Origin of the sequence: Streptomyces sp. NPDC088553 (assembly GCF_044752965.1) — a bacterium.
Classification (GTDB): domain Bacteria; phylum Actinomycetota; class Actinomycetes; order Streptomycetales; family Streptomycetaceae; genus Streptomyces.
Genome location: NZ_JBIVMG010000004.1, coordinates 54,429 through 108,277, shown reverse-complemented (window position 1 = coordinate 108,277; position 53,849 = coordinate 54,429). Strand labels below are relative to the sequence as shown.

Below are 53,849 nucleotides of genomic sequence, written 5' to 3'. Positions count from 1 at the left end.
GTGGTCGGGGTTGTGTTCGAGGGTGATGAGCCGGCCGTCGGCGGGCAGGGCGCGGGCCAGCCAGATCGTGCTGTAGCCGCCGAGGGTGCCGATCTCCAGGATGTTCCGGGCGCCCTGCACCTGCGCGAGCAGGTGGAGGAGCTTGCCCTGGTTGGGGGCGACGGCGATCTCGGGCAGCCCGGCCGCCGTGGAGGCGCTGAGCGCGGCGGTCAGCGCCTCGTCGGCGGGGGCGATCGTCTCGGTGAAGTAGGCGTCGACTGCGGTCCACTGAGGGTTGGTCATGCGGCTGAACGTACACCGGGGCCGGCCGCCGGGCGGCGCCTCGTCGCCCGTTCGACCAGGAGCGTCGCGAGGGCGGCGAGGAGCGGACCGCCGCCCACCGTCAGCAGCCAGACGGGGATTCCGTCGCCCACCGTGAGCAGCCGGTCGGTGTACTCGACCCGGCGGTACGGGGTGTCGGCGACGGCCCGTAGGTGGTGGTCGTCGTCGATCCGCTCCGGCTGGGGGAACTCCTGTTCCAGGACGGTGAGTTGGACCGGCCGGGTCCCGGCGAGCGCGGCGATGGGGCCCGCGGGCTCGATCCGGCCGGCGAAGGTCACCTCGGGGGCGTCGCCGCCGATGGGGGAGCGGGGCTCCATCCGGTGCTCGGCGAGGATGGAGAGGCCGAGGCTCTGGGAGGTCTGCGCGAGCCGTGAAAGGCGCATGGGATAGACGAGTTCGGGGGAGGCGAAGGTGATGCGCAGCGGGGTCAGCTCGCCCTGGAGGACGGCGTTCTTCTGCTGCGGCGCGAGGCGGACGGCGACGTATTCCCACCGCCGCTCCACGTACGGCTGGAGGGCACCGGTCAGCCGTTCGGGCAGCTCGAAGCCGTTGGTCCGCAGCCAGGTGCCGAGGGCGTCGCGGTCGGTGGCGGTCAGCCGGGCGACGTCGAAGGGGCCGAGCCGTTCGCGGCCGACGACGCCGACGCCGCCCGCGCCGGGCGCGGGAGCCCCGGCTCCGTCCCCGTAGTCGTGGTCGAACGGCCAGTCGCCCTCGCGCGGCCAGAAGTGGAAGCGGTCGCGCTGCTCGGGCTCGGTGAGCCGGTCGAGCGCGTCGAAGAGCCCGGGGTCGCCGAGGGTGACGCCGGCGCGGCTCGGCACGGGCATGATCCAGGCGGCGTGCTGGGCGTCGCCGTGGACGTTGAAGCGCATGACGACGGTCTCGGTCCGTCCGTCCCAGTGGACGGCCGACTCCTCGCGGTCGACGCCGATGCGCTGGTCCTTGGTCGGGATCATGGCGCCGCAGCCGCAGGCGTACGCCGGTGCGACGAGCGAGCCGAGCTGGAGCGCGAGCAGCGCGACGATGGTGGCCAGAAATCTGTGTGTCCCCCGCATGCGGGGTGGGACGTGCCGGGTGACCCTCCGGTTCCGTCCCGTCCCACTCCGCACGCTCAGGTCCCGGCGCGGACCCGGAGTTCCTTCACCCCGTTCAGCCAGGCGGCCCGCAGCCGGCGCGGTTCGCCGGCGAGCGTCAGGTCGGGCAGGGCGTCCGCGACCGCGTTGAAGATCAGCTCTATCTCCTTGATGGCGAGGGACTTGCCGAGGCAGAAGTGGGGTCCGCCGCCGCCGAAGCCGAGGTGCGGGTTGGGGTCGCGGGTGATGTCGAAGCGTTCGGGGTCGGTGAAGACCTCGGGGTCGTTGTTGGCGGAGGAGTAGAAGAGGCCGACGCGGTCGCCCTTGGCGATCTTCTGCCCGCCGATCTCGGTGTCCTGGGTGGCGGTCCGCTGGAAGGAGACGACGGGGGTCGCCCAGCGCACGATCTCCTCGGCGGCGGTCGCCGGCCGTTCCCGCTTGAAGAGTTCCCACTGGTCGGGGTGGGTGAGGAAGGCGTGCATGCCGTGGCTGATGGCGTTGCGGGTGGTCTCGTTGCCGGCGACGGCGAGCAGCAGCACGAAGAAGCCGAACTCGTCGGAGGAGAGGTTGCCCTCGCCCTCGGCGGCGACGAGCTGGCTGACGATGTCGGCGGCGGGGCATTCCTTGCGGGCGGCGGCCATGTTCATCGAGTAGCCGATGAGTTCCATGGCGGCCTCGGCGCCGATCTCCTCGGTGATGGCGTACTCGGGGTCGTCGTACGCGACCATCTTGTTCGACCAGTCGAAGATCCGGGAGCGGTCCTCCTGGGGGACGCCGATGAGTTCGGCGATGGCCTGGAGGGGGAGTTCGACGGCGACCCGGGTGACGAAGTCGAAGGTGCCGTCGGCGTCCGTGGCGCGTTTGGCCTCGTCGACGATGGCGTGGGCGCGGTCGCGCAGGGCGGTCTCCAGGTTCCGGATCGCCCGCGGGGTGAAGCCGCGCTGGACGATCTGGCGGACCCGGGTGTGCTCGGGCGGGTCCATGTTGAGCATGATCAGCTTCTGGACCTCGATCTGGTCCCGGGTGATGTGCTCGTTGAAGCGGATGACGGCCGTGTTCTCGTTCGAGGAGAACAGCTCGGGGTGCGTGGAGACGTACTTGACGTCCGCGTGGCGCGTGACGGCCCAGTACCCGCCGTCCGCGAAGCCCGTGATGCCGGGCGGCTGGGGGCACCACCAGACGGGTGCGGTCTGCCGCAGCCGGGTGAACTCCGGGAAGGGGACGCGGTCGCGGAGCAGATCGGGGTCGGTGGCGTCGAACCCCTCGGGAAGGTGGGGACAGGGCATCGGCAACACACTCCACATCTGAGGGAATCTGATGAGGGGATCTGATGGGCCGTCAGGAGTTGCCGGGAAAGTTAGTAACGAGTTCTACAAGTAGCAAGGGCCAGAACGGGAAGTGTTGCCTCCCGGACCCTTGCGTACCCGCGGTAGCAGTCATAAGACTGCACTCAGAACTAGAACGCGTACTAGTTCCCCCGTGACGCCGACCGACGGGCTGCCGGGACGCCCCGTCCGGTCGAGGAGAGGACGAGCTCATGGCCGCGGAACCCGTCATCGTCGAAGCCGTACGCACCCCCATCGGCAAGCGTGGAGGCGCGCTCGCCAACCTCCATCCCGCCTACCTCCTGGGCGAGACCTACCGCGAACTCCTCGGACGCACCGGCATCCACGCCGACTGCGTCGAGCAGATCGTCGGAGGTACGGTCACCCACGCCGGCGAGCAGTCCATGAACCCGGCCCGCACGGCCTGGCTCACCATGGGCCTCCCCTACGAGACGGCAGCCACCACGGTCGACTGTCAGTGCGGCTCCTCGCAGCAGGCGAGCCACATGGTCGCCAACATGGTCGCGGCCGGCGTCATCGACATCGGGATCAGCTGCGGTGTCGAGGCCATGTCCCGCGTCCCGCTCGGCTCCGGGTCCAAGCACGGCCCCGGCAAGCCCTTCCCCGACGAGTGGAACGTCGACCTGCCCAACCAGTTCGAGGCCGCCGAGCGCATCGCCCGCCACCGCGGCCTCACCCGCGAACGCGTCGACTCCCTCGGCCTGCTCTCCCAGGAGCGCGCGGCGAACGCCTGGTCCGAGGAGCGCTTCAAGCGCGAGACCTTCGCCGTCCAGGTCCCCACCACCGAGGAGGAGCAGGCCGCCGGGCAGGGCATGTGGCGGCTCGTCGACCGCGACGAGGGTCTGCGCGACACCACCATGGAGGGCCTCGCCCGCCTCAAGCCCGTGATGCCGACCGCCGTCCACACCGCCGGGAACTCCTCCCAGATCTCCGACGGCGCCGCCGCGATCATGTGGGCCTCCAAGCGCATGGCCCGCGCCCTCAAGCTGAAGCCCCGCGCCCGGATCGTCGCCCAGGCCCTGGTCGGCGCCGACCCGCACTTCCACCTCGACGGACCGATCGACGCCACGCGCGCCGTCCTCGGCAAGGCCGGGATGTCGCTCCGGGACATCGACCTCGTCGAGATCAACGAGGCCTTCGCCTCGGTGGTGCTGAGCTGGGCGCAGGTCTTCGACCAGGACCTGGAGAAGGTGAACGTGAACGGCGGCGCGATCGCCCTCGGCCACCCCGTCGGGGCGACCGGGGCCCGGCTGATCACCACGGCGCTGCACGAGCTGGAGCGCACCGGCAAGGAGTTCGCGCTGATCACGATGTGCGCGGGCGGGGCGGTGGCGACGGGGACGATCATTCAGCGGCTGTAGGGACCAGCGGCGGCTGCGGGAAGCCGTGGCGGCCATGGCGGACGCCGGAGAACGCCGCAGGCCCCGCCCTCCCTGACGGGAGGCGGGGCCTTGCGGGTGGGCGCTTGTGCGGCGGTGACTCTTAGTACCAGCCGTTGGCCTGCCAGAACGCCCAAGCGGCGTTCGGGGAGCCGTAGCGCTCGTTCATGTAGTTGAGACCCCACTTGATCTGGGTGGCGGGGTTCGTCTTCCAGTCGGAACCGGCCGAGGACATCTTCGAGGCCGGGAGGGCCTGGACGAGGCCGTAGGCGCCGCTGGAGGAGTTGGTGGCCTTCGGGTTCCAGCCGGACTCGTGCGAGACGATCTTGCTGAAGGACGCGTACTGCGAAGCGGGGACGATCTGCCGGGCGACATCCTGCGGGCTGGCGGCCGAGGCCGAGCCCGTCGTGCCGAGCACCGCACCCGACGCACCCAGCAGCACGGCTGCGGAGGCGGCGAAGGTCTTCTTGCGGGCGGCGACACGAGTGGTGATCGAGCGGATCAAGGTTTCTGCCTAACTTCGGGAACAAGGGCTGCGTCAGGCGATTTCGGCAAGCCGGAACCAGAGCCCGGGGAACCCGGGAACTGGGGGAACCGGCCGTCCGAGGCGCTGCGGTGAGCACCGGCTGCCTGGCGACGTCCACCAGACAAGCAGGGCTGGAACGCCGACGCAACGACCCCCTGTACGAGGAAGGTTCGGACGTCGGAGGAAGGTCCCGGGGGGTGGGTGTGGGGTGTTTCCGCAGGTCATGCACCGCTGTGGGCGGTTTGGGTGGGTACCGCCCGACTACTATTCCGGCTCGTACGTGACGTAGGTCCTGTGGGGCGGCTCACCCGGGGAGGGCTTCTCAGGGCCCCCGAATGTGACCTGGGCCTCGAAGTTCGCCCGCCGCGTCGCCCGCCGCAACGCCTTCAGGAGCGTGCCGCCGATGGTGAGGGTGAGGACGACGGTGAGAACGGCCCGTCCCAGGTCCCAGCCGAGAGAGGTGGCGGTGACGTAGGCCAGGAAACGGACCAGGTTCTCGTCGAGCGGGGCGCCCGGCTGGAACGAGATCCCGCTGCTCAGGCCCTGGAGCAGCACCCAGCCCTGCAGATTCATGATCGTGCCGTACGCGAACGCCGCCACGAACCCGTACACCGAGAGCATCAGCAGCTCCCCCCGGCCCCGCAGCCCGCCCGGCCCCGGCAGCAGCCCGGCGCCCATCGTGAACCAGCCCATCGACAGCATCTGGAACGGCATCCAGGGCCCCACTCCGCCCGTGAGCAGGGCCGACGCGAACATCGTCACCGCGCCGAGGACGAAACCGAACCCCGGCCCGAGGACCCGGCCGCTCAGCACCATCAGGAAGAACATCGGCTCCAGACCGGCCGTCCCCGCGCCCAGCGGCCGCAGGGCCGCGCCGACGGCGGCCAGCACGCCCAGCATCGCCACCGCCTTCGCGTCCATCCCGCAGTCCGCGATCGTCGCCACGACCACCGCGACGAGGAGCGGCAGCAGCGCCGCGAACAGCCACGGCGCGTCCCCGGCGTGCGAGGTCACGGCGGAGCCGGCGTCCGCGAAGAGTGGCCAGCAGAAGGCGAAAAGACCGATGAGGGAGACGAGGACGAGGGCGGTGACGGAGCGTGGCCCAAGCCGGACCGCGCGTACCGGGCGGGTGCTCACAGCGCCGCCTCCACCTGCTCGACCGTGAGCCACGGCTGCGGCGCCAGGATCTTCGCCACCTGCGGAGAGAACGCGGGGGAGGAGACGACCACCTCGGCCGTCGGCCCGTCCGCCACCACCTCGCCGTCGGCGATGATCACCACCCGGTGCGCCAGCTCGGCCGCCAGCTCCACGTCGTGCGTCGCGAGCACGATCGCGTGCCCGTCGGCGGCCAGGGTGCGGAGATGGGCGACCAGCCTGGCCTTCGCCGCGTAGTCCAGGCCGCGGGTCGGCTCGTCCAGGAGGAGCAGGGGCGGGCGGCCGGTCAGGACGACGGCGAGCGCGAGTGCCAGCCGCTGCCCCTCCGACAGGTCCCGGGGGTGGGTGTCGTCCGCGACGCCCGGCAGCAGCTCGGACACCAGCGCCCGGCAGGTCCCGGGCTCGGCGCCCGCGTCCGCGTCGGCCGCCGCGCACTCGGCGGCGACCGTGTCCGCGTACAGCAGGTCGCGCGGCTCCTGCGGTACCAGGCCGACCTGGCGGATCAGCTCGCCGGGGCTCGTGGTGTGCGGGGCCCGGCCGGCGACGCGGACGGTGCCGGAGGTCGGGGCGATCATGCCGACGAGGGCGGAGAGGAGGGTGGACTTGCCGGCGCCGTTGCGGCCCATGAGGGCGAGCGTCTCGCCGGCCCGGACCTGGAGGTCGACGCGACGGAGCGCCTCGACGCGGCCGCGGCGGACGGCGAGGGCTTCGGTCAGGACGAGGGGGGTCGTGGTGGGGGTGGCGGGTGCGGATGGGGTACGGCGCTGCTTGAACAGGCCGAGTCCCCCACCCCGCCCCTTCCCGAAACCGGGGCTCCGTCCCGGACCCCGGTCCTCGGACGCCGGACGGGCTGGACATCCAACCGGCGCCGCGGGGACCCGGCCCTCCAGCCGGGCCTTCAGCTCCCCTGCCCGGCGTCGCGCGTCGCGCACCGTGAGCGGCAGCGGGTCCCATCCCGCCAGCCGCCCCAGCCCCACCACCGGCGGATGCACCGGCGACACGGCCATGATCTCGGCGGGGGCGCCCATCACCCCCTCCGGCAGCATCAGCACCTGGTCCGCGTACTGCACCACCCGCTCCAGGCGGTGCTCCGCGAGCAGCACCGTCGTGCCCAGGTCGTGCACCAGCCGCTGCAGCACCGCCAGGACGTCCTCCGCCGCCGACGGGTCCAGCGCCGACGTCGGCTCGTCCAGGACCAGGACCTTCGGGTGCGGGGTCAGGACCGAGCCGATCGCGACCCGCTGCCGCTGGCCCCCGGAGAGCGTCGCGATCGGGCGGTCGCGGAGTTCCGCGAGGCCGAGCAGGTCCAGGGTCTCCTCCACCCGGCGCCGCATGACGCCCGGCGCGAGGCCCAGGGACTCCATGCCGTACGCCAGCTCGTCCTCGACCGTGTCGGTGACGAAGTGCGCGGACGGATCCTGGCCGACCGTGCCCACCAGGTCCGCCAGCTCGCGCGGCGGATGCGTGCGGGTGTCGCGGCCGTCGACCGTGACCCGGCCGGTCAGGGTGCCGCCGGTGAAATGGGGGACGAGGCCGGAGACGGCGCCGAGGAGGGTCGACTTGCCGACGCCCGAAGGGCCGACGAGCAGGACCAGCTCGCCCTCGGGGACGGTCAGGTTCACGTCCCGCAGGGTCGGCTCGGCATCCTCCTCGTAGGTCACCGAGACGTTCTCGAAGCGGATCACGCCTTCTCCTTCGCAGCGGGGGCTGTTGCGGGTACGGGCGCCACGAACGCCGGCACCAGACCCACCAGGACCGACATCGCGGGCCAGAGCGGCAGCTCCGGCGCCTCCAGCGGGACGACCCCGGGGTGCAGCGCCTCCGGCGCGTACGTGTTCGCCCAGATCATCAGGACCGCCACCGCCACCCCGGAGCCCGCGACCACCCAGGCCCGCACGCCCCAGCGGTCCGGCCGGTACCGGGTGCGGACCGTCCGGCGGCCGCCGAGCCGCAGCCCCGCCATGGCCGCGAGCAGCCCGGCGCCGAGCAGCGGCAGCCCGTATCCGGCGCCCTCCGCCGCGAGGAGCCCGTACGAACCGGCGCAGATTCCGAGCAGTCCGCCCAGGGTCAGGACGTTCGTGGTGCGGCGCACCGAGACCGGGACCTGCGCCGTCCGGCCGTACCCGCGCGCGTCCATCGACGCCGCGACCGCGATCGACCGCTCCAGGGCGCCCTCCAGGACCGGCAGCCCGATCTGGAGCACCGCCCGCACCCCGCCCGTGGGGCGGCCGCGCAGGCGCCGGGCGGTACGCAGCCGCACCACGTCCGCGACCATGTTCGGCGCGAAGGTCATCGCCACGACGACGGCGACCCCGGCCTCGTACAGCGCGCCCGGCAGCGACTTGAGCAGCCGCGCCGGGTTGGCGAGCGAGTTCGCCGCGCCCACGCAGATCAGCAGGGTCGCCAGCTTCGCGCCGTCGTACAGCGCGAACACCAGCTGCTCGGCCGTCACCCGCCCCCCGATCCGTACCCCCTGCGCCCACTCGGGCAGCGGCACCTCGGGCAGCGTGAACAGCAGGTGCGTCCCCGGGATCGGGGAGCCGAGCAGCAGCGAGAAGACGACCCGCAGGAAGACGACGAACAGGCCGAGCTTCACGAACGCGCCGTACGAGCGCGCCCAGGGCGCGTCCGTGCGCCGGGCCGCCACGACATAGCCCGCGACCCCGACGAGGAGGCCGAGGAGGAGGGGGTTCGTCGTGCGGGAGGCGGCGACGGCCAGGCCGAGCGCCCACACCCACCAGGCTCCGGCGTGCAGCGCGTTGGACCGGCTCGCCTCCGGGGCGCGGAGGACGTGGATCACCTTCATACCGGGTTCACCGACGTGCGTACGGGGCTCGCCGACGTGCCCACCGGGTCCACCCACGTGCGTACCGGGCTCATCCGCGCGCCCTCCGGGCTCACCCGCGGGCGTACCGCGTCCAGCTGCGTGCGTACCGGGCTCATCCGCGCGCCCTCCGGGCTCACCCGCGTGCGTACCGCGTCCAGCTGCGTGGGTACCGGGCTCATCCGCGCGCCCCCCGGGCTCACCCGCGTGCGTACCGCGTCCACCTGCGTGCGTACCGGGCTCATCCGCGCCGGCGGGCCTTCCAGATCGCCGCCCCGCCCAGGGCCAGCACGGCCGCCCCGCCGGCGAGCACGCCGAAGGACGGGCTCCCGCCGTCCTCGCCGGCGGTCGCCGAGGCGCTCGGCGCGGCCGACGACGGCGTCTTCCCGGTCCCACCGGTCTCCCCGGTCCCACCGGTCTCCGCGACCGGCTCGCCGCAGCCCCGCGCCGGGTAGCCGGCGATCCCGCACAGCATGGCCGCGCCGTCGTACCGCAGCGGCTTCGCCACCTCGGCGAGCGCCTCCGCGCCCGTCGCGTCCTCACGGACCTGCGCACAGCCGACCTTCACCGGCTTCTCCGGCGGGGCCTCGCCGGGCGGCGCGTCCGCCGGGCCGCCGAAGTCGACGACGACCGCGACCCGCTTCGTGCCGTCCTTCTTCTCCACGCCCCCGCAGATCCCCGTGAAGTCGGGGGCGACGGACGGCCGGGAGGTGTCGTTCGTGCCGTTGCTGATGGCGAAGCGGAAGCCGATCGCGTCGCCGTCGGCGGGGCGTGCGGTCGCCGGACCCTGGGTGGCGTACGCCCAGGGCTTCCCGCCGTCGCTCTCCCAGAACGACCAGTAGCGGTAGCCGGCGGCCTGCGCCGGAGCCGCCGCGGCCACGACCGCGGTGAGCGTCAGGAGCGCCCCGGCCGCGGCTCCGGCGGTACGGGAGCCACGCCGTCGGGCACCGTTCCCTCGGGCACCGTTCCCTCGCGCGGCGGTCACTTCTTGCGGCCGCTCACGAGGAAGCCGATGCCGACGCCGACGACCATGCCGATGCCGATGATCCACCAGATGTCGAAGCCGAGGCCGCCCTCGTCGTCACTCGTGGAGGAGGCCGAGGTGTCCGGCGTCTTCGGCGCCGGGCCGGTGGCGTTGAGCTGCTCCACCAGGTCCGCCGTACCGAACTCGCGCGGGTCCGTCTCCGTCGCCCGCGCGGCCAGGATCAGCTGCGCGTACGCGGCCGGGCCGCCGCCCTTCGCCCAGGCGGCGGAGTTCTTCTCCAGCCACTCCACGGCGGGCTTCGCCTCCTTCGAGGCGCCGGCCGCGGCGAGCGCGACGACCGCGTCGGCGGTGTTGCCGACGTCGGGCTGCTCGGTCGTGTCGGTGGCGCCCGGCATCGGCGGCAGGGTCAGGTGGCCGGTCTTCGCGAGGGCCTTCGCCAGGTAGGAGGCGCCGTTGAGCGCGGCCCGCTCGACCGTCGGCTTCGACAGGTCGTTGCAGACCGGCGGCTGCTCGGGAGAGGCCTTGGTGGCGGTGACGTTCTTGCCGAGGCCCGCGAGGGTGGCCGCGGCGGTGGCGTCGGCGTTCGCGAGGAGCTTGCCGGCCTTGTCGGGCTGGTAGGCGAAGGCCCCCGCGCCCTCCTTGTCCGAGCAGGGCAGCGCGAAGGAGAGGAGCGCGTCGTAGGGCGTACGCCCCTCGGCGGAGGTGAACAGGGTGGGCCGCAGGCCCGTCGCGGCGAGCGCGCCGATGACGACCGAGGTGGAGTTGGCGTCACTGGCGCCGCCGGGGCTGTAGCCCCAGCCGCCGTCCTTGTTCTGCACGGTGCGCAGCCAGTCGGAGCCCGCCTTGACGGCCTTGTCGATCGTCTCGGGGGAGGCCGACTGCCCCCGGACCGCGCGGAGCCCCTGCACGGCGATCGCCGTGGCATTGGTGTCCCGCATGGTCTTCGCGTCGCAGGGCGTCGTGACGTCCGCGCGGTACGAGCTGAACGAACCGTCCGCGCACTGCTGGCCGAGCAGCCAGTCCACGGCCTTGTCGGAGGGCTGGAAGCCGGTGGAGCGCTGGGCGAGGAAGGCGAGCGACTGACGCCAGACACCGTCGTACGTCGGGTCGTTCTTGCCGTACAGACCGTCCGGGATCGTGACGGCGGAGGGCGTGGGGGAGGGCGCGGTGGTGGCCGCTCCCGCCACCCCGGCCGCTCCGGTGCCGAGCAGGACGGTGGCGGCTGCGAGCGCGGTGGCGCCGCGGCGGACGGTGTTCATGGGGCCCTCTCCTGCGGCCGGGCACCGGCACGCCTCAGGGGCACCAGGCTCCGGCTCCGTATTCCTCGACGGTGCCGGCGGTCACGTCCCGGACGGGGCATTCCGACTTACGACTCCTTGGGCAGGAGTTGTTCACGGTTGCGGGTCAGTGCCGGAGTTCCACCGGCTTCCCCCACGTACGGGCATGATGACGACCCGCCCACTCTACCGGCCCGTATGCCCGCGGCCCGGCGGGTGCGAGGCGCCTCACACCGGGCTTCGCGGGTACGGCCGGCGGGCCCGTGCCGCGGGCCTCGCGGGCGCGCCGCCCGGGGAGGGGCCGCTGTTGCCGGCGTCGCCCTCTACTGGATCGCGCTGGTCGGGGTGCTGACCCTGCACCTCCTCCGGTTCCTGTTCGTCCACAACGTCTACGACTACGGGGACGGCGATGGTCGGCACTACCTGTGGTGGGTGGCCATGCCGGTGATGATCCTCGGCGGAGGGCTCTCACCGGTCGTCCTGATCGCGGCGGTCGTCCGCCTCGTCAAGGCCTGACGCCTCACACGGCCACGTACTGGACGGGTTCCGTCCCCTGCACCGCCTCCGCGCGGCCGAGTTTCACCAGGCGGCGCAGGTGCGCCTCGGCCTCGCTGACGGCGATGTTGCGGGAGCCGTAGGGGATCTGGTCCCAGGGACGGTTCCACTCCATCCGCACGGCGAGCTGCCAGGGGGTGAGCGGGGTGGCGAGCAGGCCGATGAGCCCGGTGAGCCGTTCCTCGTGGTGGTCGAGGAGTTCACGGACCCGGCCGGGGGCGTCGGTGAAGGCGTGCTGGTGGGCGGGGAGGACCTCGGCGACGCCGAGGCGGCCGATGCGTTCGAGGGAGTCGAGGTAGTCGCCGAGGGGATCGGTGACGGTGGAGTCGTCGGGGTCCTCGTACAGCCCGATGTGCGGGGTGATCCCGGGCAGCAGATGGTCGCCGGAGAAGAGCCGGCCGTGGCCGGGCAGCCGGGAGGGGTGCTCCTCCTCCAGGTGGAGGCAGACGTGGCCGGGGGTGTGGCCGGGGGTCCAGATCGCGCGCAGCCGCCGTCCGGCGAGGTCGAGGAGCTCGCCGGGGACGATCTCCCGGTCGGGGAGGGCGGAACGCAGCCCGGGCAGGGTGCGCATCCGCCCGGAGGCGCGGGCGGCCCGCAGGGGGCCGAGGTGGTCCTCGGGGGCGCCGACGGCGGCGAGCTTGCGGGCGAGGTAGTCGAGCCAGGTACCCGGCTCGGCCTCGCGGGTGCGGCGCACGACGTCGGTGTCGGCGGCGTGCATGGCGATCCAGGCCCCGGACGCCTCGCGGACCTTGCCGGAGAGGCCGTGGTGGTCGGGGTGGTGATGGGTGATGACGACACCGTGGACGTCCGACACGTCGATGCCCAACGCGGCGAGCCCGCCGGTGAGTTCGGCCCACGAGGCCGGGTCGTCCCAGCCGGTGTCGACGAGGACGGGCCCGCGGTCGGTGTCGAGCACGTGGACCAGCGTGTGCCCGAGCGGATTGTCGGGGATGGGCACCCGGAGCGACCAGACGCCTCCGCCGTGCTCGGTCACCTGGGGCATGGGTCCCTGCATGGATCCCTCATCTCTCCACGGCGGTACGGAATCTCTCCACGGCGGTGCGGAGCGTGCTCGCCCATTGCCCACTATAACTAGAACTGGTATCAGTTCTGAGGCATCGTCAGGGAATTCATCTCCTCATGAAGGCGGCGGTCATGACCGAGCTTGTGGAGCACGGAAAGCTGTTCATCGGCGGGGAGTTGACCGACCCGCTCGGCGCGGACGTCATCGAGGTCGTCTCCCCGCACACCGAGGAGGTCATCGGACGCGTCCCGCACGCCTCCACCGCCGATGTCGACCGGGCCGTGGCGGCCGCCCGCCGGGCCTTCGACGAAGGGCCCTGGCCCCGGATGACGGTGGAGGAGCGGATCGCCGTCGTCAGCCGCATCAAGGACGCGATCGCCGTGCGCCACGAGGAGATCGCCCGCTCCATCAGCGCGCAGAACGGTTCCCCGTACTCCTGGTCCGTCCTCGCCCAGGCGCTCGGCGCGATGATGGTCTGGGACGCGGCGATCACCGTCGCGCGCGACTTCACGTACGAGGAGCGGCGCGGCGGCATACTCGGCCCGCTGCTCGTCCGGCGCGAGCCGGTGGGTGTGGTCGCGGCCGTCGTCCCGTGGAACGTGCCGCAGTTCACCGCCGCCGCCAAGCTGGGGCCCGCGCTGCTCGCCGGTTGCACGGTGGTCCTCAAGCCCTCGCCGGAGTCGCCGCTCGACTCGTACATCCTCGCCGACATCGCCACCGAGGCCGGGCTGCCCGAGGGCGTGCTCAGCATCCTGCCCGCCGACCGCGAGGTCAGCGAGTACCTCGTCGGCCACCCCGGCGTCGACAAGGTCTCCTTCACGGGTTCGGTCGCCGCGGGCAAGCGGGTCATGGAGGTCGCCGCCCGAAACCTCACCCGCGTCACCCTCGAACTCGGCGGGAAGTCGGCCGCCGTGATCCTGCCCGACGCCGACCTCGCGACCGCTGTCGCCGGGATCGTCCCGGCCGCCTGGATGAACAACGGCCAGGCGTGCGTCGCCCAGACCCGGATCCTCGTCCCCCGCTCCCGTTACGAGGAGATCGCCGAGGCCTTCGCCGCCGCGGCCGGCGCGCTCGTCGTCGGCGACCCGCTCGATCCGGCCACTCAGGTCGGGCCGCTGGTCGCCCAGCGGCAGCAGCAGCGTTCCCTCGACTACATCCGCATCGGCCAGGAGGAGGGAGCCAAGGTCCTCTCCGGCGGCGGCCGTCCGGCCGGGCTCGACCGCGGCTGGTACGTCGAGCCGACGCTCTTCGGCGGTGTCGACAACTCCATGCGGATCGCCCGTGAGGAGATCTTCGGGCCGGTCATCTGCCTGCTGCCGTACGGGGACGAGGCCGAGGCCCTGCGCCTCGCGAACGACTCCGACTTCGGGCTCAGCGGCAGCGTCTGGACCGGGGACGTGGAGCACGGCATCGACTTCGCCCGCGGTGTGCGCACCGGCACCTTCAACGTCAACACCTTCAGCCTCGACATGCTCGGCCCCTTCGGCGGCTACAAGAACTCCGGTCTGGGGAGGGAGTTCGGGCCCGAGGGCTTCGGCGAGTACCTGGAGCACAAGATGATCCACCTGCCGGCCGGTTACGAGGGCGGCGCGTGATGGGAGACCGCTGGCACGTCGAGGTCGACCGGAGCGTCTGCATCGGCTCCGGCATGTGTGTGAACCACGCCCCGGACGGCTTCCGCCTCGACACCGCCCGGCAGTCCCACGCGCGCGAGCCGGAGTCGGACGCGGGCGAGAAACTGCTCGCGGCGGCCGAGGGGTGCCCGGTGGAGGCCATCATGATCACTCTCGCGGACGGCGGGGAGCCGGTCTTCCCGCCGGAGGAATAGCCGGACCGGTACCGGCCGCCTGCGCCGCCGGAATCGCCGTGACCTGCGCGTACCGCGTGTGTGACACTCCCTCGTCACACGTACGTACGGGCAGGGAGCGGGGCAGGCATGCGGGGTCGGGGCAGACGGTGGGCGACGGTCGCGGGAGCGACGGCGGCGGTGGTCCTCGGGGCGGGGTGCGGGCCCGGCACGGGCACCGGGGGAGGGGCCTCCGCCGCCTTCGGCCGGCAGACGGCACACGCCGAGATCGTCGCCGCCGTGAGGAAGGGAGGGCTGCCGAGGTCCGACCTGCCGGGAATCGGCGGGCCGACCCCCTCGGGCTCGACGCCGCTTCCCACGCCGTCCACGGACCGGCAGCGGTTGGAGGAGCGCGCCTACGCCTGTACCGCCGCGTGGCAGTACCTCGGCCCGCCCGTCGACGGATCGCGGGGCGCCTTCGAGAAGGCGGTCACCGCCCTCGTCGCCGAGGGCTGGGTCCAGGGCGAGCGCCAGGTGGAGAAGATCGGCGTGAAGGGCGGCACCATGCTCCAGTTCACGCTCAGGAAGCGCGGCTGGGTGATGTACGCCCGGCACGCCGGGGTGTCGCAGTCGCTGAGCATGGAGATGATCTCCCTGAACGCGACGGAGACCGTGTGCATGGACCGGTTCACCGAGCAGGAGAAGAAGGCGCTGTTCGGGGAGGACGCCGAACGGGGCTGACGAAAGGCGTGGTTGCGCACGCCGCCCGTTCCCACGTGCAAAACTGTGCCCTTGAAAACGGGGGCAAGAGGCCGTCGTACGTGCGTATTTGGGAGTGTTGTGCGCAAGGTTTCGTTGGTGGCCGCGGCCGCCGGTGTGGTGCTGCTGGTCGCCGGTTGCGGAAGCGAGGGCGGTACGGACAAGGGTGGTTCGTCCTCGGCGGGTTCGTCCTCGACGGGCGGCTCCGGCGGTTCCGGCGGCGAGCGGCTCACCGGTGCCGCGGTCACCAAGGAGCTCGCCGACGCGGCGACCGCGGCCGGCTTCGCGCAGGACGCCTCGGGCGAGCAGATTCCGGCCGAGGCCAAGGACTGCATGGTCAGCTGGACGGCCGACGCCGAGAAGGCGAAGGACCCGGCGAAGTCCTACGCGGACACGGTCGCGACCCTGAACAAGGGCGGCTGGAACGAGGAGCGGAAGACCGAGCAGGGCGGCTCGGTGATCAAGTCCCTGAAGAAGAGCAGCTGGCAGCTCCAGGCCAGCAACCACTCCACCGGCCCGGTGAAGCTGGTCATGTTCGTGGCCGTCGACAACAGCCCGGAGTGCGCGGCGGCCCTCGTGGCGGCCAACAAGGCCACGCCGTCGTCCTGATCCGCCGACACCACCCGCGCCCGCGGCACGTCAGCCGCCGGGGGCGCGGGTGCGTCTCGCCGGTGGTGAGAGCGATCGGCGATCTCGGCGGTGCGCCTGGTCGGTGGTGAGAGCGATCTCGGCGGCGCGTCCCCTCAGCGCCGCGCCGCCGCCTCCGGCGCCGTCAGGTCGATCAGCCGGCAGACCGTCTCGATGTCGATCTTCACCTGTGCGATCGAGGCGCGCCCCGACAGCCAGGTGATCAGCGCCGAGTGCCAGGTGTGCTCGATCACCCGGACCGCCGAGAGCTGCTCCGGGGTCGGGTGCTCCGTGCCCATCGCGTCCAGGATGATCGCCGTCGTCAGCCGCGACACCGTGTCGACCTCGGGGCTCACTCCGCGGTCCGCGAAGGTCAGCGCCCGCACCATCGCGTCGGCGAGCTGCGGCTCGCGCTGGAGCGCGCGGAAGGCCCGCATCAGCGTCTCCGCCACCCGCTCCGCCGGATCGGCGCCCGCCGGCGGCCGCTTCCGCAGGGTCGTGTGCATGTGCTGGAGCTGGTCCTGCATCGTCGCGACCAGCAGGTGGATCTTGGAGGGGAAGTAGCGGTACAGCGTCCCCAGGGCCACCCCGGCCGCCTCCGCGACCTCCCGCATCTGCACGGCGTCGAAGCCGCCCCGCGCCGCGAGCTGGGCGCTGGCGTTCAGGATGCGGCGGCGCCGTGCCTCCTGGCGCTCCGTGAGGGGCGGCGCCGCGGGTCTGTGGTCCGCTCTGATGTCTGCGGTCATGAGGTCCCGTTCCGTGCGGTGGGGAGCGACAGTATGGCGGTGCGGGCGCCGTGGCGCGAATCACCTGTTCCGGCTCTCACCACAGAGCTACCTGCCGGTAGATTCTGTCCTCCTTGAAGGATCAAGAAGATCAGGCCAGAAGATCAAGAACGATCAAGTCTGTAACTTGTTCTAGATTAGCGCGAGCGGTTACGCTCCGGCGAAACCACGCTCGAAGGGGGTCGCGCATGACCGCTGAGGCCATAGAGGCAAGCCCCCGGCAGGGCGTCACCGCAGCCGGTGACAGACCGTTGCGGATCGCTCTCCTCACGTACAAGGGGAACCCCTTCTGCGGCGGTCAGGGCGTCTACGTCCGGCACCTCTCCCGCGAACTCGCCCGCCTCGGCCACAGCGTCGAGGTCATCGGCTCCCAGCCGTACCCCGTCCTCGACGAGGGCGAGGACCTGACGGGACTCACGCTCACCGAGCTCGCCAGCCTCGACCTCTACCGCTCGCCGGACCCGTTCCGCACCCCGAAGCGCGACGAGTACCGGGACTGGATCGACGGCCTGGAAGTCGCCACCATGTGGACCGGCGGCTTCCCCGAGCCGCTCACCTTCTCCCTGCGGGCCCGGCGCCTGCTCGCCGCCCGCCGCGGCGACTTCGACGTCGTCCACGACAACCAGACCCTCGGGTACGGGCTCCTCGGCGGCCCGCGCGCGATCGGCGCCCCGCTCGTCACCACGATCCACCACCCCATCACCGTCGACCGGCAGCTCGAACTCGACGCCGCCGCCGACTGGAAGCGCCGCGCCTCCGTCCGCCGCTGGTACTCCTTCACCCGCATGCAGAAGCGCGTCGCCCGCCGACTGCCGTCCGTGCTCACCGTCTCCGGCACGTCCCGGCAGGAGATCGTCGAGCACCTCGGCGTACGCGAGGACCGCATCCGGGTCGTCCACATCGGTGCCGACACCGACCTGTGGTCGCCCGACCCGGCCGTCGCCGAGGTCCCCGGCCGGATCGTCACCACCTCCAGCGCCGACGTCCCGCTCAAGGGCCTCATCCACCTGATCGAGGCGCTCGCCAAGCTCCGCACCGAGAACCCGGACGCGCACCTCGTCGTCGTCGGCAAGCGCGCCGAGGACGGCCCGGTCGCCGCGGCCATCGAGCGGTACGGGCTGGCCGGGGCCGTCGAGTTCGTCAAGGGCATCAGCGACGCGGAGCTCGTCGACCTGGTGCGGTCCGCGCAGGTCTCCTGCGTGCCGTCGCTGTACGAGGGGTTCTCGCTGCCCGCCGCCGAGGCGATGGCCACCGGGACGGCGCTCGTCGCGACGACCGGCGGGGCGATTCCCGAGGTGGCGGGGGCGGACGGGGAGACGTGTCTGGCGGTGCCGCCGGGCGATGCGTCGGCGCTGGCCGCGGCGCTGGGGCGGGTGCTCGGGGATTCTGAGCTGCGGGCTCGGCTCGGTGCGGCGGGGCGCGAGCGGGTGCTGTCCCGGTTCACGTGGGCGCGCGCCGCGCAGGGCACCGCCGAGCTGTACCGCGAGGCGGTCGCCCGTCAGGGAGCCGGAGCCCGCAGGTGACCCCTCGCCGCCGTTGCCGGGTGCAGCCCGGTGGGTGGGTTGTGCCCGCCTGTTCCGCCCCGCGGAACGCCTGCCCGCAACCGGGCGGCGGTGTCCGCCCGCAACCGGGCGGCGGTGTCCGTCCGCAACCGGGCGGCGGTGTTCGTCCGCAATCTTCCATCCATCGCGAAAGCAGGGTCTCGTGCTGACCGTCGACTTCACTCGCTTCCCGCTCGCCCCCGGCGATCGTGTGCTCGATCTGGGCTGTGGGGCCGGGCGGCATGCCTTCGAGTGCTACCGGCGCGGCGCGCAGGTCGTGGCCCTCGACCAGAACGGCGAGGAGATCCGCGAGGTCGCCAAGTGGTTCGCCGCCATGAAGGAGGCCGGCGAGGCCCCCGCGGGCGCGACCGCCACCGCGATGGAGGGCGACGCGCTCAACCTGCCGTTCCCCGACGAGTCCTTCGACGTCGTCATCATCTCCGAGGTCATGGAGCACATCCCCGACGACAAGGGTGTGCTCGCCGAGATGGTCCGCGTCCTCAAGCCCGGCGGGCGGATCGCGATCACCGTCCCGCGGTACGGCCCCGAGAAGATCTGCTGGTCGCTCTCCGACGCGTACCACGAGGTCGAGGGCGGCCACATCCGCATCTACAAGGCCGATGAGCTCCTCGGCAAGATCCGGCAGGCCGGACTCAGGCCGTACGGCACCCACCACGCGCACGCGCTGCACTCGCCGTACTGGTGGCTGAAGTGCGCCTTCGGCGTCGACAACGACAAGGCGCTGCCGGTCCGCGCGTACCACAAGCTCCTGGTCTGGGACATCATGAAGAAGCCCGCCCTGACCCGGGTCGCCGAGCAGCTGCTCAACCCGGTCGTCGGCAAGAGCTTCGTGGCGTACGCGACCAAGCCCCACCTTCCCAAGGCCGACTCCCAGTGACCTCCCCCGAGCGGATCGCGGAGCACCTCGTCCTGCCGGGGGTGCTCACCGCCGAGCAGGCCGCCGAGACCGTCGCCGGGATACTCGCCGTACAGCGCGAGGACGGCGCCCTGCCCTGGTTCCGGGGCCACCACCTCGACCCGTGGGACCACACCGAGGCCGCCATGGCCCTGGACGCGGCCGGTGAGCACGCCGCCGCCGCCCGCGCCTACGAGTGGCTCGCCCGGCACCAGAACAGCGACGGCTCCTGGTTCGCGGCCTACCACGACGGCGAGCCCGACCGGGTCACCGACCGCAGCCGGGAGTCCAACTTCGTCGCCTACATAGCGGTCGGCGTCTGGCACCACTACCTCTCGACCGGCGACGACGCCTTCCTCGACCGGATGTGGCCCGCCGTCTACGCGGCCGTCGAGTTCGTCCTCGGGCTCCAGCAGCCCGGTGGCCAGATCGGCTGGAAGCGCGAGGCCGACGGCACGCCGGTGAACGATGCGCTCCTCACCGGGAGTTCTTCGATCCACCAGGCGCTGCGCTGCGCCCTCGCCATCGCCGAGACCCGTGAAGAGCCGCAGCCGGACTGGGAGTTGGCGGCCGGGGCACTCGGTCACGCGATCCGCCGGCACCCCGAGCGCTTCCTCGACAAGTCGCGCTACTCGATGGACTGGTACTACCCGGTCCTCGGTGGCGCGGTCACCGGATCCCAGGCGAAGGCCCGGATCGAGGCCGACTGGGACGCGTTCGTCGTGCCCGGCCTCGGTGTGCGCTGCGTGATCCCCAACCCGTGGGTGACCGGCGGCGAGAGCTGTGAACTCGCCCTCGCCCTCTGGGCGATGGGGGAGTCGGACCGGGCCCTCACCATCCTTCAGGACATCCAGCACCTGCGCGCCGAGAACGGCATGTACTGGACGGGGTACGTCTTCGAGGGCGAGACCGAGAGCGACAAGGCCGTGTGGCCCGAGGAGCAGACGGCCTGGACGGCCGGCTCCCTGCTGCTCGCGGTGGCCGCCCTCGGCGGCGAGGAGGCGACCGTGGCCGTCTTCGGCGGCGAACGCCTCCCGGCCGGACTCGACCCGGACTGCTGCTGATTCCCCGCCCGGCACGACGGCAAGGCAAAACCCGGCTCCGGTACGGCCACCAGCCTCCCACCGGGTCGTGCGGTCCCGCCCGGAGACGGCGGTGTCACAGGGGCGGCAGGGGACATCCCAGGGCTCTGACCTGCAAGGATTCCCTGAAGGAGGGATGCGTGGGCGGGGGCGGCCCCCATTCGGAGTCGCCCGTGTGGCGGCACCAGGGGCCCCGGGTGAGGCTGGCGCCACAACCCCCCAGGGAGGTCCTGTCGTGCCCAGATCCGTACCCCGGTCCGTGTCCCGCGGTGTCGTGGCCCTGATCCTGTCCTGCGCCCTGCTCCTGACGACCGCCGCCTGCGGCAGCGACGACGACGCGAGCGCGAGCGGTGCCGGGACCCCGACGGCCTCGGGCACCTTCGAGCAGCAGAAGCTCGCCAAGACGCGGTTCGTGGCCAACGCGGGCCTGGCGGCGGGAGCCACGTACCAGTGGATCGTGAAGCCGTACCGCGCGGGCAAGTTCAAGAAGGGCGCGGACGGCAGGACCCTGGCCCTGGTGAAGGCGGGACTCGCCGGCGCGTTCACGTACAACCGGCTCAAGGCGGCGACGAACAACGCCAAGGGCGACCCGCTGCTGTCGAAGGCGGTCGCGCCGCTCACGGCCGGGATCGAGTCGCTGAAGGAGCTCGGGACGAAGCTCCGCAAGGGCGAGGTGGGCGACGCGGACGTCGGCGCCTTCGAGAACGTCATCAACAGCGTCAAGGACGCGGGCCAGAGCGCCGGCGCCGAGGTCGTCGAGAAGGTCCCCAGCGCCTCGCAGCTCAGCGGCGGCTGACGCCGGGGCACTCCCTACGCGTTGAGCTCCGCGAGCAGGCGGAGGGTGGCGGGGTCCGGTGACGTGACGAGGAGGTCCGTCACCGGACCCCGCCGCCAGGTGTCCAGCCGTTCGGCGATGCGCTTACGGGGGCCGACCAGGGAGATCTCGTCCGCGAAGGCGTCCGGGACCGCGAGGACCGCCTCCTCGCGCCGCCCGGCCGCGAACAATTCCTGGACGCGCCTCGCCTCCTTCTCGTACCCCATCCGCCCCATCAGGTCGGCGTGGAAGTTGCGTGCCGCGTGCCCCATGCCGCCGATGTAGAAGCCGAGCATCGCCTTGACCGGCAGCAGCCCGGCCGGCACGTCGTCGCACAGCTGGGCGCGGACCATGGGGGCGACCAGGAAGCCCTCAGGAAGCCGCTCGGGCAGGGCGTACACCTCGGACCAGCGCTCGGGGGACCAGTACAGCGGCAGCCAGCCGTCGGCGATCGTGAGCGTCTGCGCGATGTTCTTCGGCCCCTCGGCGCCCAGGAGGATCGGGAGGTCGGCCCGGAGCGGGTGGGTGATCGGCTTGAGGGGTTTGCCGAGGCCGGTGCCGTCGGAGCCGGTGTACGGGTGGGAGTGGTGGCGTCCGTCGAGCCGGACCGGGGCCTCGCGGCGCAGCACCTGGCGGACCACGTCCACGTACTCGCGGGTCGCGGTCAGCGGGGAGCGGGGGAAGGGGCGCCCGTACCAGCCCTCGACGACCTGCGGCCCGGACAGGCCGAGGCCGAGCATGACCCGTCCGCCGGAGAGGTGGTCGAGCGTGAGCGCGTGCATCGCGGTGGTCGTGGGCGCGCGGGCGGCCATCTGCGCGACGGCGGTGCCCAGCTTGATCCGGCTGGTGTGGGCGGCGATCCAGGTGAGCGCGGTGAAGGCGTCGGAGCCCCAGGCCTCCGCCGTCCACACCGAGTCGTAGCCGATCCGTTCGGCCTCGCGGGCGAGGTCGAGGCGGTCGGGGGAGGGGCCGCGGCCCCAGTAGCCGAGGGCGAGTCCGAGTCGCATGCCCCGCATCCTTTCTGACGATCCGTCAGTTCAAATGGATGCGGGGACTGTACGCCAACGGCCCCCCGCCCGGAAGGGATTCGCTTCCGGGCGGGGGGCCGTCGGTCGTGCCGCTGGGGCTGGATCAGCCGCGCTGGATGCCCGTGGTGTCCTGCAGGACACCACGACGGCCGTCCTGCGTCTGGGCCACCAGCGTGGAGCCGCGCTGCTCGACCGCCAGGTACCAGGTGCCCGGAGCCAGTTCGGCGATCGGCGCCTGCGAGCCGTCCTCCGCGTACAGCGGACGGGCGACCGGAACCGCGAACCAGAACGGCTCGAAGCCTCCGGCCGGCTGCGCCTGCGGGGCCTGGGCCTGCGGCTCGGGCTGCTGCGGGGCCTGCGGCTGCGGGGCGGCGGCCTGCGCGCCGAACGGCTGGCCGGCACCCTGCGACGGGTCCTGCGGACCGCCGTACGGCGGGTGCTGCGCGCCCGGGTAGCCGTAGCCGCCGGGGACGCCCTGCGGGCCGGGCTGGCCCGGCTGCATGCCGTACGGCTGCGGGGTCGGCGGCTTGGGCGCGCCGACGAGCGGGGCCTTCAGGGCCGGGACCATCGGTCCGGCGACGGCCGCACCGGCGAGCACCAGGGCGGCGATCACACCGAGGATCAGGCCCGCGCCGGCGTTGCTCGACTCGAAGACCCACATGAGCAGGGTCCACGCGGAGGCGATGGTGAACGAGGCACCGACCTGGCCGAGCTCCAGGCCGGCCACCTTGCGCTGCTCCGGCAGGCTGCGGGAGAAGACGACGAGCGCGGCACCGGCGATGCCCAGGAAGAAGGAGCCCCAGCCGAGGTACGAGACCTCCCAGGAGTTCGGGTTCTCGATCTGGTCGCAGATCGCCTCAGGTCCGTCACAGCCGGAAATGCCGAGGAACGAGGCGATGAACAGCACCACCGCTGCACCGATCAGCACGCCATCGCCTCGGGTGAGGGAGCGGATATTCACGTAAGAAGTCCTTCGTCGGGTCGTCGCGTCGGGGTGGCGCTCAGGTCATGGCACGGGGGATGGCACGGAGCTGCCCCATCGTACGGAGCGAATCTATCGCCCGCGGGTTCTACCCCTTGAGGTAGGTGGCGATGCCGTCCGCGATCCCCTGGGCGGCCTTCTGCCGCCACGTCGCCGACGTGAGCAGTTCTGCGTCCTTCGGATCACGCATATTGCCGCATTCGACGAAGACCTTGGGCACGGTTGAGAGATTGAGCCCGCCGAGATCGTCGCGCACGTCCAACCCCGTACCGGAACCGAGGTAGTTGGAGGGGGACGTTCCGGTGGCGCGGGCGAACCGGTCGGCGATCCGCTCGCCGAGCTCGCGCGAGGGGCCGACGATCTTCGTGGTGTCGGCGGATCCCTCGCGTACGTGTGCGGGCAGGATCACATGGAAGCCGCGGTTGCCGACGGCGGAGCCGTCCGCGTGGACGGAGACGACGGCGTCGGCGCGGGCCGCGTTGCCGATCCTCGCCCGCTCGTCGATGCAGGGGCCCCAGGGGCGGTCGGCGTCGTGCGTGAGGACCACCTCGGCGCCGCGCGCCGTGAGGAGGTCCCGCAGCCGGTGGGTGACGTCGAGGGTGAAGGAGGCCTCGGTGTATCCCGCGTTCGTGGAGGTGCCGGTGGTGTCGCACTCCTTGCGGTTTGTGCCGATGTTCACCTTCTGGTTGATTTCCTGGGAATGGCGGAAGTTCCCGGGGTTGTGACCGGGGTCGAGGACGACGGTCCGCCCGGCGAGGGAGGCGGGCGTCGCCCGGGGGCTCGCGGTCCCCGACGGCCCGGAGGGGGTGGGGGTGGCGGCGGGCGGTGCGGCCTTCCGGCTCTCCGTGGACTTCCCTTCCGACGGCGAGGCCTGCGAGGCCCCGCAGCCGGCGAGTGCGGCGCAGCAGCCCGTGGCCGCGAGGGCGAGTGCGAGGCCGCGGGTACGGGTGCGGGTGCGGCGGGTGGTGTTCCGGTGGTCGTACGGCACCCGGCGACTCTAGGCCCTGTACGGGACGAAATCCCGCAGCGGGTACGTCGCAGCTTGGTCACCGCTTCGCGGAACGGTGGACGCGTGTGAGCAGACCGTGAAGGGTAGGTGCAAGAGGCGACGGTGGGGTGTCACCGCGCATGGACCCACGAGGGGGAACCGTGGTGGGGGAAGAACCGAACGACGCACGTCCCGAGCCGTCCGACCGGCCTGCGCGGGACGAGGCTTCAGACAGACCGAACCAGCCGAACGAGCCGAACCAGCTTCAGTCGGACCAGCCGGGTCAGCCGGGTCGGCCCGGCCGGTCGAGTCAGCCCGGTCAGGCGGGCCCGCTCGACTCGTCGACCCAGATACTGCGGTCCGCGGCCCCGGACCGGCCCGCCCCGGACTCCGGCACGCCGGCCACGCCCGCGCCCGCGGCTCCCGCGCCCGTGGCCCCCGCGCCCTGGGAGGCGCGGCCCTCGGCGGGCTTCGGACCGCCGGCCGACCCGCCCCCGAGCGCGGCGGCCCGACCCGGCCCCGAGGCCACCGGCCCCGCTCCCGGCGCGGTACCCGGACCCGCCACCGCCGCCGGTCCCGCCACCGCGCCCGGCTGGGCCGGTGCCGGCACGCCTCCGCCGCCGCCCGGCGCCCCGCCGGGTTACGGACCGCCGCCCGGCTACGGCCCGCCCGGGTACGGTCCGCCGCCCGGCGACGGCGGGCAGCCGCCCGCGCAGCCGCCCGGCGAGGCGAACGGCGCCCAGGCGGCCATGATCGGCCTGCTCAACCTCTCCTGCCTGGGCCTCGGTTACGTCCTCCTGCGCAACTGGGTCGGCGCCGCGCTCTGCTGGATCGCCACCGCCGTCCTGCTCTTCCTCGCCCTCCCCGCCGACGTCGACGGCGTGCCCGTCGGGCTCCTCGCCGGCTACGGCGTCTTCCTCCTCGCCGTCGCCGCCGACGGCGCCCGCCGCGGTCTGCGCGCGACCCTCCGCATCGGCACGTCCTTCCGCCGCCTGGCACTGCCGCTGGCCCTCGTGCTGCTCGCCGTGCCCGCGGGCGGCTCGCTCGCGTACGGGGCGGCCCGCGACGAGGCGAAGGAGCAGGCCCTGCTCGACCGCCTCACCGCCGCCGACGAGCTCGTGAAGTCGGCCGACGGCCTCGCCTTCGACAGGGCCGAGCCGACCTTCCGCAAGGCGCTCGGCGAGTACGAGAAGCTCGGCAAGGAGCACGCGGGATCACGGGCGGGGAAGCTCGTGCCCGCGCGCCTCGACACCTACTTCGCGACGATCTCCAAGCCGTACGCCGACAAGGTGTACTGCGACGCGGTCCCGCGCCTCACCTACCTGCGGGGGCTCCCGGCCACCGTCGACAAGGACCTGCTGGGCACCCGGCCGGCCAAGACCGACGAACCGCTGGCCCACTCCCTCTACGAGTGCGGGGCGGCCGGGATCGGCAACGCGACCTACGAGCCGGATCCCAGGGAGAGCTTCAACGAGCTCCTCAAGACCTTCCCGAAGTCGTCGTACGCGCCCAAGGTCGCACCGGCCTTCGAGGCGTCGATCAAGACCCGGACGGACGCCCTCGCCGGGGGCGGCGCCCCCTGCGACACCACCAAGGAGCTGCACGTCATCGGCGCATCCCTCGACGGCATGACGGACCCGTCGCTGGAGGGCGCCTCCGACCAGGCCGACGCGGCGGTCCAGAAGGGCGACTTCGCCTGCGGGACCGACCAGTTCAAGGACAAGGACTTCAAGGCCGCGCTCGACACGATGACGGCGTACGCGAAGGACTACCCGAGCAGCCCGCAGGCCGCGCAGGCCCGCGCCGTCGCCATCGCCGCCGAGATCGCCGAGGAGGAGCCCGCGGCGGGCGGGAAGCTGCCCTCGGGCGACGTGCCCGGTGGTGCGCGGATGGTGATGGTGGTGAGCAACGACGGCCCGGGCGAGGTCGAGCTGCTCTACACCGGTCCGATGACCGGCAAGGTCACCCTGAAGGCGTGCGGGACCTGCACCAAGTACCCCGGCCCGCTCTTCTCGCAGGGCAAGAAGATCAAGGCCTGCACCGGGCCGTCCTCGAAGTACCCGAAGGCGACCCTGCTGCTGCCCGCCGGTGACTACCACTTCCTCCAGAAGCGGGTCTCCACGGGCACGGCCACGGCCGGTGACACCAAGTCGAGCAAGGCGAAGATCGAACCGGGCTACAGCTACACCAACTGCCTGTACGTGACCTCGGGGTTCTGACCGTTCCGACCCCGGGTTCCGCCCCCACGGCGCGCATCGCCCCGGCGGCCGTCCCCTTCCGAGGGGGCGGCCGTCGACGTGTCGGACCCGTGGCTCAGCCCCGGCGGCGCAGGACCCGCAGCGAGTCCGTGACCGAGATCTCCTCGAAGTCCCCGGACTCCAGCGCGCGGAGGTAGATCCGGTACGGCGCCTGGCCGCCGTCCTCCGGGTTCGGGAAGACGTCGTGGATGACGAGCAGGCCCCCGGGGGCGAGCTTCGGGGCCCAGCCCTCGTAGTCGTTGCCGGCGTGCTCGTCGGTGTGCCCGCCGTCGACGAACACGAACCCGAGCTGTCCGCCCCACACCTTCGCGACCTGCGGCGACCGCCCGACCACGGCGATCACGTGCTCTTCGAGTCCCGCCTTGCGCAGCGTCCGCCGGAACGTCGGCAGGGTGTCCATGAGCCCCACCTCCGGGTCGACCACGGTCTCGTCGTGGTACTCCCACCCCGGCTGCTGCTCCTCGCTGCCCCGGTGGTGGTCCACGGTCACCGCGACCGTCCCCGCCTGCCGCGCCACGTCGGCCAGCAGGATCGTGGAGCGCCCGCAGTACGTGCCGACCTCCAGGAGCGGCAGCCCGAGCTTCGCGGCCTCGGTGGCCGCCGCGTACAGGGCCAGCCCCTCACCGACGGGCATGAAGCCCTTGGCGGCCTCGAAGGCGGCGAGGATCTCGGGCGCGGGCTCGGACATGGTGGCTCCTACTGGCGGGTACGCGAGTGACGGCGCCCATGGTGCCCTACGCGTCGCACTCGAACCACACCGTCTTCCCGCCGGCCCGCTCGTCGACCCCCCACCGGTCCGTCACGGCCTCCACCAGGACGAGCCCCCGCCCGCCCGCGTCCAGCGGATCGGCCGCCTTCGCGTGGACGGCCCCGGGCACGTCATCGGCGACCTCGACCCGGAGCCCGTACGGCTCGCGCAGGATCAGCACCGCGCAATGTCGGCCGGGCACGTGCCGGACGACGTTGGCGACGAGCTCGGTCAGCGCGAGGGCCGCGGAGTCGGCCAGCCGGTCGAGCTCCCAACGCGTGAGGAACATGCGGAGGATGCGGCGCATGTGACCGGCGGAGTGCTCACCGACGGTGAACCGCATGCGGTAGCTCGTCGCAAGTACCGCAGGGTAGAGGTCTGTTGCCTGATTCATGCCACCAGACTGGGCGCCCTTCGTTACGCTCGGCTACGGACTGAACACAACGCCTCGCCGCGTGAACTTGGGGGTGACCTCGCCGTGGTCAACATCCGCAGCCTGGATCCGAGTGCCTCGCCACTGGACTACTACGGATACGAACTCCGCCGCCTGAGGGAGGAGGCGGGGCTCAGTCAGTCGCAGCTCGGCAAGATCTTGTACTGCACGGGCTCGCTCGTGGGCCAGATCGAGACCGCGAAGAAGGTTCCGACGAGACGGTTCTCGGAACAACTCGACGCGGCGTTGATGACGGGCGGACTGTTCTCGCGGCTGGTGGGCCTGGTGCTGAAGAGCCAGCTGCCGACGTGGTTTCAGCCTTACGCGGAGATGGAAGCAAGGGCGACGTACATCTCCTCGTTCCAGCCTCAACTGGTCGTTGGGCTTCTCCAGACGGAGGCGTACGCCCGCGCCGTTCTCGGCGTCCGGACGGACGGGGATCTCGATGGCAGGGTTGCTGCCCGAATGGAGCGCCAGCGGATCTTGTGCGGGGAGGCTCCCCCTCTGATGTGGGTTGTCCTGACAGAGGCAGTGCTCCGCCAGGAGATCGGCGGTAAGGCGGTGATGAGGGCCCAGCTCGCCCACCTGCTACGCATGCAGGAGCATGAGTGGGTGAAGATCCAGGTCCTGCCGTTCGAGGCCGGCGCGCATGCCGGGTTCATGGGCGAGTTCAACCTCCTGCGCTTCGAGGGTGACCCCGACGTCGTCTACACGGAGGACTTCGTGCAGGGTCATATGACCGCCAATCCGGCCGCGTTCAGAGAAGGCTCGCTCCGTTACGATCACCTGCAGGCCGCTGCACTCTCGGTCGAGGGTTCGGCCGCACTGATCGCCCGCGTCATGGAGGAACAGTATGGGGACCGACCAGAACCTGACGGGCGCACGTTGGCGTAAGTCCTCGTACAGCGGGGACACCGGCGGCAACTGCATCGAGTGCGCCCCCCTCGGCGCCGCCGCCTGGCAGAAGTCCTCGTACAGCGGCGACACCGGCGGTCAGTGCATCGAGGTCGCCGACCTCGCCGCCCACATCGCCGTCCGTGACTCCAAGAACCCCGAAGGCCCCGCCTTCCTCGCCACCCCCGCCGCCTTCACGGCCTTCGTGAGCGCCGCCGCCGAAGGGCGTATCGGCGGCCGCTGACCATGGCGACCCTCATAGGGATCGTGATCCTCGCCGTCGTCCTGCCGGCCTGGGCGGGGATCACGTACGTCGGGCTCGTCCGGGCCCGGCGGGGCGACGCACTGCCCCCGCCCCGCCCGCCCCGGCTCCGCCGCTCGCCCGCCAGGAAGGCCGCCTGGGTCGCCGGGCTCGCCTACCTCGCGGGTGGCGCGGTGCATGTGTACGGCCTGTCGTACATGCCGTTCCTCTTCCCGGAGGACGCGTGCTGGTTCGGCGTGGGGATCAAGGCCTACCCGGACTCCAGCGGCGCGCTGCCCGTGAGCCTGGTGTGCCACGGCATCGAGGTCATCCCCTGGTGGGTCAATCCCGGCCTCCTCGCTTTCGCGCTCGTCGCCGTCACCGCGACCGTCACGAGCGTCGTGCTCGCCCTGCGGCAGCGCCCCGACCGGCATCGGACCGAGGAACGAAAGGCGAGGAGCGCGTGAAGGACATGGAGTTCGACCTGCCGCCCAAGGCCGCACCGGAGGTCATCGCCGGGTGGAACCACCTGGCCGACCGGGTCTGCCGCGAGTTGGCCCGGGCCGGACTTCCCGCGTACAGGGGCGACCTCGACGGCGGCCCGCAGGGCGGGCCCGGCGCGGAGGTCCATGTGGACCCGCTCGCCGACGGCGGGGTGTACGTGGACTGGAGGCCGGAGGGGGAGTTGACGACCGCCGTCGTCGCAATCTTCGCGAGGGGGATCGACTACACGGATCCGCCTCCGATCGTGCGGCACCACCGGGACGTCCACCAGTTCATGCGGGAGGCACTGCTGGGAATCCTCGCCTCGGCCGGATTCCAGGCCGAGAAGGGGGATCCGCACCTCGGCATCGCGGTCCACGTGAAGGGTCTTCGGCCGTGACCGCTTCGGGCGGCCTCGTCGCGGCGCTGCGGCAGGCCGCGGAGCAGCGTGGCTGTGACATCGGGCTGCCGCCCTGGGCCACCGAGGCCGTCGGCATCGAGACGACGAGGGGCTACCTGTCGGTCGACACCACGACCGGGGAGGGCTTGTTCCGGCTCCGCGTCCACATCCCTGATTTCGGCTGGGACATCGGCACCACGGGCGACCTCGGAACGCTCGTGGAGGCGATCGCCGCATGGCGTGAGGGGCAGCCCGCCGACGTGCTGACGGCGAGGTTCGACTTCCTGCGCCTCGACGAGTTCACCAGGGCGCTCGACGCCGGAGAGCCCACCTCCTCGCAGTGGGCGGGTCTCCTGTCGTCCGAGTACTACAGGGGGCAGCGGGACCTCCTGCGCCGCCTCCACGCGGACGAGGTGCTGCGGAACACGTTCCCGACGATGACGCACCGCGCCGTCCGCCTGCGGGTGGACCCGATGTACTGGATGAGCCGTCAGGTCCTGGTGCACGAGCCGGAGGAGGGGCGGTACGAGGTCAGGCGCGTCGGAGCGTCCGCCCCGGACTGGGCCCAGGTGTCGGGTGACGACCTGATCGCCGCTCTGCGGGCCGCGCTGTACGACGGCGGCCACTAGGGCCTGTCCGGCGGACCGCGCGCGTCAGCGCCTCAGGAGCCCGAGGCCGACCCCGCGTCCGCTCCGTCAAGGACCGCCCGCAGCTTCCGTACGACCGCCTTCCACTGCTCGCCGTCCGACTCCTCCCAGAGTTCGAGGAGTTCGGAGGGCTCGGTGAGGATCCGGTCCAGGGCCGTCACGGCCTGCGGGCGCAGGTCGGCCGGGAGGGGCGGCAGGGGGTCCTTCGGGGCGTACGAGGTGGTGACCGGGTCGCCGCCGGGGCACTGCGCGGCGAGCAGGGCCGCCGAGGCGATCGCCTCGTCCGCCAGGTCCGCGTCCAGGTACTCGTCGCCGGTCTCGATCACCTCGCGGAAGGCCGTGCGCAGCACCTCGGCCTTCTTCTCCGCCGGGGCCTCGTCCACCCGGTACGAGAAGTCGGCGGCGGTGTCGTTGTCGAAGGGGCCGATGTCCCAGGTGCCCATGGCGTACTCGCTCTCCGTGCTCGGTCGTTCCGCTGTACCGACAGAGTGGCAGGCACCACTGACAACGCCCCTCCGGTGTCGGGGTCGGTAGCTCCCGCCGCCCCGGCCCGCTACCAGACCCAGAAGCCGCCCAGCACCGACGTGCGGCCGGAGTCGTCGGTGCCGACCATGTGGGCCGACTCGGGGCCCCCGCTCGAACCGTCGTCCAGCGGGACGACGAAGCGGTGCCGCCCGAAGTGCAGGGCGATGCTCCGGTCGGGATCCAGCGCGGAGCCGTCGACGGTCTCGCCGATGTAGCGGCGCATGAGGTCGAGCGACCCCCGCTCGGGGAAGCGCCACTCACTTCCGTCGTAGACCCCCACGGGGTCGGCCAGGCACCGGAGCACCAGGCCGTCGAAGTGCAGCTCGACGTAGTCGCGCACGAAGGACACGGCGCTGACCTCGTGACCGATGAGCAGCCGCACCGGGTCGTCGTCAGGAACGTTCGTGATGTTCATGAGCCCATGGTGTCGGACGCTCGGCCCGGGCCCTCCACCCGGCCCCGAACGCTCGTTCGCTTGTCGGCTCGCGGAGGGAGCGGACGTGCCGGCCCCGCCCCGCGTGACGGAGGCCCCTCGATTCCCGTATCTGACCTTCCGTCAGAATGGAACGTGTTCTAGTCTGCCGCGCATGGGCATCGCCATCACGCACGAACAGCGGGAGCTCGCCCGATCCGTCCGGGGCTGGCTCCACCGCGCCGTACCGCCCGAGGAGGTCCGCAAGCACCTGGACGTCCCCGACACCGCCACCGGGCGGCCGGCCTACTGGGAAGCCGCCGCCGGGCAGGGACTCCTCGGAGTGCACCTGCCCGAGGAGTGCGGGGGAGGGGGCGGCGACCTCGGGGACCTCGTCGTGGTCGTGGAGGAGGCCGCGAGGGCGCTCCTGCCGGGGCCCTGGCTGCCCTCCGTCCTCGCCGCCGAGCTGCTCCGCCGGGCCGGGGCGGGGGAGCTCGCCGCCGCCCTCGCGAGCGGCGAGCGGATCGGCGCCGTGGCATTCGACGGGGCCGGAACGGGCTTCGGTCCCGCCGGGGCCGGACCCGGCGGTGGTCCCGACGGCAGCGGTCCGGACAGTGGCGGCCTCGGCGGCAGTGGTCCGGACAGCGGTGGCCCCGGCGGCGGTCCGGACGGCACCGGCCCCGCCACCCTCACCGCCGTCCGCACCGCCGGTGGCTATCTCCTCGACGGCGCCGCGCCCCCCGTCCTCGGTGGCGCCCAGGCCGATCTCGTCATCCTGCGCGCCGCCACCGCCGACGGCTCCGTCTGGCTCGCCGTCGACACCGACGGCCTCGCCGTCCGGCCCCACGAGAGCGCCGACCCCACCCGACCCACTGCCGAGATCACCGCCCGGAACCACCACGTCCCCGCCGCCCGCGCGCTCGCCCTCGACACCGCCCTCGTCCATGACCTCGCCGCCGTCCTCTTCGCCGCCGACGCCTGCGGCACCGCCGCCCGCGCCGTCGAGACCGCCGCCGAACACGCCCGTACCCGCGAACAGTTCGGCCGCCCCATCGGACAGTTCCAGGGCGTCAAACACCTCTGCGCCGACATGCTCGTACGGCTCGAACAGGCCCGCGCCCTCACCTGGGACGCCGCCCGCGCCGGAGACGACGACGCCCGCTCCCTCACCGCCGCGCTCGCCGCCGCCACCGCCCTCGACACCGCGTTCACCTGCGCCAAGGACTGCATCCAGATCCTCGGCGGCACCGGGTTCACCTGGGAGCACGACGCCCACCTGCTGCTCCGCCGCGCCCTCGTCGCCCGCCAGCTCCTCGGCAACGGCGACCGGTACCGGCTCGCCGCCCTCCGGCACGCCGCCGGCGGCGTCCGGCGCGGCCTCCGCCTCGACCTGCCGCCCGAGGCCGATCCGTACCGCGCGGCCGCCCGCGAGGCCGTCGCGCCCGCCGCCGGACTCGACCCCGCCGCCGCCCGCCGCGCCCTCGCCCCCACCGGCTACGCGGCCCCGCACCTCCCGGAGCCGTACGGTCTCGGCGCCGGCCCCCTCCAGCAGCTCGCCGTCCAGCGCGAACTGGACGAGGCCGGGATCACCGTCGCCGGGCTCGGCATCGCCACCTGGGTCGTGCCGTCCCTGATCGCCCACGGCACCCCCGCCCAGCGGGACGAACACCTCGGCCCGACCCTGCGCGGCGAGCGCCTCTGGTGCCAGCTCTTCTCCGAGCCCGGCGCCGGCTCCGACCTCGCCTCCCTCCGCACCCGCGCCGAGCGCACCGAGGACGGCCGCTGGCGGATCAACGGCCAGAAGGTGTGGACGAGCGCCGCCCAGTGGGCCCATCACGGCATCCTGCTGGCCCGCACCGACCCGGCCGCCCCCAAGCACAAGGGCCTCACCTACTTCCTCGTCGACATGCGGAACACCCCCGGGATCGACGTACGGCCGCTCAAGGAGATCACCGGGGAGTCCCTCTTCAACGAGGTCTGGTTCGACGACGCGATCCTCCCCGCCGACGCCGTCGTCGGCGAGGTCGACGACGGCTGGCGGGTCGCCCGCAACACCCTCGGCAACGAGCGCGTCCACATGGCCGACCAGGTCGCCTTCGACACCGGCCTCGAAGCCGTCATCGCGAGGGCGGACCGGGTCGACAGCTCCGTACGGGTACGGATCGGCGCCCTGCTCGCCGAGGCGCACGCGCTCGCGTGCATCGGCCTGCGCACCACCCTGCTCCAGGTGTCCGGACTCGAACCCGGCGCGGGCGCCAGCGTCCGCAAGCTCGTCCAGACCCTCCACCAGCAGAAGCTCGCCGAACTCACCCTCGAACTCCTCGGCGCCGAAGGCGCCGTGCGCGAGGGACCCGGCGAACGGGCCGTCCACGACCTGCTCATGTCCCGCTGCCTCACCATCGCGGGCGGCACCACACAGGTACAGCTCAATGTCGTCGCCGAGCGGCTGCTCGGCCTGCCGCGAGACTGAGGGGGAAACCGAGATGACCACCAAGGCGTACGTCGTCGGGGTCGGGATGACCAGGTTCGAGAAGCCCGAGACCCGGGACTGGCAGTACTGGGACATGGCCAAGGAGGCCGGCACCGCCGCCCTCGCCGACGCGGGCGTCCCCTACGCGCGCGTGGAGCAGGCGGCGGTCGGCTACTGCTTCCAGGCCTCCACCGCCGGACAGCGCGCCGTGTACGAACTCGGGCTCTCCGGCATCCCCGTCTACAACCTCAACAACAACTGCGCGACCGGCTCCACCGCCCTCATGACCGCCCGCCAGTTCGTCGAGGGCGGCATCGCCGACTGCGTCCTCGCGGTCGGCTTCGAGAAGATGAGCCGGGGCGCGCTCGGCGGCGGATCGGGGGCCGGCGACTTCACGACCTCGCCCGTCGCCCGTCACTACGGGATCATGGCCGCCGGCCACGGCTTCGAGGCGAGCCCGCCCACCGCGCAGATCTTCGGCAACGCCGCCCGCGAGCACATGGAGCGGTACGGGACCACCGAGGCGCAGCTCGCGGCCGTCGGCGCCAAGAACCACCGGCACTCGGCGAACAACCCCAACGCCCAGTTCCAGGACGTCTACACGGTCGACGAGATCCTCGCCGCGAAGACCGTCCACCGCCCGCTCACCAAGCTCCAGTGCTCGCCCACCTCGGACGGCGCGGCGGCCGCCGTCGTCGTCTCCGAGCGCTTCGTCGACGCGCACGGGCTGCGGGACCGGGCGGTGGAGATCGCCGGGCAGGCGATGACCACCGACACCGAGGAGTCCTTCACCTCGGGCTCCTGCATCGACGCCGTCGGCCGCCCGATGTCCCGGGCCGCCGCCCGGCAGGCGTTCGAGCGCTCCGGGCTCGGCATCGAGGACGTCGACGTGATCGAGCTGCACGACTGCTTCTCCGTCAACGAACTCCTCACGTACGAGGCGCTCGGCATGTGCGAGGAGGGCGCCTCCGGCAAGCTCGTCGAGTCCGGCGCGACGACGTACGGCGGCCGCTGGGTCGTGAACCCCTCGGGCGGCCTCATCTCCAAGGGCCACCCGCTGGGCGCGACGGGCCTGGCGCAGGCCGCCGAACTCGTCTGGCAGCTACGGGGCGAGGCGGGGCCCCGGCAGGTCGCGGGGGCGCGCGTCGGGCTCGCGCACAACATCGGCCTGGGCGGGGCGGCGGTGGTGACGCTGCTGCGCAGGTCGTAGGACCTAATCCCCATGTACGGGGCGGATGCGGTCTGCGACCATCACAGTCATGCCGCAGACCGACTCCGCACGGACGACCCCCGCCACCCCTTCCCTCCCCGCGCCCCGCGCCTGGGCGGTCGTCCTGACCGCCTGCGCGGGCCAGTTCCTCGTCGTCCTCGACGTCTCCGTCGTGAACGTGGCGCTGCCGTCGATGCGGACCGATCTCGGACTCTCGGCGCTCGGTCTGCAATGGGTCCTCAACGCCTACGCCATCGCCTTCGCCGGCTTCATGCTGCTCGGCGGACGCGCCTCCGACCTCTACGGGCGGAAGGCGATGTTCCTCCTCGGGCTCGGTCTCTTCACCGCCGCCTCGGTCGCGGGCGGCCTCGCCCAGGAGGGCTGGCAACTCGTCGCCGCCCGCGCCGTGCAGGGCCTCGGCGCGGCCGTCCTCTCGCCCGCCACCCTGACCCTGATCACCGCCGCCGTCCCCGCCGGAGCCGCCCGCACCAGGGCCATCGGCACCTGGACGGCGGTCGGCGCGGCCGGCGGCGCGGCGGGCGGCTTCGTCGGCGGCCTCCTCGTCGACCTGCTGTCCTGGCGCTGGGTCCTGCTCATCAACGTCCCCGTCGGCGTCCTCGTCCTCGCCGGCGCGCTGCTCTGGCTCCGCGAGTCCCGCACCGGCGCGGGCCGCCGCCTCGACCTGCCCGGCGCGGTCCTCGTCACCGCCGGGCTCGCCACCCTCGCGTACGGCATCGTCCAGACCGAGGAGGCGGGCTGGACGGCCCCGGCGACCCTGCTCACGCTCCTCGGCGGTCTGGCGCTCCTCGGCGTCTTCGTGGCGGTGGAGGCCCGCACGGCGGAGCCGCTGATGCGGCTGAGCATCTTCCGTACGCGCGCGGTGTCTGCGGCCAACGTGGCGATCCTGCTGTGTGGTTCGAGCTCCTTCGGCATGTGGTTCTTCATGACCACCTACGCGCAGAGCGTCCTCGCGTACACCCCGCTCCAGGCCGGTCTCGCCCTGGTCCCCAGCTCCCTCAGCGTCGTCCTCGGCTCCAAGCTGGCCCCGCGTCTGATGCCGGCCGTCGGCGCCCGGAATCTGGCCGTCGTCGGCGCCCTCGTCGGGGCGGCGGGCTTCGCCTGGCAGTCGACGCTCACGGCCGACGGCACGTTCCTCGGGACGATCCTGGGCCCCGGCATCCTGATGATGGCCGGCCTCGGTCTGGCCACCACCCCGCTGGCCTCCCTCGCCACCTCCAGCGCCGCCCCGTCCGACGCGGGCCTCGTCTCGGGCCTGGTCAACACCTCCCGCACCATGGGCGGCGCGCTGGGCCTCGCCGTCCTCTCGACGATCGCCGCGGCGGCCACCCCCGCCGTCACCTCGGGAGCACCGGACCCGTCGTCCCTGGTCCCGGGGTACGCGATGGCCTTCCGGGTGGCGACGGGCGTGCTGGTCGGGGCGGCGGTGCTGATGCTCCTGTGGCTCCCCAAGCCGGCGAAGACGGTGGCCGGCCGCGGGTGACAATGCCCGGGTGATATCGATCAAGAACAAGCTCAGAACCGCCGCGACCGCGCTGGCCGTCGGCGCGTCCCTCATCGTCGCGCCGTCGGCCTCGGCGGAACCGGTCCTGGCCGTGACCACCGGCGCCGTGTTCAACGACCCGAACAGCACCGACGCCTCCGCCAGGGGGCGGATCCTCTCCCACCTGGCGGGGCTCGTCGACGGCGCGGAGGCGGGGTCGTCCATCAGGATCTCCCTGTACCTCTTCCACTCCGTGTACCTGGCCAACAAGCTGGGCGACGCCCACAAGAGGGGCGTCACCGTCCAGGTCGTCGTCGACGCCGACAGCAAGTCCACCGGGCTCGAAACCCTGAAGACGCGGCTGGCGGACCCGGCGGGCAGCCCCGGCTCCTGGGTGCGGACCTGCAAGCCGGAGGAGGCCTGCCTGGCGCTGGACCCGGGCACCACGGCGGCGGACCCGAACGGCACGTACGACAACGTCAACCACAACAAGTTCTTCCTGTTCTCCCGCACCAAGGGCAAGGGAGACATCGCGGTCGACGACGTGGTCGTGCAGGGTTCCGGGAACCTCACGAGCCAGGACACCGACGACTGGTGGAACGACGCGCTGACGGTCGTCGGCAACACGGAACTGTTCGCCGCGTACTCCCGGTACCACGACGACCAGGCGGCGGCCGCCGTCGGGCAGACGCCTCAGGTCGCGGACTACGCGCACGACACCCAGGCGGGCAAGGCGAAGGTCTACTTCTTCCCGCGGTCGAGCACCGACACGGTCGTCGACATCCTCGGGACGGTCGCGCCGGTGGGCACCCCGGACTCCTGCACGGGGAACTCCCCGGGCGTCGGCACCGCGGACGGCCGTACGAGGATCCGCATCGCCCAGGGCCACATCACCCGCACCGAGGTGGCCAGGAAGCTGTGGGAACTCGCCCAGGCCGGGTGCGACATCGAGATCGTCTACCGCTCGCTCGACAACTGGACGGCCGACGACAAGCCCATGGGCCAGGTGGCCAACTGGCTGACCAGGCCCGTGACGGGCAAGGGCCGCATCACCCTGCACCAGCTCGACAACGACAAGCGCGGCGGCTCCGACTCCCACACCAAGTACCTGCTGGTCGAGGGCACGTACTACGGCGGCGTGAACAAGAAGATCGTCTTCACCGGCAGTCACACCTACACGACGACGGCGCTCAAGTACAACGACGAGACGCTGCTCAAGTACGAGGACGCCACGGTCTTCGACGCGTACGTGAAGAACTTCGAGGCCCAGCGGGCGGCGGCGATCGCGGGCCTGTAGACGCCGGGGGTCGAAGGCCTGTGGACGTCGGCGATCGAGGGCCGGCAGGCGCCGGCGATCGAGGGGCTGCGGACCCCGGGGGCTACAGCCACCCCTGCTGCCGGGCCGCCCTGACCGCCTCCATGCGGTTGCGGGTGCCCGTCTTGCCGATCGCCGACGACAGGTAGTTGCGGACCGTCGACTCCGACAGGTGGAGGGCCGCAGCGATGTCCGCGATCGTCGCGCCGTCCACCGCGGCCGCCAGGGCGTCCCGTTCGCGGGCCGTCAGCGGGTTGGGGCCCGCGCCGAGCGCCGCGGCCGCGAGGGCCGGGTCGATCACCGTCTCCCCCCGCAGGACCTGACGGATCGACGCGGCCAGCTCCTCCACCGGGCCGTCCTTCACCAGGAAGCCGGCCGCACCCGCCTCCATCGCACGGCGGAGATACCCCGGGCGGCCGAAGGTCGTGAGGATCAGGACCCGGCAGTCCGGGGCCTCCGTGCGCAGGTCCGCCGCCGCGTCCAGACCCGAGCGGCCCGGCAGTTCGATGTCGAGCAGCGCCACGTCGGGCCGCGTGAGCAGCGCCGCGTCCACGATCTCGTCACCCCGCCCGACCTGCGCGACGACCTCCATGTCGTGCTCCATCCCCAGCAGCAGGGCCAGCGCCCCGCGCATCATCCCCTGGTCCTCCGCCAGCAGCAGACGGATCATGTCGTCGGCTCCCCCTCGCACTCGTGCGGGCCGGGGGTCTCCGCGGGGAGCTCCGCGGTGACCCGGAACCCGCCCCGCGGAGCCGGTCCCGAGTCAAGAGTGCCGCCTGCCGCCGCGACCCGCTCGCGCAGGCCCCGCAGACCGCTGCCGGGGGTGCCGTCGGCGCCCGGTGTGCGGGCGACCGGTCCCCGGCCGTCGTCGGTGACGGTGAGGCGGACCCGGTCGGCCCTGCCGTCCAGGGTGAACACACAGCGGGACGCGCCGCTGTGCCGTACCGCGTTCGTCGTGGACTCCCGCACCACCCAGCTGAGCAGGGCCTCCGTCTGCGGCTCCAGGAGCGGGCCCGAGCGGTGTACGACCGGTTCGATGCCGGCCGAGGACAGCGCGTCGCGCGCCCGGTCCAGCTCGGTGGCGAGACTTCCCTCGCGGTAGCCGGTGACGGCCTCCCTGATCTCGGTGAGCGCCTGCCGGCCCACCGCCTCGATGTCCGCCACCTGGGCGAGGGCCGCGTCGAGGTCGCGGGGCGCGAGCCGGCGTACGACCTCCGACTTCACCACGATCACCGAGAGCGTGTGGCCGAGCAGGTCGTGCAGGTCGCGGGAGAACCGCAGCCGCTCCTTCTCGACGGCCGCCCTGGCCAGTTCCTCCCGGGTCGCCCGCAGCTGCCGGACCGATTCGTCGAGCGCGAGGATCGCCGCCGTCACCATCACGGACATGAACGTGCCGTACACGACGCCGATGGAGTCCCAGCCGTCCCGCCAGAACGTCACCACCCCCACCGCCACGACCAGCGGGGGGCTGACCCACCGCAGCAGCCTCCCGTGCCGCACCACCGCCCCGACCGCGAGGCCCAGGAGCGGGAAGAGGAGCAGCCACTCCCTCCCGTAACCGATGGCGAGCGCGAAGGTCAGTACCCCGAGCGTGGCGAGGAGCCCCCAGGTCAGCGGCGTCTCCCGGCTGGGCGGGTGGCAGGCGCGGAAGACGATCGCGATGTAGAGGGTGTTGAAGGCGAGCAGCCCGAGGCCGCCGATCCACGGGTTCGGGGCCTGGCCGCCGAGCAGGTGGGAGAGCGCGCCCAGGCCCATCAGCAGCCAGGGGAGGAGGCTGAGCCCGTTCGGGCCGCGCTCCCATTGCTGCTGGTCGCGCAGCGCCTTGAAGCCTCGCCGGAGGTTCCCCACCGTCGCCCCCCTCACACCGTCGCCCCTCACACCGTCCCCTTCACACCGTCCTCGCCGAACGACGGTACGAGACCGTCGCGTACGTGCCGAAGAGCGCCGCCCACCCGAGCAGTACGGCCAGGGTCGCCGCCCCCGGCGCCGTCCCCTCCGTCGCCGCCACGCCCAGCTCGGCGAACCGGTTCGTCGGGGTGAACTCCGAGACCGTGCGGAGCCAGTCGGGGAAGAGCACGACAGGGAACCACAGCCCGCCGACCACCGTGAGCCCCAGATTGCAGGCGACGTTCACGACCCCGGTCGTCTGCGCCGTGAGCCGATAGCCGTTGCCGAGGCCGAGCAGGGTGAACGGGAGCGAGCCCAGCCAGAGCGCGACGGCGACGGCGGCCCACTGCCAGCCCGCCATGCGTACGCCGTTGGCGAGCGCGCCCGCCAGGAGGACCGCGGCGATGGCGGGGACGACGACCACCGCGCCGGTCAGGGCGCGGGCGGTCACCACCTGGAGGGGCGTCATGGGCGTGACGCGCAGCTGGCGCAACCAGCCCGTGGTCTTGTCCTCGGCGACGCCGTTGCCGACGGACAGCGCGGCACCGAGGGCCCCGTACGCCGCCATCCCGACCATGGCTGCCTTCTTGCGCGCGCCGTCGTCCCCGTCGCCGAGGTTGGTGAAGAGGAGGTACATCAACACGGGGACGCCGACGGTGGAGATGACGAACCCGGTCTCGCGCAGGGCGCGGCGGACTTCGAGGCGTACGTACGCGGTGATCATCGTGCGGTCTCCAGTCGTTCGCAGGCCCGGTGGGACAGGGTGAGGAAGGCGTCGTTCAGGGAGGCCCGGGTGACCTCCAGGGAGCGGATCGCGTCCCGCGCGGCGAGGGCGCGGACCGTGGCGTCGGAGTCCTCGGTACGCAGCCGGGCGCGGTCCTTCCGGACCTCGACGGAGGTGACCCCGGGCAGCGTCATGAGCCACTCCGTCGGGCTGCCCGCCAGGTCGAAGGAGACGAGGCTGCCGCCGGCGGCCCGCTTGAGCTCCTCACCGGTTCCGTCGGCGACGATCCGACCGGAGTCGAGGACGACGATCCGGTCGGCGTACGCGTCGGCCTCCTCCAGGTAGTGGGTGGAGAACAGGACGGTGTTCCCCCGCCGTGCGTAGCCGCGCATGGCCTCCCAGAACTCCTGGCGGGCCTCGACGTCGAGGGCCGTGGTCGGCTCGTCCAGGACGACCAGCTCGGGGTTGCCGACGAGCGCGATCGCGAAGCGGACCCGCTGGGCCTGGCCCCCGGAGAGCCGGGCCACCCGGCGCTCGGCGAACTCGCCGAGTCCGGCGAGGGCGAGGGCTTCCGCGACCGGCATCGGCGCCGGGTAGGTCCGGGCGACGAAGGACACGACCTCGCGGACGGTCACCCGGGGGGTCGCGCTGCCCTCCTGGAGCATCGCGCCGACCCGTCCGGCCGCGACGGCGCGGGCCGGCGCCCCGCCGAAGAGTTCGACGTGGCCGCTGTCGGGCTCGTCGAGGCCGAGGAGCAGGCTCACGGCGCTCGACTTCCCGGCGCCGTTGCGGCCGAGCAGGGCCACCGTCTCGCCGCGCCGGACGGTGAGGTCGAGCCCGTCGACGGCGCGGACGGCGCCGAAGGTCTTGGTCGCGCCGCGAAAGGCGACCGCCGGTCGATCCGTGTCCCGTGTCATGAGGACGACGCTACGAATCGGCGGCGAAGCGCGGCAGGCGCGTACGTACGGACCTGGCCGTGACAAATGTACCGCGCTCTCCTGACGTACCGTCAGCTCACGTGTGCCGAGAGGGTTCCCAACTCCTCCCGCCTGGGCTATACATGGTGGCCACCGACCTAGAACGCGTTCTAGAACGGCCGCGTACGGGACGGTCCCCGCACGGCCTCGGTGCGGCCGACGGTGCGGACGGCCGCGCCGAGGTCTTCACTGCCACGAGGAGCAGCAGCCCGATGCCCATCGACCCCGCCAAGGCCGTCGCCGCCGAACCCCGCAGCGCCGAGATCTCCTGGGACCACAAGGACGTCCAGCTCTACCACCTCGGACTCGGCGCCGGCTCGTTCCAAGGCAAGGACAGCCCGGCGACCGACCCCGACGAACTCCGCTACACCCTCGAATCCAGGCTCCACGTCCTGCCCAGCTTCGCGACCGTCGCGGGCGCCGGCATGGGCGTCGTCGGCGGGCTCTCCGCCCCCGGCATCGACATCGACCTCGCCGCCGTCCTGCACGGCGGCCAGACGGTCACCCTGCACCGCCCCGTCCCCGTCGCCGGCCGCGCCGTCTCCACCTCCCGCGTCGCCGCCGTGTACGACAAGGGCAAGGCCGCCGTCCTCGTCCTGCGCTCCGAGGCCTCCGACGCCGACGGCCCGCTCTGGACCAGCGACGCCCAGATCTTCGTCCGCGGCGAGGGCGGCTGGGGCGGCGACCGCGGCCCCTCCGAGCGCCTCGCGCTCCCCGACCGCGCGCCCGACGCCACCGTCGAACGGCCGATCCGCGAGGAACAGGCCCTGCTCTACCGGCTCTCCGGCGACTGGAACCCGCTCCACGCCGACCCCGAGTTCGCCAAGCTCGCCGGCTTCGACCGGCCGATCCTGCACGGGCTCTGCTCGTACGGCATGACCCTCAAGGCGGTGGTGGACACGGTGCTCGACGGGGACGTCGCCCGGGTCCGCTCGTACCGCACGCGCTTCGCCGGGATCGTCTTCCCCGGCGAGACCCTGCGCATCCGGATGTGGGCCGGGGACGGCCGCGTCCAGGTGGCGGTGACGGCCGTGGAGCGCGACGACGCCCCGGTCCTCGCCGACACCCTCGTCGAACACTCCTGATCGCCTGATTGGAGCCGCACCATGCGCGCAGCCGTACTGCACGAGATCGGCCAGGACAAGCTCGAAGTCGTCGACGACGTCGAGGCGGTGGGCTTCGGCCCCGGCAAGGTGAGGATCCGGGTCCGGGCCACCGGTCTCTGCCACTCCGACGTCTCCGCGATGAGCGGCGTCCTCCCGCAGCCCGCCCCCTTCATCCCCGGCCACGAGGGCGCGGGCGAGATCCTCGACGTCGGCGACGGCGTCACCGGACTCACCCAGGGCCAGCGGGTGCTGCTCTGCTGGCTGCCCGCCTGCGGCAGCTGTCCCGCCTGCAAGCGCGGCCAGACCCAGCTCTGCCTGGCGGGGTTCATGAACGCCGGCACGCCCAACTTCAAGCGCCCCGGCGGTGACGTCTTCGGCTTCGCCGGAACCGGCACCTTCACCGAGGAGGTCGTCGTCGACGCCGGCTGCGCCGTCCCGATCCCCGACGACGTGCCCTTCGACATCGCCGCCCTCATCGGCTGCGGCGTCACCACCGGCCTCGGCGCCGCCATCAACACGGCCAAGGTGGAGGCCGGTTCGTCGGTCGCCGTCATCGGCTGCGGAGGCGTCGGCATCTCCGCGATCCAGGGCGCCAAGCTCCAGGGCGCCGCCCAGATCGTCGCCGTCGACCCCGTCGAGTCACGCCGCGAGGCCGCGCTGCGCTTCGGCGCCACCGAGGCGGTCGCCCCGGACGCGCTCGCCGACGCCAAGCAGCGGATCACCGCGGGCGAGGGCTTCGACTACGTCTTCGAGGTCGTCGGCAAGTCCGCCACCGCCCGCACCGCGTACGAGAACACCCGGCGCGGCGGCACCCTCTGCGTCGTGGGCGCGGGCGCGATGGACGACAACCTCCAGCTCAACATGTTCGAGCTGTTCTTCGACGAGAAGCGGATCCTGCCCTCCATGTACGGCGGCGGCGACGTCCTCCGCTCCTACGAGCGGGCCATCGCGCTCTGGCGGGCCGGCCGCATCGACCTGGAGTCGCTCATCACCCACCGCGTACCGCTCGCGGGCATCAACGAGGCCCTGGAGCAGATGCGGACGGGTGCCGCGCTCCGCACCTGCATCGAGATCTGACCCGTACCCGCAGCGAGATCTGAGAGGACCGCGACACATGTCACTCCCTCTTGAGGGCCTGAGCGCGATCGTCACCGGCGCCGGCCGGGGACTCGGCCGCGCCGAGGCCCTGGAACTGGCCCGGCTCGGCGCGGACGTCGTCGTCAACGACTACGGGCAGCCGGGGCGCGACGGCTCGGGCGAGGCCTCCGCCGCGCCCGCCGAGGAGGTCGCCGCGGAGATCCGCGCGACGGGCGGCAGGGCGGTCGCGCACCTCGGCGACATCGCCGACTTCGAGACGGCGCGGGCCCTGATCGACCTGGCCGTGGCCGAGTTCGGCAAGCTGGACATCCTGGTCAACAACGCGGGCATCCTGCGCGACCGGATGGTCTTCTCGATGAGCGAGGAGGAGTGGGACTCGGTCATACGGGTCCACCTCAAGGGCCACTTCAACACCACGCACTTCGCGGCGGTGCACTGGAGGACCCGGGCCAAGGCGGGGGAGACCGGTGTGTACGGCCGGATCGTCAACACCTCGTCCGAGGCCTTCCTCGCCGGCTCTGCCGGCCAGCCGAACTACGCGGCCGCCAAGGGCGGGATCGTGGGCCTGACGACGTCGACGGCGCTCGCGCTCGCCCGCTACGGGGTGACGGCGAACGCCATATGCCCCCGGGCGCGCACCCGGATGACCGAGGACGTCTTCGCCGGCTTCGCCGAGCCGACGACCGAGGGAGACCTCGACCCGCTGTCCCCGGAGCACGTGGCGCCGCTCGTCGGCTACCTCGCCTCTCCGGCGGCGGCCGGCGTCAACGGCCAACTGCTCGTCGTGCACGGCGGGATGGTCGCGATCGTGGACCGGCCTCGGGTGGCCGCCAAGTTCGACACGGCCAAGGAGGCGTTCACGTACGAGGAACTGGACGGCCTCCTGACCCCGCACTACGCGTCCCGCCCGGCGGGCGAGACCTTCGCGGCCTCGGAGGTCCTCGGCCTGAAGAAGGGCTGAGACCGGGGGTGACCACCGGCCGGGGTGCGGCCCGGCCGGGGGGCGGCGGGGAGGACGAAGGGCCCCGGGGCGCCCCGGGGCCCTTCGCTCCACCTGGTACTTCCCGTTACTGCGAGACGGGCTCGCGGCGGTGGCGGCCGTGCGGGGAGGACGCGGAGTCCTCCGTCGGCGCGGCGTCCCCGCGGTGCTTCCCGGAGCCGTTCGGCTCCTGCCCGGTCGTGCTGTTTTCCGACATGGTCGAACTCACCCCGTTGACATCGGTCGTGCTGTGCAGCCCGAGAGTCTAGCCAGCGGGTTTCCCGTCCGTGAGAGGAGCCTGCTGCAACGGCACGGGACGGCACATCCGGGGCTCGCCGACGGCCGCGCCGACCCCCGCGGAGGTCCCCGCCGAAGCCCCCGCCGTCGCGACCGCCTCGGGCTCCGGCTCCGGCGGCGCCTCCACGTCCGCGAGACCACAGGGTGCCCCGGGCGTCGCGTACGGCAGCCGGAGCACGCCCCCGGCCGTCCACAGGCCCGCGCCGGCCAGCCAGCCCACGGGTGCGGCCAGTTGGCCCATCCGACGGGCCATCGGCTGCCACGTCCCCACCCAGCTGCCGCCCGCCGCGTCGATCCGCAGCGCGACCGCACAGGTCTCGGGCATCAGGACCTGACCCGGCTGGACGGCGAACGGCGTCACCGCCGCGTCGTCGAGCCGCAGGCACTCCGGGAAGCGCACCGGCAGCAGACTGCCGAGCACGCCCCAGCCGAGCCGGTCGTGCCCCGGTGACGGCGCGTCGGAACGGATCAGGAGCAGCCCGCTGTCCGGGTCCGCGAGGAGCAGCCGGTCGTCGCTGTCCTCGGTGATCTGCAGCAGCGGCGTCACCTCCCCGCCCCGCTCCAGGTCGACGGCGACCGCCTTCACCGGCCCGTCGTCGAGCCGCCGGTCGAGCGCGAGCATCCGGCCCGTACGGTCGAGCCACACCCCGCCCGCGCACCGGCCCTTGACCTCCGCGACCTGCTCGGGACCGAAGACCCCGCCCGCGACCAGCCAGAGCGTGGTCGTGTCGGGGCCGACGCACAGGGCGTACGCGCAGATGCCGTCCGGCGAGGGCGGCAGCAGCACCAGCCGCTCGGAGCCCGGGGCCTCCACCGCGCCGAGCCGGAGCTCCCCGGTGGCCGGGCCCGTGGGGTAGAGCAGCGAGAACGTGGTCCGCCGCCCGTCCACGCGGCGGGCGACCAGGACCCGGCCGTCGGCCAGCGGCAGCAGCTGGGTGCCGGGCTCCTCCGGCTGGTCGAGGGGGAGCGGGACGGCGTACGGCTCCGGGCCGTCGAGCGTCCACCTCTCCACGTACAGGGCGTCCCCGTCGCCCGCGAGCCTGGCCGCGTACGCGCCGTTCGCCGTGATCGTGAGACCCGTAGTGAACTCCGCCGGCCGGGCGCCGCGGCCGGGGTGCTCCCCGTCGCGGCCGTCGTCCTCGGCCGTGGTCTCGATGGCACACGCTGTCATCGACTCGTCACCTCCGGCCACGAAGCTAGTTTTCGCACTTCCAGCCGAACAACACGAGCAGGGTCACTTCACACATAAGGGTGGCTGTGCGGCGGTTCGGCTGAGGGGTGGGGGGCGGGTGTGCTGGAGTTGCCCGTGGTGAGTAAGGTAAGGCGAACCTAAACGGAGGTTGTGGCTCCGGCCGGCCCGCTCCGGACGGAATCCGCGGCTCCGGCCCGGTCACCCGGACGGAGCTCCCCCACCTCCGGCCCGGTCGCGCCCGTCTCCACGCCAGGACACGTACAGGAGCCTTCTCATGTCCCTCCGCCGCCGCGGCACCGCCGCCGTCGTCGCCCTCGCCGCCGCGCTCTCGCTCGCGGCCTGCGGAGGAGGCGACGGAGGATCCGACGCCTCCAAGAAGGAGGACACGAGCAAGAAGAAGGACGTCGCCACCGGCGGCAAGGACTTCGGCGACGCCGCCGCGAAGACCGCGGCCATGGGCACGGACGCCACGGCCGGCCAGTTCCCGCGCACCCTGACGCACGCCCTCGGCAAGACCGAGCTGAAGGCCGCCCCGAAGCGGGTCGTCGTCCTCGACGTCGGCGAGTTCGACAACGTCGTCTCCCTCGGTGTCGAGCCCGTCGGCTACGCCCCCGCCGAGGGCGACGAGGGCATCCCGGCCTACCTGGCGAAGGACGCCGGCGCCCCGAAGTCCGTCGGCACCATCAACAACCTCAACCTGGAGGCCATCGCCAACCTCCAGCCCGACCTGATCCTCGGCAGCCAGCTGCGCGCCGCGGACAAGTACGACGAGCTGTCGAAGATCGCGCCGACCGTGTTCTCCATCCGCCCGGGCTTCACCTGGAAGGAGAACTACCTCCTCAACGCCGCCGCGCTCGACAAGACCGCCGAGGCCAAGGAGAAGCTCGCCGCGTACGAGACCAAGGCGAAGCAGCTCGGCACGGAGATCGGCCCGAACAAGCCGACCGTCTCGATGGTCCGCTACCTCCCCGGCAAGATCCGCCTGTACGCGAAGGCGTCCTTCATCGGCACCATCCTGGAGGACACCGGCCTGCCGCGGCCCAAGAACCAGCAGATCAACGACCTCGCGGCCGAGATCAGCCCGGAGAAGATCGACGAGGCCGACGGCGACTGGATCTTCACCGGCGTGTACGGCGAGGCCAAGGCGACCAAGAAGGACACCGCCCAGGCCAACCCGCTCTGGAAGAACCTCAAGGCCGTCAAGGCCGGCCAGGCCAAGGACGTCCCGGACGAGACCTGGTACCTGGGCCTCGGCGTGACGGCCGCGAACGCGGTCCTCGACGACCTGCGCGGCTACCTCGTCAAGTAGCACGGCGACGACCTGCGCGGCCGCCTCGTCAGGCAGCACGGCGACGACTGCGCGGTCACCTCGTCAGTAGCGCGGCCACCTCGTCGAGCAGACGGTGGACGGGCGACCCCCGGCGCCGTCGGCCGACGGCGGGCGTGGGTCGCCCGCCCTCGGCCGACGGCGCCGGGGGTCGCCCGCCGTCGGCCCCGCGACGGCGGCGGTACCAGCCGCGAAGGCGAGCCAGGTAGCCTTTCCTCGTGCCCCGTCTGTCTGAAGTCATCGCCGCGCTCGACGCCCTCTGGCCACCAGAGCGGGCCGAGTCGTGGGACGCCGTCGGCACCGTCTGCGGTGACCCCGACGCCGAGGTCACCCGTGTGCTCTTCGCCGTCGACCCGGTCGAGGAGATCGCCGACGAGGCGATCACCCTCGGCGCCGACCTGATCGTCACCCACCACCCGCTCTATCTGCGCGGGACGACGACCGTCGCGGCCGGCCACTTCAAGGGCCGCGTCGTGCACCGCCTCATCAAGCACGACATCGCCCTCCACGTCGCGCACACCAACGCCGACACCGCCGACCCCGGCGTCTCCGACGCCCTCGCCGGCGCGCTCGACCTCCGGGTCACCGGCCCCCTCGTGCCCGAGAACAACCTCGGCCGGATCTGCGAGCTCGACCACCCCGAGACCCTCGCCGAGTTCGCCGCCCGCGCGGCGAAGCGGCTGCCCGCCACCGCGCAGGGCATCCGGGTCGCGGGCGACCCCGGCATGACCGTGCGCCGCGTCGCCGTCAGCGGCGGCTCCGGAGACAGCCTCTTCGACGCCGTGCGAGCCGCCGGCGTGGACGCCTTCCTCACCGCGGACCTCCGTCACCACCCCGTCTCCGAGGCGACCCAGCAGTCGCCTCTGGGCCTGGTCGACGCCGCCCACTGGGCCACCGAATGGCCCTGGTGCGAGCAGGCGGCCGCCCAGCTCGACGAGATTTCCGACCGTCACGGCTGGGACCTCCGCGTCCACGTCTCGAAGACGGTCACCGACCCCTGGTCCTCCCACCACACCTCCCCTGGAGCCCCCAACTGAACGCCGCGCCCGCCGACCAGATCCGCCTCCTCGACGTCCAGGCCCTCGACGTCCGCCTCCAGCAGCTCGCGCACAAGCGCCGGTCGCTGCCCGAGCACGCCGAGATCGAGTCGCTGAACAAGGACCTCACCCAGCTGCGCGACCTGCTCGTCGCCGCGCAGACCGAGGAGAGCGACTGCGGCCGTGAGCAGACCAAGGCCGAGCAGGACGTCGACCAGGTCCGCCAGCGGGCCACCCGCGACCAGCAGCGCCTCGACTCGGGCGCCGTGTCCTCCCCGAAGGACCTGGAGAACCTCCAGCGCGAGATCGTCTCCCTCGCCAAGCGCCAGGGCGACCTGGAGGAGATCGTCCTCGAGGTCATGGAGCGCCGCGAGTCCGTGCAGGAGCGCCTCGCCGAGCTGACCGAGCGGGTCTCCGCCGTCCAGGCCAAGACGGACGACGCGACCGCCCGCCGCGACGCCGCCGAGGGCGAGCTCGCCACCGAGGAGGCGTCCGTGGAGAAGGAGCGCGAGCTCGTCGCGGGCACCGTCCCGGCGGACCTCCTGAAGCTGTACGAGAAGCTGCGCGTCCAGCAGGGCGGCGTCGGCGCGGCCCGGCTGTACCAGCGCAAGTGCGAGGGCTGCCACATCGAGCTCAACATCACCGAGGTCAACGAGGTCCGTGCCGCCGCCAAGGACGAGGTCCTGCGCTGCGAGAACTGCCGCCGGATCCTCGTCCGCACGTCGGAGTCCGGCCTGTAATGACGCCGTCGTCTTCGCGTGAGGTGATCGTCGAGGCGGACGGCGGTTCCCGGGGCAACCCGGGGCCCGCCGGGTACGGCGCCGTGGTCCTGGATCCGGTGACGGGCGAGACGCTCGCGGAGGCGGCCGAGTACATCGGCGTGGCGACGAACAACGTCGCCGAGTACAAGGGCCTGGTGGCGGGCCTGAAGGCGGCGCGGTCGCTCTTCCCCGACGCCACCGTCCACGTCCGGATGGACTCCAAGCTGGTCGTCGAGCAGATGTCCGGCCGCTGGAAGATCAAGCACCCGGACATGAAGCCGCTCGCGGCCGAGGCGGGCCGGGTCTTCCCGGCGGGCCGGGTCCGCTACGAGTGGATCCCGCGCGAACGCAACAAGCACGCGGACCGGCTGGCGAACGAGGCCATGGACGCGGGCAAGCGCGGCCGCCAGTGGGAGCCGTCCGACTCGACGGCCGCTCTGGACGCCGCGGCCGCCCGCAACGCCGCGACCCTCCCCCCGGCGCCGTCGGGCCCGCCCGGCGACGCGACGGCGGGCGCGGCGCGCGCCCGCGCCGCGCTGGCGACGGGTGCGGGCACGGCCGGCGAGCCCGGCCCCGGCCGTACGGGAACGGGCTCGGGCGCCTGGCCCGGCACCGTCGCGCACCCGACGGCCCAGGACGACGGCCTGTTCGCCGCCGAGGAGGCCCTCGTGGCCCCGGTCTCGGGCGACTTCGAGGCGCAGGCGGGCGCCCTGGCCGCGACCGGCCACGCCGCGCGCACCCACCACGCGCCGGAGGCCACCACGGCGCCCACGGGGGCACCGGCCGAGACCGCTGAGCCCGAGGCCACGGGGTCCGAGGCCGCCGGGTCTGTGCTCGCCGGGTCCGAGACGACGGGGAGCGCCGCCGGGTCTGCCCCCGACGGGTCCGCCCCTGCCGCGCAGCCGGCCTCCGCCGCGCAGCCGGCCTCCGCCGCCCCCGGACAAGGCTGGTCCGCCGGGCCCGACATGAGCGCGCCCGCCACCTTCGTGCTCCTCCGGCACGGCGAGACCGCGCTCACCCCCGAGAAGCGGTTCTCCGGCAGCGGGGGGACCGATCCCGAGCTCTCGGCGGCCGGCCTCCGGCAGGCCGAGGCCGTCGCGGAAGCCCTCGCCGCCCGCGGGACCATCCAGGAGATCGTCAGCTCGCCGCTCACCCGCTGCCGCCAGACCGCGGCCGCCGTCGCCGGCCGCCTCGGGCTCGACGTCCGAGTCGAGCAGGGGCTGCGCGAGACCGACTTCGGCGCCTGGGAGGGGCTGACGTTCGGCGAGGTCCGGGAGCGGTACCCCGAGGACCTCGACGCCTGGCTCGCCTCGCCGAAGGCCGCGCCCACCGGCGGAGGCGAGAGCTTCGCGACCGTCGCCCGCCGCGTCGCCGCGACCCGGGACCGGCTCACCGCCGCCTACGCGGGCCGGACGGTCCTCCTCGTCACCCACGTCACGCCCATCAAGACCCTGATCCGGCTCGCGCTCGGCGCCCCGCCGGAGTCGCTGTTCCGGATGGAGCTGTCGGCCGCCTCGATCTCGGCCGTCGCCTACTACGCCGACGGCAACGCGTCCGTACGGCTCCTCAACGACACCTCCCACCTCCGGTAGGCGAGAGCGAGGGCGGCGGCACGCCGCAAAGGGGTGGCGCGGTGGCCTGACCCCGTACCACCATCCCGTCATGACCTGGCACTTCACCGAAGACACCGCCACCTTCCGTACCGCGGCGGGCCCGCACCTCGCCGCCGAGCCCGCGCGCAACACCGCGGTGCTGACCCTCATGGACAGGGCGGACCGGCTCGGCTGGTGGGCCGAACCCGACGGCCGGGTCACGGGGGTCCTCGCGGTCTCCCCGTCCGGGTCCCTCGACCTCGGCGTGACGACGGAGGAGGCGGCCCTCGCGCTCGCCTTCCGCGCGGGGGAGGAGCCGACGGAGGTCCGCGGCGAGACGGCCGTGGTGGAGGCGTACGCGAAGGCCTCGGGCCGCTCCTGGACGCCGGCCGTCCGGATGCGGCTCTTCCGGCTCGGCGCGCTGACCCCGCCGGACCCGGCCCCGGCCGGCCGGCACCGGACGGCCACCGAGGCCGACACCCCGCTCGTCGCGGCCTGGACGAGGGAGTTCGCGACGGCCATCGGCGACGAGCCCGCCGAGGACTACACCGGCTTCGTCACCGAGCGGATCTCCGAAGGCCGCCTCGTCCTCTGGGAGACGCCCGACGGCCGCGCGGTCTCGATGGCCGCCGTCTCCCGCACGATCGAGGGCCAGGCCCGCGTCCACCTCGTCTACACCCCGCCCGCCGAGCGCGGCAACGGATACGCGGCGGGGGTCACCGAGGCCGTCAGCCGGGTCGCTGCCGACCGTGGCGCCACTCAGGTCCTGCTCTTCACGGACCTCTCCAACCCCACCAGCAACGCCCTCTACCAGCGCCTCGGCTACCGCCCGGTGACCGACCACCTCGGCGTGGAGTTCACCGGCACCGCACGCTGACGGGGCCCCGCAGCGCCGCCGCCTCGCGCGCCAGCGCCTCCACCCGCGCCCAGTCGCGGGCCGCGAGGGCGTCCGGCGGCAGCATCCACGTACCGCCGACGCAGCCGACGTTCGGGAGGGAGAGGTAGGCGGGGGCGGAGGCGAGCGAGACGCCGCCCGTCGGGCAGAACCGGGCCCGGGGGAGCGGGCCCGCGAGGGACTTCAGGTACGGGACGCCGCCCGCCGCCTCGGCCGGGAAGAACTTCATGTCCTCCACGCCCTGTTCGAGCAGGGCCACGACCTCCGAGGTCGTCGACACACCGGGGAGGAAGGGCAGGCCCGAGTCGCGCATCGCGCCGAGCAGCCGCTCCGTCCACCCCGGGCTGACCAGGAACCGCGCCCCGGCGCCGACCGCGTCCGCGACCCCGGCCGCCGAGACGACCGTCCCCGCGCCGACGACCGCGCCCGGCACCTCGGCCGCGATGGCGCGGACGGCGTCGAGCGCGGCCGGCGTGCGCAGGGTGACCTCGACGAGCGGCAGCCCGCCGGCCACCAGGGCCCGGGCCAGCGGCACGGCGTCGGCGGCGTCCTCGATCACGACCACCGGGACGACCGGTACGGGAGAGGCTTCCGGGGCAAGGTCGAACACGCTCGTCATGGGCCTCATCCTGCCCACGGCGCGCGTCACACGCAACGAGCGTTGCGCAGGGTGCAATACATGCCGGAGGGGTCAGTGGATCTCGTCCACCAGCACGTCGAGCGCCCCCGGCTTCCCGCCCTCCTCCACCACGTACCCCAGGTCCCGCAGCGCCACCACCAGCTCCTCCGGCGAGCGCGGAGCCGCCCCCGCCTCCAGGAGGCTCCGGACGATCCGGCCCTTCGTCGCCTTGTTGAAGTGGCTGACCACCTTCCGGGTCGGCGCGTGCAGCACCCGCACCGTCGCCGTCCGCGCCGCCACCTCGCCCTTCGGCTTCCACGCCGACGCGTACGCCGACGAGCGCAGGTCGAGCACGAGCCCGTCCCCGGCCGCCTCGGGCAGCACGGACGCCATCGCGCCCCGCCAGTGGGCGCCCAGCGCGCCGAGCCCCGGCAGCTTGACCCCCATCGAGCAGCGGTACGACGGAATCCGGTCGGTCACCTTCACCGCACCCCACAGCCCCGAGAACACCAGCAGGGAACGCCCCGCGCGCTTCCGCGCACCCGCGTCCAGGGTCGCCAGACCCAGCGCGTCGTACAGGACGCCCGTGTAGACCTCGCCCGCCGGGCGCGCGCCGGCCGTCCGCAGCTCCACGTTCTTCGCGACCTCGCCGCGCAGACCCTCGCTCAGGCCCAGCACCTCGCGCGCCTTCTCCTCGTCGGCGGCGCACAGCTCGACCAGCTCGTCCAGGACCGCCGCCCGCGCCTCCGCGAGCCCCGGCAGGGACAGCGACTCCGGCTTGAGCGGCGCCCCGCGCCCCGAGGAGGCCTTGCCCTCGGAGGGCGGCAACAGCACGAGCACGGTGGTTCTCCTTCGTCCGTACGGGGATGGGGGTGCGGCCCCAGGAGCCCAGCGTACGAGGTACGGCGCCCTGCCCCGTACGGACGGAGACGCCGCCCCCGTGCGGAGACGGCCTCGACTCCCCTCCACCGGCTCCCCCTCCACCGGATCCCCTCCGCACGAGGTGCCGCACCCGCACGAGGTGCCGCACCCGCACGAGGTGCCGCACCCGCACGAGGTGCCGCACCCCTCCCCTCCCCATACGCTCGGTCCATGCCCCGCCGCCACATTCACGTGACCGGCGCAGCCGAGGCTCCGCTGCGGGCCGCCCTGCGCGCACTCCGTGCCGAGCTCGCGATCCCCGAGGACTTCCCGCCCGCCGTCCTCGCCGAGGCCGAGGCCGCCGCGAAAGCCCCCCGGCTCCCCGCGTACGACGCCACCGACCTGCCCTTCTTCACCGTCGACCCGCCGACCTCCACCGACCTCGACCAGGCCATGCACCTGGCCCGCAGGTCCGACGGCGGCTACCGCGTCCACTACGCCATCGCCGACGTCGCCGCCTTCGTCACCCCCGGCTCCGCCCTCGACGCCGAGGCCCACCGGCGCGTCCTCACCCTCTACTTCCCCGACGGCAAGGTCCCCCTCCACCCCACCGTCCTCTCCGAGGGCGCCGCCAGCCTCCTCCCCGGCGAACCCCGCCCCGCCCTCCTCTGGCGCATCGACCTCGACGCCGAAGGCCGCCGTGTCGCCACCGACGTCCGCCGCGCCCTCGTCCGCAGCCGCGCCAAACTCGACTACGCGACCGTGCAGAAACAGATCGACACGGGCACGGCCGAGGAGCCGGTCGCCCTCCTCCGCGACATCGGACGCCTCCGCGAGGCCCTCGAAGCCGAACGCGGCGGGATCTCCCTCAACGTCCCCGAACAGGAGATCGTCGAGCAGGACCACACCTACTCCCTCGCCTACCGCGCCCCGCTCCCCGCCGACGGCTGGAACGCCCAGATCTCTCTGCTCACCGGCATGGCCGCCGCCGACCTCATGACCGCCGCCGGCACCGGCATCCTGCGCACCCTCCCCACCGCCCCCGACGGCGCCGTCGCCCGCCTGCGCCGCTCCGCGCAGGCCCTCGGCGTCGACTGGCCGCACCACGTCTCGTACGCCGACGTCGTCCGGGCCGCCGACCCCACCAACCCGCGCCACGCCGCCTTCCTCCAGGAGTGCACCACCCTGCT

56 protein-coding genes and 1 riboswitch (2 of these 57 cut by a window edge) are annotated in these 53,849 nt (G+C 73.0%); of the genes, 29 read left to right on the top strand and 27 right to left on the bottom strand.

The annotated features are described in order from the left end of the window. The 3 genes in view from ACIP8Z_RS13560 to ACIP8Z_RS13550 are tightly spaced (at most 56 nt apart) and all read right to left on the bottom strand, a layout consistent with a single transcriptional unit that may run on beyond the window. Window positions 1-282, bottom strand: partial view of an O-methyltransferase gene (locus ACIP8Z_RS13560; RefSeq protein WP_402082605.1) — the 5' end (the start) only. 387 nt of this gene lie to the left of the window's left edge; only the first 282 of its 669 coding nucleotides appear in the window; the start codon lies at window positions 280-282; the stop codon falls past the left edge of the window. After that, a complete protein-coding gene (locus ACIP8Z_RS13555; RefSeq protein ID WP_402082602.1) occupies window positions 279-1,373 on the bottom strand; it encodes a DUF2330 domain-containing protein in 1,095 nt (364 codons plus the stop codon). Before ACIP8Z_RS13555 ends, ACIP8Z_RS13560 begins: the two co-directional genes overlap by 4 nt. A gap of 56 nt (window positions 1,374-1,429) precedes the next feature. Further along, a complete protein-coding gene (locus tag ACIP8Z_RS13550) occupies window positions 1,430-2,677 on the bottom strand; it encodes a cytochrome P450 (RefSeq protein WP_402082600.1) in 1,248 nt (415 codons plus the stop codon). A gap of 251 nt (window positions 2,678-2,928) precedes the next feature. Between ACIP8Z_RS13550 and ACIP8Z_RS13545 the strand changes: the two genes are divergently transcribed. Continuing rightward, complete coding sequence (locus ACIP8Z_RS13545; RefSeq protein ID WP_402082598.1) at window positions 2,929-4,098, top strand: steroid 3-ketoacyl-CoA thiolase; 1,170 nt, start codon at window positions 2,929-2,931, stop codon at window positions 4,096-4,098. A 121-nt stretch (window positions 4,099-4,219) separates the two neighbouring features. Here the strand turns inward: ACIP8Z_RS13545 and ACIP8Z_RS13540 are convergent, their stop codons facing one another. From ACIP8Z_RS13540 to ACIP8Z_RS13510, 7 genes are all read right to left on the bottom strand, one after another. Then, window positions 4,220-4,621, bottom strand: a complete 402-nt coding sequence (locus ACIP8Z_RS13540; RefSeq protein ID WP_319309082.1) for a transglycosylase SLT domain-containing protein — start codon at window positions 4,619-4,621, stop codon at window positions 4,220-4,222. Between the two features lie 285 nt (window positions 4,622-4,906). Beyond that, window positions 4,907-5,779 (bottom strand): ECF transporter S component, encoded by an 873-nt coding sequence (locus tag ACIP8Z_RS13535; RefSeq protein WP_402082595.1) that lies wholly within the window; start codon window positions 5,777-5,779, stop codon window positions 4,907-4,909. After that, window positions 5,776-7,482, bottom strand: coding sequence for an ABC transporter ATP-binding protein (locus ACIP8Z_RS13530; RefSeq protein WP_402082593.1), 1,707 nt, complete (start codon window positions 7,480-7,482; stop codon window positions 5,776-5,778). Before ACIP8Z_RS13530 ends, ACIP8Z_RS13535 begins: the two co-directional genes overlap by 4 nt. Next, entirely contained in the window at window positions 7,479-8,603 is a 1,125-nt protein-coding gene (locus tag ACIP8Z_RS13525; RefSeq protein WP_402082591.1) for an energy-coupling factor transporter transmembrane component T, read from the bottom strand. The genes ACIP8Z_RS13530 and ACIP8Z_RS13525 overlap by 4 nt, the downstream gene beginning before the upstream one ends. Continuing rightward, on the bottom strand, window positions 8,600-8,803 hold the full coding sequence (locus tag ACIP8Z_RS13520) for a hypothetical protein (RefSeq protein WP_402082588.1): 204 nt from the start codon (window positions 8,801-8,803) through the stop codon (window positions 8,600-8,602). The genes ACIP8Z_RS13525 and ACIP8Z_RS13520 overlap by 4 nt, the downstream gene beginning before the upstream one ends. A 59-nt stretch (window positions 8,804-8,862) precedes the next feature. After that, window positions 8,863-9,501, bottom strand: a complete 639-nt coding sequence (locus ACIP8Z_RS13515; protein WP_402082586.1) for an SCO2322 family protein — start codon at window positions 9,499-9,501, stop codon at window positions 8,863-8,865. Between the two features lie 101 nt (window positions 9,502-9,602). Next, window positions 9,603-10,865, bottom strand: a complete 1,263-nt coding sequence (locus ACIP8Z_RS13510; protein ID WP_402082584.1) for a prenyltransferase/squalene oxidase repeat-containing protein — start codon at window positions 10,863-10,865, stop codon at window positions 9,603-9,605. 76 nt (window positions 10,866-10,941) lie between these two features. Next, window positions 10,942-11,080: riboswitch (cobalamin riboswitch) on the bottom strand. Window positions 11,081-11,228: 148 nt separating this feature from the next. Here ACIP8Z_RS13510 and ACIP8Z_RS13505 point away from each other — a divergent pair. Beyond that, on the top strand, window positions 11,229-11,399 hold the full coding sequence (locus ACIP8Z_RS13505) for a hypothetical protein (RefSeq protein WP_402082582.1): 171 nt from the start codon (window positions 11,229-11,231) through the stop codon (window positions 11,397-11,399). Window positions 11,400-11,403: 4 nt separating this feature from the next. Here ACIP8Z_RS13505 and ACIP8Z_RS13500 read toward each other — a convergent pair whose 3' ends face one another. Next, window positions 11,404-12,441 carry an MBL fold metallo-hydrolase gene (locus tag ACIP8Z_RS13500; RefSeq protein WP_402083810.1) on the bottom strand — a complete coding sequence of 346 codons (1,038 nt, stop codon included), beginning with the start codon at window positions 12,439-12,441 and terminating at the stop codon, window positions 11,404-11,406. Window positions 12,442-12,593: 152 nt separating this feature from the next. Between ACIP8Z_RS13500 and ACIP8Z_RS13495 the strand changes: the two genes are divergently transcribed. The 4 genes from ACIP8Z_RS13495 to ACIP8Z_RS13480 all read left to right on the top strand — a co-directional run bounded on the left by ACIP8Z_RS13495 (window position 12,594) and on the right by ACIP8Z_RS13480 (window position 15,616). Beyond that, complete coding sequence (locus ACIP8Z_RS13495) at window positions 12,594-14,057, top strand: aldehyde dehydrogenase (RefSeq protein WP_402082580.1); 1,464 nt, start codon at window positions 12,594-12,596, stop codon at window positions 14,055-14,057. Then, complete coding sequence (locus ACIP8Z_RS13490; protein WP_030321717.1) at window positions 14,057-14,290, top strand: ferredoxin; 234 nt, start codon at window positions 14,057-14,059, stop codon at window positions 14,288-14,290. Before ACIP8Z_RS13495 ends, ACIP8Z_RS13490 begins: the two co-directional genes overlap by 1 nt. Before the next feature lie 108 nt (window positions 14,291-14,398). Next, window positions 14,399-14,989, top strand: a complete 591-nt coding sequence (locus ACIP8Z_RS13485) for a hypothetical protein (protein ID WP_402082578.1) — start codon at window positions 14,399-14,401, stop codon at window positions 14,987-14,989. 117 nt (window positions 14,990-15,106) lie between these two features. Beyond that, window positions 15,107-15,616: a hypothetical protein gene (locus tag ACIP8Z_RS13480; RefSeq protein WP_402082575.1), complete on the top strand. Its 510-nt coding sequence runs from the start codon at window positions 15,107-15,109 to the stop codon at window positions 15,614-15,616. A 134-nt stretch (window positions 15,617-15,750) separates the two neighbouring features. On the opposite strand, the gene ACIP8Z_RS13475 is transcribed toward ACIP8Z_RS13480, so the two are convergent. Next, the gene (locus tag ACIP8Z_RS13475; RefSeq protein ID WP_037639037.1) at window positions 15,751-16,380 is read right to left on the bottom strand and encodes a TetR family transcriptional regulator; all 630 of its coding nucleotides are present in this window, start codon (window positions 16,378-16,380) and stop codon (window positions 15,751-15,753) included. A gap of 227 nt (window positions 16,381-16,607) precedes the next feature. On the opposite strand from ACIP8Z_RS13475, the gene ACIP8Z_RS13470 reads away from it, so the two are divergent. The 4 genes from ACIP8Z_RS13470 (at window position 16,608) to ACIP8Z_RS13455 (ending at window position 20,754) form a co-directional block, all read left to right on the top strand. Further along, on the top strand, window positions 16,608-17,942 hold the full coding sequence (locus tag ACIP8Z_RS13470; protein WP_402082572.1) for a glycosyltransferase family 4 protein: 1,335 nt from the start codon (window positions 16,608-16,610) through the stop codon (window positions 17,940-17,942). A 181-nt stretch (window positions 17,943-18,123) separates the two neighbouring features. Then, window positions 18,124-18,858, top strand: coding sequence for a class I SAM-dependent methyltransferase (locus tag ACIP8Z_RS13465; protein WP_402082570.1), 735 nt, complete (start codon window positions 18,124-18,126; stop codon window positions 18,856-18,858). Continuing rightward, window positions 18,855-19,940, top strand: coding sequence for a prenyltransferase (locus ACIP8Z_RS13460; protein WP_402082568.1), 1,086 nt, complete (start codon window positions 18,855-18,857; stop codon window positions 19,938-19,940). The genes ACIP8Z_RS13465 and ACIP8Z_RS13460 overlap by 4 nt, the downstream gene beginning before the upstream one ends. 253 nt (window positions 19,941-20,193) lie before the next feature. Continuing rightward, window positions 20,194-20,754, top strand: coding sequence for a hypothetical protein (locus ACIP8Z_RS13455; protein WP_402082567.1), 561 nt, complete (start codon window positions 20,194-20,196; stop codon window positions 20,752-20,754). A 14-nt stretch (window positions 20,755-20,768) separates the two neighbouring features. On the opposite strand, the gene ACIP8Z_RS13450 is transcribed toward ACIP8Z_RS13455, so the two are convergent. The 3 genes from ACIP8Z_RS13450 to ACIP8Z_RS13440 form a co-directional block, all read right to left on the bottom strand. Continuing rightward, window positions 20,769-21,779, bottom strand: coding sequence for an LLM class F420-dependent oxidoreductase (locus tag ACIP8Z_RS13450; protein ID WP_402082564.1), 1,011 nt, complete (start codon window positions 21,777-21,779; stop codon window positions 20,769-20,771). Between the two features lie 124 nt (window positions 21,780-21,903). After that, window positions 21,904-22,761: a hypothetical protein gene (locus ACIP8Z_RS13445; protein ID WP_402082562.1), complete on the bottom strand. Its 858-nt coding sequence runs from the start codon at window positions 22,759-22,761 to the stop codon at window positions 21,904-21,906. Window positions 22,762-22,870: 109 nt separating this feature from the next. Continuing rightward, window positions 22,871-23,770 carry an N-acetylmuramoyl-L-alanine amidase gene (locus tag ACIP8Z_RS13440; RefSeq protein WP_402082560.1) on the bottom strand — a complete coding sequence of 300 codons (900 nt, stop codon included), beginning with the start codon at window positions 23,768-23,770 and terminating at the stop codon, window positions 22,871-22,873. A gap of 431 nt (window positions 23,771-24,201) precedes the next feature. Between ACIP8Z_RS13440 and ACIP8Z_RS13435 the strand changes: the two genes are divergently transcribed. After that, entirely contained in the window at window positions 24,202-25,989 is a 1,788-nt protein-coding gene (locus tag ACIP8Z_RS13435) for a hypothetical protein (RefSeq protein ID WP_402082557.1), read from the top strand. Between the two features lie 94 nt (window positions 25,990-26,083). On the opposite strand, the gene ACIP8Z_RS13430 is transcribed toward ACIP8Z_RS13435, so the two are convergent. Continuing rightward, complete coding sequence (locus tag ACIP8Z_RS13430) at window positions 26,084-26,716, bottom strand: class I SAM-dependent methyltransferase (RefSeq protein WP_402082555.1); 633 nt, start codon at window positions 26,714-26,716, stop codon at window positions 26,084-26,086. 46 nt (window positions 26,717-26,762) lie between these two features. Beyond that, window positions 26,763-27,170 (bottom strand): ATP-binding protein, encoded by a 408-nt coding sequence (locus tag ACIP8Z_RS13425; RefSeq protein ID WP_319309049.1) that lies wholly within the window; start codon window positions 27,168-27,170, stop codon window positions 26,763-26,765. An 84-nt stretch (window positions 27,171-27,254) separates the two neighbouring features. Between ACIP8Z_RS13425 and ACIP8Z_RS13420 the strand changes: the two genes are divergently transcribed. Genes ACIP8Z_RS13420 through ACIP8Z_RS13400 form a run of 5 tightly spaced genes read left to right on the top strand, consistent with a single transcriptional unit; the run spans window position 27,255 to window position 29,856 of the window. Continuing rightward, complete coding sequence (locus ACIP8Z_RS13420) at window positions 27,255-28,103, top strand: Scr1 family TA system antitoxin-like transcriptional regulator (RefSeq protein WP_402082552.1); 849 nt, start codon at window positions 27,255-27,257, stop codon at window positions 28,101-28,103. Next, complete coding sequence (locus ACIP8Z_RS13415) at window positions 28,063-28,347, top strand: DUF397 domain-containing protein (RefSeq protein WP_402082549.1); 285 nt, start codon at window positions 28,063-28,065, stop codon at window positions 28,345-28,347. Before ACIP8Z_RS13420 ends, ACIP8Z_RS13415 begins: the two co-directional genes overlap by 41 nt. A 2-nt stretch (window positions 28,348-28,349) precedes the next feature. Continuing rightward, window positions 28,350-28,811: a hypothetical protein gene (locus ACIP8Z_RS13410; protein ID WP_402082547.1), complete on the top strand. Its 462-nt coding sequence runs from the start codon at window positions 28,350-28,352 to the stop codon at window positions 28,809-28,811. Between the two features lie 5 nt (window positions 28,812-28,816). Continuing rightward, entirely contained in the window at window positions 28,817-29,227 is a 411-nt protein-coding gene (locus ACIP8Z_RS13405) for a hypothetical protein (protein WP_402083807.1), read from the top strand. Continuing rightward, complete coding sequence (locus tag ACIP8Z_RS13400; protein ID WP_402082543.1) at window positions 29,224-29,856, top strand: hypothetical protein; 633 nt, start codon at window positions 29,224-29,226, stop codon at window positions 29,854-29,856. Before ACIP8Z_RS13405 ends, ACIP8Z_RS13400 begins: the two co-directional genes overlap by 4 nt. 32 nt (window positions 29,857-29,888) lie before the next feature. On the opposite strand, the gene ACIP8Z_RS13395 is transcribed toward ACIP8Z_RS13400, so the two are convergent. Both ACIP8Z_RS13395 and ACIP8Z_RS13390 read right to left on the bottom strand, forming a co-directional pair. Next, window positions 29,889-30,317 (bottom strand): DUF4259 domain-containing protein, encoded by a 429-nt coding sequence (locus ACIP8Z_RS13395; protein WP_402082541.1) that lies wholly within the window; start codon window positions 30,315-30,317, stop codon window positions 29,889-29,891. Between the two features lie 110 nt (window positions 30,318-30,427). Then, on the bottom strand, window positions 30,428-30,814 hold the full coding sequence (locus tag ACIP8Z_RS13390; protein WP_402082538.1) for a hypothetical protein: 387 nt from the start codon (window positions 30,812-30,814) through the stop codon (window positions 30,428-30,430). Window positions 30,815-30,986: 172 nt separating this feature from the next. On the opposite strand from ACIP8Z_RS13390, the gene ACIP8Z_RS13385 reads away from it, so the two are divergent. Genes ACIP8Z_RS13385 through ACIP8Z_RS13370 form a run of 4 tightly spaced genes read left to right on the top strand, consistent with a single transcriptional unit; the run spans window position 30,987 to window position 37,289 of the window. Beyond that, window positions 30,987-33,281, top strand: coding sequence for an acyl-CoA dehydrogenase family protein (locus ACIP8Z_RS13385; RefSeq protein WP_402082535.1), 2,295 nt, complete (start codon window positions 30,987-30,989; stop codon window positions 33,279-33,281). Window positions 33,282-33,294: 13 nt separating this feature from the next. Further along, entirely contained in the window at window positions 33,295-34,491 is a 1,197-nt protein-coding gene (locus ACIP8Z_RS13380; protein WP_402082533.1) for a lipid-transfer protein, read from the top strand. A 49-nt stretch (window positions 34,492-34,540) separates the two neighbouring features. Further along, window positions 34,541-35,992 carry an MFS transporter gene (locus tag ACIP8Z_RS13375; protein WP_402082531.1) on the top strand — a complete coding sequence of 484 codons (1,452 nt, stop codon included), beginning with the start codon at window positions 34,541-34,543 and terminating at the stop codon, window positions 35,990-35,992. 10 nt (window positions 35,993-36,002) lie between these two features. Continuing rightward, window positions 36,003-37,289, top strand: a complete 1,287-nt coding sequence (locus tag ACIP8Z_RS13370) for a phosphatidylserine/phosphatidylglycerophosphate/cardiolipin synthase family protein (RefSeq protein ID WP_402082529.1) — start codon at window positions 36,003-36,005, stop codon at window positions 37,287-37,289. 82 nt (window positions 37,290-37,371) lie between these two features. On the opposite strand, the gene ACIP8Z_RS13365 is transcribed toward ACIP8Z_RS13370, so the two are convergent. Genes ACIP8Z_RS13365 through ACIP8Z_RS13350 form a run of 4 tightly spaced genes read right to left on the bottom strand, consistent with a single transcriptional unit; the run spans window position 37,372 to window position 40,835 of the window. Further along, window positions 37,372-37,977 carry a response regulator gene (locus ACIP8Z_RS13365; RefSeq protein ID WP_402082527.1) on the bottom strand — a complete coding sequence of 202 codons (606 nt, stop codon included), beginning with the start codon at window positions 37,975-37,977 and terminating at the stop codon, window positions 37,372-37,374. After that, window positions 37,974-39,155, bottom strand: coding sequence for a sensor histidine kinase (locus tag ACIP8Z_RS13360; protein WP_402082525.1), 1,182 nt, complete (start codon window positions 39,153-39,155; stop codon window positions 37,974-37,976). Before ACIP8Z_RS13360 ends, ACIP8Z_RS13365 begins: the two co-directional genes overlap by 4 nt. 40 nt (window positions 39,156-39,195) lie before the next feature. Then, the gene (locus tag ACIP8Z_RS13355) at window positions 39,196-39,918 is read right to left on the bottom strand and encodes an ABC transporter permease (RefSeq protein ID WP_402082522.1); all 723 of its coding nucleotides are present in this window, start codon (window positions 39,916-39,918) and stop codon (window positions 39,196-39,198) included. Beyond that, a complete protein-coding gene (locus ACIP8Z_RS13350) occupies window positions 39,915-40,835 on the bottom strand; it encodes an ATP-binding cassette domain-containing protein (RefSeq protein ID WP_402082519.1) in 921 nt (306 codons plus the stop codon). The genes ACIP8Z_RS13355 and ACIP8Z_RS13350 overlap by 4 nt, the downstream gene beginning before the upstream one ends. 272 nt (window positions 40,836-41,107) lie before the next feature. Between ACIP8Z_RS13350 and ACIP8Z_RS13345 the strand changes: the two genes are divergently transcribed. The 3 genes from ACIP8Z_RS13345 to ACIP8Z_RS13335 are packed head-to-tail and all read left to right on the top strand — an operon-like array spanning window position 41,108 to window position 44,060. Then, the gene (locus ACIP8Z_RS13345) at window positions 41,108-41,980 is read left to right on the top strand and encodes a MaoC/PaaZ C-terminal domain-containing protein (protein WP_402082517.1); all 873 of its coding nucleotides are present in this window, start codon (window positions 41,108-41,110) and stop codon (window positions 41,978-41,980) included. Window positions 41,981-42,001: 21 nt separating this feature from the next. After that, window positions 42,002-43,078, top strand: coding sequence for a Zn-dependent alcohol dehydrogenase (locus tag ACIP8Z_RS13340; RefSeq protein ID WP_030321678.1), 1,077 nt, complete (start codon window positions 42,002-42,004; stop codon window positions 43,076-43,078). A 37-nt stretch (window positions 43,079-43,115) separates the two neighbouring features. Next, a complete protein-coding gene (locus ACIP8Z_RS13335) occupies window positions 43,116-44,060 on the top strand; it encodes a 3-oxoacyl-ACP reductase (RefSeq protein WP_402082515.1) in 945 nt (314 codons plus the stop codon). A 106-nt stretch (window positions 44,061-44,166) separates the two neighbouring features. Here ACIP8Z_RS13335 and ACIP8Z_RS13330 read toward each other — a convergent pair whose 3' ends face one another. Further along, complete coding sequence (locus ACIP8Z_RS13330; protein WP_267499917.1) at window positions 44,167-44,295, bottom strand: hypothetical protein; 129 nt, start codon at window positions 44,293-44,295, stop codon at window positions 44,167-44,169. A 48-nt stretch (window positions 44,296-44,343) separates the two neighbouring features. Continuing rightward, window positions 44,344-45,546 (bottom strand): hypothetical protein, encoded by a 1,203-nt coding sequence (locus ACIP8Z_RS13325; protein WP_402082512.1) that lies wholly within the window; start codon window positions 45,544-45,546, stop codon window positions 44,344-44,346. A gap of 295 nt (window positions 45,547-45,841) precedes the next feature. Between ACIP8Z_RS13325 and ACIP8Z_RS13320 the strand changes: the two genes are divergently transcribed. From ACIP8Z_RS13320 to ACIP8Z_RS13300, 5 genes are all read left to right on the top strand, one after another. Beyond that, complete coding sequence (locus tag ACIP8Z_RS13320) at window positions 45,842-46,876, top strand: ABC transporter substrate-binding protein (protein WP_402082510.1); 1,035 nt, start codon at window positions 45,842-45,844, stop codon at window positions 46,874-46,876. A 236-nt stretch (window positions 46,877-47,112) separates the two neighbouring features. Next, window positions 47,113-47,931: a Nif3-like dinuclear metal center hexameric protein gene (locus ACIP8Z_RS13315; RefSeq protein ID WP_402082508.1), complete on the top strand. Its 819-nt coding sequence runs from the start codon at window positions 47,113-47,115 to the stop codon at window positions 47,929-47,931. Beyond that, window positions 47,928-48,671: a zinc ribbon domain-containing protein gene (locus ACIP8Z_RS13310; RefSeq protein ID WP_402083804.1), complete on the top strand. Its 744-nt coding sequence runs from the start codon at window positions 47,928-47,930 to the stop codon at window positions 48,669-48,671. The genes ACIP8Z_RS13315 and ACIP8Z_RS13310 overlap by 4 nt, the downstream gene beginning before the upstream one ends. Then, on the top strand, window positions 48,671-50,284 hold the full coding sequence (locus ACIP8Z_RS13305) for a bifunctional RNase H/acid phosphatase (RefSeq protein ID WP_402082505.1): 1,614 nt from the start codon (window positions 48,671-48,673) through the stop codon (window positions 50,282-50,284). The genes ACIP8Z_RS13310 and ACIP8Z_RS13305 overlap by 1 nt, the downstream gene beginning before the upstream one ends. Before the next feature lie 70 nt (window positions 50,285-50,354). Continuing rightward, entirely contained in the window at window positions 50,355-51,161 is an 807-nt protein-coding gene (locus tag ACIP8Z_RS13300; RefSeq protein WP_402082503.1) for a GNAT family N-acetyltransferase, read from the top strand. Here ACIP8Z_RS13300 and eda read toward each other — a convergent pair. Further along, complete coding sequence (gene eda / locus ACIP8Z_RS13295; RefSeq protein WP_319309015.1) at window positions 51,142-51,798, bottom strand: bifunctional 4-hydroxy-2-oxoglutarate aldolase/2-dehydro-3-deoxy-phosphogluconate aldolase; 657 nt, start codon at window positions 51,796-51,798, stop codon at window positions 51,142-51,144. The two genes, ACIP8Z_RS13300 and eda, sit on opposite strands and share 20 nt — an antisense overlap. Before the next feature lie 72 nt (window positions 51,799-51,870). Further along, window positions 51,871-52,638, bottom strand: coding sequence for a peroxide stress protein YaaA (gene yaaA / locus ACIP8Z_RS13290; protein WP_402082501.1), 768 nt, complete (start codon window positions 52,636-52,638; stop codon window positions 51,871-51,873). Window positions 52,639-52,890: 252 nt separating this feature from the next. On the opposite strand from yaaA, the gene ACIP8Z_RS13285 reads away from it, so the two are divergent. Next, a protein-coding gene (locus ACIP8Z_RS13285) for an RNB domain-containing ribonuclease (RefSeq protein ID WP_402082498.1) crosses the window boundary here: on the top strand, window positions 52,891-53,849 show its 5' portion. Its footprint extends 484 nt past the window's final position; only the first 959 of its 1,443 coding nucleotides appear in the window; its start codon is at window positions 52,891-52,893; its stop codon lies beyond the right edge, outside the window.

Excerpts from the sequence above, each read along its gene's own strand:
- ACIP8Z_RS13555 (WP_402082602.1), bottom strand. The coding sequence starts at position 1,373 with ATGCGGGGGACACACAGATTTCTGGCCACCATCGTCGCGCTGCTCGCG.
- ACIP8Z_RS13550 (WP_402082600.1), bottom strand. The coding sequence starts at position 2,677 with ATGCCCTGTCCCCACCTTCCCGAGGGGTTCGACGCCACCGACCCCGAT.
- ACIP8Z_RS13545 (WP_402082598.1), top strand. The coding sequence starts at position 2,929 with ATGGCCGCGGAACCCGTCATCGTCGAAGCCGTACGCACCCCCATCGGC.
- ACIP8Z_RS13525 (WP_402082591.1), bottom strand. The coding sequence starts at position 8,603 with ATGAAGGTGATCCACGTCCTCCGCGCCCCGGAGGCGAGCCGGTCCAAC.
- ACIP8Z_RS13520 (WP_402082588.1), bottom strand. The coding sequence starts at position 8,803 with ATGAGCCCGGTACCCACGCAGCTGGACGCGGTACGCACGCGGGTGAGC.
- ACIP8Z_RS13510 (WP_402082584.1), bottom strand. The coding sequence starts at position 10,865 with ATGAACACCGTCCGCCGCGGCGCCACCGCGCTCGCAGCCGCCACCGTC.
- ACIP8Z_RS13500 (WP_402083810.1), bottom strand. The coding sequence starts at position 12,441 with ATGCCCCAGGTGACCGAGCACGGCGGAGGCGTCTGGTCGCTCCGGGTG.
- ACIP8Z_RS13495 (WP_402082580.1), top strand. The coding sequence starts at position 12,594 with ATGACCGAGCTTGTGGAGCACGGAAAGCTGTTCATCGGCGGGGAGTTG.
- ACIP8Z_RS13490 (WP_030321717.1), top strand. The coding sequence starts at position 14,057 with ATGGGAGACCGCTGGCACGTCGAGGTCGACCGGAGCGTCTGCATCGGC.
- ACIP8Z_RS13485 (WP_402082578.1), top strand. The coding sequence starts at position 14,399 with ATGCGGGGTCGGGGCAGACGGTGGGCGACGGTCGCGGGAGCGACGGCG.
- ACIP8Z_RS13475 (WP_037639037.1), bottom strand. The coding sequence starts at position 16,380 with ATGACCGCAGACATCAGAGCGGACCACAGACCCGCGGCGCCGCCCCTC.
- ACIP8Z_RS13470 (WP_402082572.1), top strand. The coding sequence starts at position 16,608 with ATGACCGCTGAGGCCATAGAGGCAAGCCCCCGGCAGGGCGTCACCGCA.
- ACIP8Z_RS13450 (WP_402082564.1), bottom strand. The coding sequence starts at position 21,779 with ATGCGACTCGGACTCGCCCTCGGCTACTGGGGCCGCGGCCCCTCCCCC.
- ACIP8Z_RS13430 (WP_402082555.1), bottom strand. The coding sequence starts at position 26,716 with ATGTCCGAGCCCGCGCCCGAGATCCTCGCCGCCTTCGAGGCCGCCAAG.
- ACIP8Z_RS13425 (WP_319309049.1), bottom strand. The coding sequence starts at position 27,170 with ATGAATCAGGCAACAGACCTCTACCCTGCGGTACTTGCGACGAGCTAC.
- ACIP8Z_RS13415 (WP_402082549.1), top strand. The coding sequence starts at position 28,063 with ATGGGGACCGACCAGAACCTGACGGGCGCACGTTGGCGTAAGTCCTCG.
- ACIP8Z_RS13410 (WP_402082547.1), top strand. The coding sequence starts at position 28,350 with ATGGCGACCCTCATAGGGATCGTGATCCTCGCCGTCGTCCTGCCGGCC.
- ACIP8Z_RS13405 (WP_402083807.1), top strand. The coding sequence starts at position 28,817 with ATGGAGTTCGACCTGCCGCCCAAGGCCGCACCGGAGGTCATCGCCGGG.
- ACIP8Z_RS13395 (WP_402082541.1), bottom strand. The coding sequence starts at position 30,317 with ATGGGCACCTGGGACATCGGCCCCTTCGACAACGACACCGCCGCCGAC.
- ACIP8Z_RS13390 (WP_402082538.1), bottom strand. The coding sequence starts at position 30,814 with ATGAACATCACGAACGTTCCTGACGACGACCCGGTGCGGCTGCTCATC.
- ACIP8Z_RS13385 (WP_402082535.1), top strand. The coding sequence starts at position 30,987 with ATGGGCATCGCCATCACGCACGAACAGCGGGAGCTCGCCCGATCCGTC.
- ACIP8Z_RS13380 (WP_402082533.1), top strand. The coding sequence starts at position 33,295 with ATGACCACCAAGGCGTACGTCGTCGGGGTCGGGATGACCAGGTTCGAG.
- ACIP8Z_RS13375 (WP_402082531.1), top strand. The coding sequence starts at position 34,541 with ATGCCGCAGACCGACTCCGCACGGACGACCCCCGCCACCCCTTCCCTC.
- ACIP8Z_RS13365 (WP_402082527.1), bottom strand. The coding sequence starts at position 37,977 with ATGATCCGTCTGCTGCTGGCGGAGGACCAGGGGATGATGCGCGGGGCG.
- ACIP8Z_RS13355 (WP_402082522.1), bottom strand. The coding sequence starts at position 39,918 with ATGATCACCGCGTACGTACGCCTCGAAGTCCGCCGCGCCCTGCGCGAG.
- ACIP8Z_RS13350 (WP_402082519.1), bottom strand. The coding sequence starts at position 40,835 with ATGACACGGGACACGGATCGACCGGCGGTCGCCTTTCGCGGCGCGACC.
- ACIP8Z_RS13345 (WP_402082517.1), top strand. The coding sequence starts at position 41,108 with ATGCCCATCGACCCCGCCAAGGCCGTCGCCGCCGAACCCCGCAGCGCC.
- ACIP8Z_RS13340 (WP_030321678.1), top strand. The coding sequence starts at position 42,002 with ATGCGCGCAGCCGTACTGCACGAGATCGGCCAGGACAAGCTCGAAGTC.
- ACIP8Z_RS13335 (WP_402082515.1), top strand. The coding sequence starts at position 43,116 with ATGTCACTCCCTCTTGAGGGCCTGAGCGCGATCGTCACCGGCGCCGGC.
- ACIP8Z_RS13330 (WP_267499917.1), bottom strand. The coding sequence starts at position 44,295 with ATGTCGGAAAACAGCACGACCGGGCAGGAGCCGAACGGCTCCGGGAAG.
- ACIP8Z_RS13325 (WP_402082512.1), bottom strand. The coding sequence starts at position 45,546 with ATGACAGCGTGTGCCATCGAGACCACGGCCGAGGACGACGGCCGCGAC.
- ACIP8Z_RS13320 (WP_402082510.1), top strand. The coding sequence starts at position 45,842 with ATGTCCCTCCGCCGCCGCGGCACCGCCGCCGTCGTCGCCCTCGCCGCC.
- ACIP8Z_RS13305 (WP_402082505.1), top strand. The coding sequence starts at position 48,671 with ATGACGCCGTCGTCTTCGCGTGAGGTGATCGTCGAGGCGGACGGCGGT.
- ACIP8Z_RS13300 (WP_402082503.1), top strand. The coding sequence starts at position 50,355 with ATGACCTGGCACTTCACCGAAGACACCGCCACCTTCCGTACCGCGGCG.
- eda (WP_319309015.1), bottom strand. The coding sequence starts at position 51,798 with ATGACGAGCGTGTTCGACCTTGCCCCGGAAGCCTCTCCCGTACCGGTC.